Here is a 57,671-nt window from a genome sequence, read left to right as displayed (position 1 = left end):
TTTATAATGATATGGCTTTGATTTTTTATTTTTAATTTTGTGTTTGTGACTTTTTTTAATTAAGTTATTTTCTATCATTTCATCTCTTATGTCATTTAGATCTTCAATACTTTGAGATCTATTTATAAAATCACATAGTTGATTTAAGTATTCTAAATAATCATTTTGTCTAGGAATATCTTTTTTTGCATAATCTACAGAATTTTTAATCTTTTTGGCTTTGGTATAATAGTTTTCAGTATTTTCCCATGGAGTTTTAGTAGGATCTAATTTTATTTCTATTTTTTTATTATTGTCATAAAAATCATCTAATACTATTTTATTATCTCCCTTACTAATTTTATGAACATTCGCAGATAATAAGTCACCATTTTTTCGTAGACCTTCTATTTTTGATTCTTGGAGAATATTATTACTTAAAATATTTAGTTTCTTATTTGTATTCTTTATATGAGAGTTTATTTTTTTTATAAGACTTGTTTTTATTTGATTAAGTCTGTCATGAGATTTATTTATATTATAAAATTCTTCGATAGATTCACTCATAGTTGAGTAAGACTTTTCCTTAAAATCTAAATGTGATAGCTTTATTGTATGGAATTCTTTTATCTTTTTATCATCACTATAAGTAAAGCTCTTAAGATTACCATTAATTATCTCATCTCTTAATTCATATAATAGATTATTTAATCTATCTTTTTCTGATTCACTAACTAACCCCCAATTTATTCTAGAATCAATTCCAGCTCTATAAATCAGTTCTTTTCCAACGATAGGTGAGAAACCAGTGTATGTTTTATGAAATATTTTATCAGGTCTAGTACTGTCAGATAATTTCTGATCTAACTTTTTTATGTCATAATCAAATGATTCATCTGTAATATCATATTTATCATTATCAACAAATTCATATTTTACACCTGGTAAAATTTGTCTGATTGATGACATATTTTCATTTACTCTTTTTATAGAGTCAATAACTTTATAATTATCATCAACTAGTATTATATTAGAATACTTACCCATGATTTCCACTATGAGTTTTTTGCTTGTATCAAAACCCATTTCATCAATAGAACTTATAGAAAAAATTACAACCCTATCCAAATCTTTCTGAATTATGTCAATTATTTTGGCTTGGTTAATATGTTTTCTTAAAACCATAGTAAAATTTGGTGGAATATCTGGATTTTCATATTTTTTTTGAGTCAAATTTATTCTCGCTTCATTATTATTGGCACTTAAAAGTAATTTATAACTTTTGCCCATAGAATAAACATTTAACACTATATCATTTTTAGAAGGTTGAGTAATTTTTTGAATTTTACCTCCTAAAAGTTTTTCTCTAATTTCATTTACTACTTTTCTTGTTACTATTCCATCATAACTCATATTTTCACCTCTTAAATACTATACTATAAAAGCTACTTGTAATAAGGGTCCTTAAAAGTAAAATAAATATAATAAGGAGGCGTGATGAAGAAAGGTTTTTTATTAGTTATATCTGGACCATCTGGAGTAGGTAAGGGTACAGTTCTTCACGACTTGATGAATACTCAAAAAAATTTAGTTTATTCTGTATCTGCAACAACTCGTGATAAGAGAGATGGAGAAATAGAAGGTGTAAGCTATTTTTATAAGTCTCATGAAGAATTTAAACAAATGATTGATGATGATCAGTTTTTGGAATATGCTCATGTACATAATAATTATTATGGAACTCCAAAGGAATTTGTAGAAAATAAGATTAATGATGGTAAAATTGTCGTTCTTGAAATAGATGTTCAAGGTGCTGTTAATGTAAAAAAGAATACTGACAATGCCGTCTTCATATTTTTAGCGCCCCCTAGCTTATCAGAACTTAAAAATCGAATTGTCGGTCGTGGGACAGAAACAGAAAATGACATTAACCTTAGAATGAAAAATGCAAGAAGAGAGTTAGAGTATATTAAATATTATGATTATTTAGTTGTAAATGATCATATTAATACCGCTATTAACTCTGTAAATGAAATAATTAATGCTGAAAAACATAAAGTTTTTAGAGAAGAAGATTTTGATATAAAGGAGATCTTAGATGAATAATCCATCTTTTAAAGAATTATCAGAGATTAGTCCAAGTAGATATGATATATGTATGATGGTATCAAAAAGGGCTAGAAGAATTGTAAGTGGCTCAGCTCCTCTTACAAAAAAAGTAGAAGCAAAACCTGTAACACAAGCTTTAAATGAAGTTGTAGAAGGTCAAGTAAGAAAAAAATGATTGATAATAAAAATATTTTATTAGGTGTTTCTGGTGGCATTGCTTGTTACAAAACACTGGAACTTTGTTCTAGATTAGTTAAAAAGAATGTAAATATTAAAGTCATAATGACAGAATCTGCTAAAGAGTTTGTAAGACCTGTAACTTTTGAAACAATGGCTAAGGGTTTAGTTTATTCAGATATGTGGGAAGGCCATCATGAAGAAGTTCACCACATAGAATTACCAAAGTGGGCAGACCTTATGCTTATTGCACCTACATCAGCTAGTACTATTGGTAAAATGGCAAATGGTATAGCAGATAACTTTTTAATTGCTTCATATTTAGCCTGTCAAAAAGATGTTATTATAGCTCCTTCTATGAACACACAGATGCTTTTAAATCCAGCAACTCAAAGAAATCTTCAGACTTTAAGAGAATATGGGGTAAAAGTTATAGCTCCAGAATCTGGTGTCCTAGCTTGTAATACTGTTGGTGATGGTCGTATGGAAGAGCCGAAAAATATAGTTAAATATTTGGAAGATTATTTTACTGATAAAGATCTTGTTGGTAAAAAAATAATAGTATCAGCTGGTCCTACTATTGAACCAATTGATTATGTAAGATACATAACAAATCACTCTAGTGGTAAAATGGGGTATAATATTGCTAATGAGGCAAAAAAAAGAGGAGCAGATGTTACTTTAGTATCAGGTCCTGTTAATCCTTTTGAAATTAATGGTATTAATAAAATAGAAGTTAAAACAAATGAAGAGATGAAAAATGCTATTGAAGAAAACTTCGATGATGCAAGTGCTCTTATTATGGCTGCGGCTCCTGTTGATTATAGACCTAGCACGGTAAGTGATAGAAAGATAAAAAAATCTGGAGAATCTATAAATTTTGAATTTATAGAAAATTTAGACATACTAAAATATTTTGGTAGTAAGAAAAAAGATCAGACTATTATTGGATTTGCTGCTGAAACAGATGATTTGATAGAAAATGCAAATAAAAAATTAAATGTTAAAAATGCTGATTATATTGTAGCTAATGATCTAAAAAAAGAAGGTGCAGGATTTAATACAGATACTAATGTAGCAAGTTTTATATCAAAAGATGGTGTAAAAGATCTAGAGATAATGAGTAAAAAAGAATTAGCTAACGAAATACTAAACTTAATTAGGTGATATTATTTACGCAAAAGTAATAATTGATAGTAAAAGTAGATTTTTAAATCGTAGTTTTACTTATCATATACCAGAAAAATTCAATAAGAAAATAGATATAGCAATGAGAGTCTTAGTTCCTTTTGGCAAAGGAAATAAGACTAGCGTTGCTTTTGTTTATGAAATAATAGAAAATATCGATGCAAGTTATGAGATAAAAGATATTTTAGATATTATTGATGATAATAGACTAATTTCAGATGAACTTATGAAATTAGCTTTTTTTATGAGCAAAAATTATATGTCTCCAATACAAGCTTCGATAAAACAAGTTATGCCTCCAACAGATATTAAAAATGTTAAAATATATTACTATAATAAAAAAATGATAGATGGAGATCTCTCTAATTATCTAAATAAAAAGCGTCAGATGTCTGACATAATAAATAAATTTGGGGACATAAAAGATAAAGTTTTAAATCTTGTTAAAAAAAATGAAATAGGTGTGTATTACGATACTAAAGATACTCAAACTGTAAAATATGACGAATATGTGGAATTAGTAGACGATATAAGTATTAACTTAACTAAAAATGCAAAAAAACAGGCTGAAATAATAGATTATTTAAAAGCTAATGGAAAAATAAAAGTAAGTGAATTACTTAGTAAAACAAATGCACCTAGATCAAGTTTTAAGTCACTTATAAATAAGGGATTTATAAAAGTATCTAAGCAAGAAAGAAACAAAGAATTAGATATCTCATACAATCCTTACCAAAAATTTTCCTTAAATAATGATCAAGACAATGCTTTTAATATTATAAAAGCTAATCCTAAAGGACAATTCTTATTATTTGGAGTAACCGGATCAGGTAAAACGGAAATATTTCTACAAATGGTGGAAGAAGTTATAAAAAGAGGACAAGAGGCAATTATTTTAGTTCCAGAAATTTCACTTACACCGCAAACCATTGAAAGATTTAAGGGTAGATTTAATGAAAGAATTGCTATAATTCATTCTGGATTGACAGCTTCAGAAAGGTTTGATCAATGGAGGATGATAAATAATGGGGAAGTTAAAATAGTTATAGGTGCGAGATCTGCTATATTTGCCCCTTTTAAAAATCTTGGAATAATAATAATTGATGAGGAGCATGATGTTTCTTATATTTCTTCAAAAGATCCCAAATATCATACAGATGAAATTGCAAGATTTAGAGCTGACTATAATAAATGCAATCTTATATTAGCTTCTGCTACCCCTTCTATAAATACTATGAAAAAAGCAGAAGAAGGTGAGTATCAACTAATCCATCTAAAAAATAGAATAAATAATTCTATGCCAGATATAGAAATAGTAGATCTAAAAGAGGAGCTCAAAAACTCTAACTATTCAATTATTAGTCGTAGATTATATGAAGAAATAGATAATAATTTGAAAAAAAAAGAACAAATCATTTTATTTTTAAACAAAATAGGTCATGATTCCTACACCTTCTGTAGGACCTGTGGTTATGTCATAAAATGTGAAGCTTGTGATGTAGCCATGACTTATCATAAGAATGTAGATAGATTAGTTTGTCATTATTGTGGTAGAACAATAAAACAACCTAGAGTTTGTCCTAATTGTCATTCTAAAAAAATAAAAGAATTTGGAGCAGGTACGGAGAAGCTTGAAGAAGAAGTGAGAAATTTATTTCCTAAGGCAAATATTCTTAGAATGGATAGCATGACATCAAATAATAAAGCTGCTTATGAATATATGTATAAAGGTATGAAAGAAAAAAAGATCGATATCTTATTAGGAACTCAAATGATAGCTAAAGGACTTGATTTTAAAAATGTTACTTTGGTTGGAATAATCTCAGCAGATTTAAGTTTAAATGTTGGAGATTTTAGATCTCAAGAGAATACATTTGAATTATTGACTCAGGTTGCAGGTAGAAGTGGAAGAGATAAGAAAAAAGGAAAAGTAATAATTCAAAGTTATAGGCCAGATAATTTTGTTATACAGGCAGTTAAGAATAATGATTACGATAGTTTTTATAAAAATGAGCTCATGGAAAGACAGGCCTTTTCCTATCCTCCATTTAAAAACTTATTAACGATTAAAATTATAAATGAATCTAGAACTCAAACAATAGATATTTCAAGAAGATTTGCTATTGATTTAAAAAATCATCTAGGAGAATATTTAGAAGTTGAGATTATCGGCCCAAATCCTTGCAAAATATCAAGAATTAATAATAAACATAGGTATAATATTATTGTTAAAGCTAAAGATAAAGACTTAAGCCAGGTTGTATATATAATTAATAAACTTAAAAATTTGTATATAAGTAAATATAAGGACACGAGCTTTATACCAGCTATAAATCCAATAAGTATTAATTAAGGAGTTTTAAATGTTTGATTTTTTTAAGAAAAAGAAGAAAGAGGATGAAAATAAGAAAGAATATTTAGAAGAAACATATCAAGATGATGAAGCTGAGGAAGAGTGGCAGGTTGAAGATGAGTATGAAGAAGATTTTAAACCATTAGAAGGTGGAGAAACTTTAGTTTTTGAATCATCTAATGCTGATCTTGAAGAAGAATTTAGTTATGATGAATCTGAACATAATGAGAACTTAGATTCAAATCATATCTCCACTGAAGACCTCACTAATTCTAGTGATTTTAATTATGAAGAAAGTAATAATTATAAAAAAGAAGAAATTTATAATCAATCTTATGAAGAATCAGAGAATAAAGGTTTCTTTGGAAAACTTAGAGATGGTTTATTAAAGACAAGAGATCAATTTTCTTCTCAAATTAAGAATCTTTTTACTTCTAATGTAAAAATTGATGACGAAATGTATGAAGAGTTAGAAGACATTCTAATCTCAGCTGACATAGGCATGGAGACAACTTTAGCTATTGTTGATTCATTAAGATATGAAATAAATGAAAGAAATATTAAAGATTCTGATGAAATATATCCATTACTAGAAGAAATAATGGTAAGGCACCTAGATCGTGATAATTTAGATAACGATTTAAACTTTAGAAATAATGAATTAGCTATTATTTTAGTTATAGGTGTAAATGGCGTTGGTAAAACTACAACAATAGGTAAATTAGCTTATAATCTCGAAAAAGAAGGAAAATCTGTAATGCTTGCTGCAGCTGATACATTTAGAGCAGCAGCTATTGAGCAATTAGGAGAATGGGCTGATAAAGCAAATGTAGAAATGATAGCCCATAGCGAAGGAGCTGATCCTTCAGCAGTGATATTTGATGCAATTAAATCTGCTAAAAATAAAGATATTGATGTATTAATTTGTGATACAGCAGGTAGACTTCACAATAAAAAGAATCTAATGAAAGAGTTGGAAAAGATTAATAAAACCATAGATAGTCATGCTGGATCAGCAACACGTGAAAATTTACTAGTTCTTGATGCTACTACTGGTCAAAATGCAGTTAATCAATTGCGTGAATTTAAAAATGTAACTGATATTACTGGTCTTATACTGACAAAATTGGATGGAACAGCAAAGGGAGGAATTATATTTCCACTTCAATATGAACTAAATGTTCCAGTAAAATATATAGGCCTAGGAGAAGGAATTGATAACTTAGAAAAATTCGATTCTAAATCTTTTGTAGACGCTATGTTTTAACTATTGATATTTTAATAAGTCTATAGTAAAATAGTACAGTACTACAAAAATATACACATTATCCGATGGATATTTCGTTGCCAACAATGGTTAAATACCCAAAAGAAGATAGTGGAAGAAGAAAACGGAGGAATTTATATGGCAGTAGTCTCAATGAAAAAATTACTAGAAGCTGGTGTACACTTTGGTCACCAAACAAGAAGATGGAATCCTAAGATGGCTAAATACATCTTCACAGAAAGAAATGGAATCTATATAATAGATTTACAAAAGACAGCGGTTCAAATAGAAGATGCCTATGCAATGATTAGGGATATAGCTGCAGATGGCGGTGATGTTTTATTTGTTGGAACAAAAAAACAAGCACAAGATTCTATTGAACATGAAGCTAAAAGATGTGGCCAATACTATGTGTCAAATAGATGGTTAGGCGGAATGCTTACAAACTTTGATACAATAAGAAAAAGTATAGACAAACTAAAAAGATATGAACAAATGGAAGAAGATGGAACATTTGATCTTCTACCTAAAAAAGAAGTACTACAGTACCAAAAAGAAATGGATAAATTAGAAAAGAATCTTGGCGGTATTAAAGAAATGGATAAACTACCAGACGTAATATTTGTAGTAGATCCAGGAGAAGAATCTATAGCGGTTCATGAAGCAAGAATATTAGGTATTCCAGTTGTAGCGATAGTAGATACAAACTGTGACCCAGATGAAGTTGATTTAGCTATACCAGGAAATGACGATGCTATTCGTGCAGTAAAATTAATAACATCTGTAATGGCTGATGCTGTAGTGGAAGCAAATCAAGGTAACGAATTTGATCCATCCAATGACAACTTAGCAAATGAATTTTTAGAAGAATCAGACGATCAAGAAGTAAAAGAAGAAAAAAACGAAGAAACTAAAGAACTTTCATCTGAAGAAATAGCTGATGCAGCAGAAGAAATTGAAACAGCTGCATATGAAGATAAAAACGAAGAAAATCAAGGAGAATAAGATGGCAGTAAGTGCAAGTTTAGTTAAAGAATTAAGAGAAATGACAGGCGCTGGAATGATGGACTGTAAAAAAGCATTAGAAGAAACTAATGCTGATATTGACGCAGCTGTTAAACTTTTAAAAGAAAAAGGACAAGCTACTTTAGACAAAAAAGCTGGTAGAATAGCAGCTGAGGGTGTAATTGGTTCATATATTCACAATAATAAAATTGGTGTGATCGTAGAAATTAATACTGAAACTGACTTTTCAGCAAACACGGATACTGTAAAAGACTTTGCACGTGATATTGCCATGCATATTGCAGCTGCAAATCCTCTTTATATCTCTGAAGAAGATGCAGATGAAAATGATATAGCACAACAAAGAGAAATTCTTGTAAATCAAGCAATTAACGAAGCTTCTGATAATATGCCAGAAGATAAGAAAAAAATGATTGCTGAAAAAAAAGTTGAGGGTAGACTTAAAAAATACTTATCAGAAGTATGCTTATTAGATCAACCATACATTAAAAATCCTGATCAAACAGTAGAATCATATCTAAGAGATACAGCTAATAATGTTGGAGAAAATATAAAAATTAGAAGATTCGCTAGATTTGAAGTTGGTGAAGGAATCGAGAAAAAAGAAGAGGATTTCGCTGCAGAAGTAGCTTCACAAATGAATGCTTAATTAAATAAATTTTATTTATAACCACCTATATTTTTAATAATGTAGGTGGTATTTTCAATCAAAACTACCAGCCAAACTGGTAGTTTGTACAGCGCCTATAAGGATCTGCATAGCAATTGTTTTTTTCTTAAGTATCTTTCGTATAAAACTCAATTTATGGTATAATTATAAAGGAATGTAAATTCCAAGTAAAATTTCATAGGAGGTGATAATAAATGGATAATCCAGTTTTTATAATCGTTACTGTCGCCTTCGTATTGTTAGCTTTTATTTTAGGCTTCATTTATCAAAAAAAATCTAGTGAAAAAAAGATAGGCTCAGCAGATGAACTAAGTCGTCAAATCATTGAAGATGCTAATAGGCAAGCAGAAACACTAAGACGTGAAAGTCTTGTTGAAGCAAAGGATGAAATCTCCCAATTAAGATTAGAAAATGATAAGAAGTTAAACAAAAGAGGCGAAGAACTTGATAAAAAAGAATCTCGCCTATTTAAAAAAGAAGAAAGTCTTGACAATAGAGCTTTATTGATTGACAAAAAGGCTGATCAAATCTCTAGTGATCAGAAGAGGTTAAAACAAAAAGAAGACAGCATTGATAAACTGATTGAACAAAAACAATTAGAATTACAAAGAATTGCAGGCCTTACCAATAGTGAAGCTAAAGAAATTATCTTAGAAAACGTTAAAAAAGATACCATCCATGAATCAGCCAAACTTATAAAAGAAGCTGAAGAGAAAGTAAAATCTGAAAGTAAAAAAATAGCTACTGAGATTCTTGCTACAACAATACAAAGATATGCAGCAGATCAAGTAGCAGAAAATACTGTATCAGTGGTTACTTTGCCAAATGATGAAATGAAAGGTCGAATTATCGGTCGTGAAGGTAGAAATATAAGAGCCTTTGAGCAGTTAGCTGGTGTTGATCTTATTATCGATGATACTCCAGAAGCAGTTGTAATATCATCATTTGAACCTGTGAGACGTGAAATTGCGAAAATAGCTCTCGAAAGATTAATTCAGGATGGACGTATCAATCCTTCTAGAATAGAAGAAACTTTGCAAAAGTCTGAAGAAGAAATTGAACAAAGAATGATTGAAGATGGTGAAATATCCACTGAAGCAGCAGGTGTTCATAACTTACATCCTCAACTAGTAAAATTAGTTGGTAAGATGAAATATAGAACAAGTTATGGACAAAATATTATGAAACATTCAGTGGAGGTGGCTAATATTGCTGGAATGCTAGCTGAAGAAATTGGCGCGGATGCACAAATAGCTAGACGTGGGGGACTTTTGCATGACATAGGTAAAGCTATAGATCATGAATTAGAAGGCACACATGTCGAATTGGGAATTGATGTAGCTACAAGATATGGTGAGAATAAATATGTTGTAAATGCTATACAATCTCATCACGGTGAGGTAGAGCCGAATTGTATAGAGTCAATTCTTGTACAGACTGCAGATGCAATATCTGCTGCTAGACCTGGAGCAAGGCGTGAAAGCTTAGAAAATTATATTAAAAGGCTTGAAAGTCTTGAAGCTATAGCTAATTCCTATGATGGAATAGAAAAATCATTTGCCCTTCAAGCAGGTCGTGAGTTAAGGATAATGGTCAAACCAGATAAGATATCTGACGATGAAATGATTGTAGTTGCTAGAGAGATTGCAAAAAGAGTCGAAGATGAATTAGAATATCCTGGTGAAATTAAAGTTAACGTACTAAGAGAATCAAATGCAATTGAATATGCAAGATAATTTATTATTCATAATGACAATCTAAAATAAAACTGCCTTTGAGGGCAGTTTTTTAATTAGATTAAAATAATTTAATGAAATTTAAGATTTATAGTTATAGGGAAGAGAAAAACAATACAAATATCCCTATAAATTATTGCACAAAATAATAATTTTGTGCAATAATTGTATAAAAAAATAATAGAGGTACAATAAGATTATATTATAAATGAATTAGATATTTTCTTATATAATAATAAATTTTAAGGAGTTTTATATTTTTTATGACTAGACCTATTGTACTTGTAGATTATCTAAATTATTTAAAGTCTATTCGCGGTCTATCTTTAATGACTATTAAGGAATACTCTTATGACTTAGAAGTTTTTTTTGAATATCAAATTATAAGAAAAATATATTACGGAGATAGATCATCTTATGAAAAAGATTTTAAAGACTCAGATATAAACAAAATAATAAATCCTGATTTTTTAGGAGATTTAAATATTACTGATTTTTACTCTTATCTTTCTTATTTAGATAATGAAAAGAATGATAATCCTACTACAAGATCTCGTAAAATTTCAGCTTTAAAGTCATTTTATAATTACTTATATCAAGAAATTGAAGTGATTGATAAAAATATTACTATTAAGCTCAAAAATCCCAAAATTAGCAAAAGACAACCTGTATATCTCACATTAGATGAAACTGAAAGACTACTTTATGTAATAAATGCAGAGAAAAATGACTTCTTGAGAGCTCGTGATTTAGCTATAGTTTTTACGTTTTTAACTACAGGTATGAGATTATCTGAGCTAGTTAGTATTAATGTAAACGATATAGAAAATGATCATTTTTCAATAGTTGGTAAGGGTAATAAGGAAAGAACTATCTATCTTACTGACAATGCTTTAAGATTAATTCATCATTATTTAAAAGTAAGAAACGATTATTTAGGAGATAAATATGTAGATGCCTTATTTGTTTCAACTAGAAAAAAACGTATTAGTAATCGCACAGTTCAGGCCACTATAGAAAAATATTTAGAAAAAGCAGGATTTGATACATCTATATATTCTACTCATAAGTTAAGACATACAGCAGCTACATTAATGTATAAATATGGTAATGTAGATATAAGGGCTTTAAAAGATATATTAGGACATACTAGCATTTCCACTACTCAAATATACACCCATCTTGAAGATGAAGACTTAAAAAAAGCAATAAATAAAAACCCATTGTCTGATATGGAGATATAAGAACAAGGGTACTTATATGTATCCTTGTTTTTTAAAACGGCTTAAAACGAGTTTTAAGGCAAGCTTTCCATGATAATAATTAAGTCCACCTTGCAAGTAAGCTATATATGGTTCTCTTAAAGGACCATCAGCCGAAAGTTCTGATGTAGAACCTTCTACAAAACCACCTGCAGCCATAATTACAGGATCTTCATATCCTGGCATTGGAAAAGGTTCTGGCACTAAGTTAGAATCTACAGTTGAAGCTTCTTGTATAGCTTTGCAAAAAGTTATAACTTTATCAGGATCTTTAAATTTTATAGCTTGAACCACATCACTTTGAGGTTCATCAATTTTAGGAACAACTTCATAACCTAAATCATTAAAAACTCTGCCAAAAAGCATTCCAACTTTTATAGCTTCTTTTACTATTTGTGGTGCAAAATATAAGCCTTGTAAAACGGATCTGCTTGTACCAAAACTTAAGCCTTCATCTTTGCCAATACCTGGAGCGGTTAGTGTATTAGAACAATATTCGATTAAATCAGATTTTCCACAAATATAACCACCTGTTATAGCGATTCCGCCACCTAGATTTTTGATTAAAGAACCAGCAAGTATATCTGCACCAATTTCAATAGGTTCTTTATATTCTGTAAATTCTCCGTAGCAATTATCTATAAATATAATTGTATCTGGATTTATAGTTTTTATTTCCTCAATTGCTTTTTTTATTTCTTCAATTGTAAAAGCACGTCTTTGCGTATATCCAGTTGATCTTTGAATCAAAGCTAGCTTTGTATTAGAATCAACTACTTTAGAGATATTTTTATAATCTATCTTATTATTATCATCAAGAGATAATTTTTTGTACTTGATACCTTTTGATAATAAATTTCCTTTTTTGTCTCCAGCTATACCGATAACTTGTTGCATTGTATCATATGGATCATCAGTTATTGCAACCATTTGATCTCCATTATTTAATAATGCGAATAAGACTAATGAAAGCGCATGAGTACCTGCAACTATACTAGGCCTTACAAGAGCATCTTCAGCTTTGAATATATCAGCAAAAATTTTTTCAACTTTTTCACGACCAATATCAGCATAACCATAACCAGTTGCAGTTATAAAATCTTGTGTATTTAAATTATTTTTGTTAAAAGATTTTAAAACTTTAAGCTGATTGTATTCAGCTATAGCTTCAAGATTCTCAAAATCTTTTGTTAGCTTTTTCTCTTTATCTATTATTAAATTATCAAATGACTCATCGATTTTATAATGAGTGTATATTTCATTAAAATTCATAAACATCCTTAATTATACTTATTATTATATCATTAGCATCATCTTTATTTAAATTATCCATCATAATTTCATGGGTAAAATTATATAATTTATATCTTTTCATCCAGGTTATTTGCCTTTTTGCATAATGTCTGGTATTCTTTTGAATCAAATCTATAAGTTCATCTATATCAATCTCTTTATCAAAATAAGGAAACAGTTCTTTATATCCTATAGCTGCCATAGATTGAGAATCTTTAGTAAGTTTATATTTTTTAATTACACTAACAAATTCATTTATAAGTCCAGCATCTAACATTTTTATTACACGATTGTTAATATTTTCATAAAGTTTGCTTCTGTCTTCATAATTTAAGAAAAATAAAATTGGATCTATAGTATTATTTAAAACTCTCTCACCTTTTCTAAGTTCTGAAGGTTTTTTGCCTGTCATCTCATATATTTCTAAAGCTCTAATTATTCTTTGGGACTCATTTTCATGATATTTATCTGCTGTTTTTGGATCTAGTTCTTTTAATTTATTATATAAAAATGAGTTACCCTTTGAATCAGATATATCTTGTAACTTTTTTCTTATTTTGGGATCTTTTGGTGTATTCCCATAATTCATTTCAAATAATAAAGAGTCTATATAAAATCCTGTTCCACCAGTAAGTATTGGTATATTTCCATTATTATTTATATCGTGTACTATTGGCTTTACTAAACTAGAAAAATCTTCCACTGTAAAATTTTCATTAGGATTAATAATATCAATCATATGATGCTTAATACCTCTGAAATCAGATTCCTTATTAGTGCCAATATCCATGTCTTTATAGATCTGTTGACTATCACAGGAAATAACTTCTCCATTAAAAGTTTTTGCAACTTTGATAGCTATATCACTTTTGCCACTAGCTGTGGGTCCTGTAATTATTATTAATTTATCTTTCAAAAAAATTCTCCAAACTATCTTTATTTAAAACTAACAAAGTTAACTTACCATCATTGGTTTTATAAGGATTATCAAGTTTAAATAATTCGTTTAATAAATTGATAGATTCATCTTTATTTATATTATGACCTTTTCTAAAAATATTACTTCTAATAAACTTTCCAATATTCTTATAAAAAATTTCATTTTTATTTTTAAAATCTATATCTAAAATATCGTAAAAAAAGCTTTCACTTTCTGGAATATCAAATATTTGAGGAATAGATCTAATGATTATTTGAGATTCTCCAATTTGATCAATATCAAAACCTAAATCCATTATGGATTCTTTTTTATTATCAAATTTATCTTTATCATTTGCTTTTAAATTTATTATAATAGGCTCTAAGAGAATTTGACTACTAACACTCTTGTTAGACATATTTTTTATGAATTCATTATATTTTATAGCCTCATCAGCACGTCTATGATCTAAAACAATTATTTCATCTTCAGATTTTTTAAATAAAGAATACTTTCCAAAAATACTTGTTAAATATAAATAAGAAAATTTGCCTTCTAATAAGCTTTTTTGTTGATCTGATTTAATTTTAGTATAATCGTTATTATTAAAACTTTGTTCATTACTAGAAATTATTTTTTTATCTTCATTAAAAAAATCATCGTTTTCATATAATTTAGCATCTTCTTTTACAATATTAAAAGATTTATATGAATCTAATAGATTTTGATAGTTACTTAAATCTGGTATTTGTTTATTTTCTATCTTTTTATTGGTAATTTCGGCTGGATTATTTTCTTTAATTAAACTTTTATATATGCTTGTAGATAGTAAACTAATCAAGTCATCTTCATAGTTAAATTTTATAGTTTTTTTATTAGGATGAACATTTACATCTAAATTTTTAGGATTAGTATTTACAAATAAAAAGAATGCAGGAAATCTACCATTAGGTATATAAGATCTATATTCTTTTTCTATATTGTTAGTTATTATATTACTATCTATTAATCTATTATTTATAAATAAGTGTTGTAAAGATCTACTTCCTCTATAATAATTAGGACTTGATATGAACCCATCAATATTATATATATCATTATTAGCAGAAATTTTAATAAGTTTATCTTTTAAATTAGGATCTAAAAGATTTGGAATTTTAGTCTCCAAATCTTCACTCCCATGACTTATAAACTCTACTCTTCCATTCTTAATGTATTTAAAAGATATATCATTGTAGCCTATTGCTAATGAATATATAAGCTTAGATATAGCATTTGTTTCAGCAATATCAGATTTGAGAAACTTTTTCCTTACTGGTAAGTTATTAAATAAATCTTTTACTATGATGCTTGTTCCAGTATTTGTTGCTATGGAAGATTCTTTATATTTATTATTTTTAAATTCTAATTTTTTGCCTATTTCCTCTTCTTTGGTTTTAGATATAGCCACTAAGTCGCTTACACTTGCTATACTTGATAAGGCTTCTCCTCTAAATCCTAAAGAACATATATCATATAAATCATTAAAGTTACCAATTTTAGATGTTGCATGTTTTTCAAATGCTAATATCATGTCAGCCTTATCTATACCAGTCCCATCATCTGTAACTCTAATAAAAGTTTTGCCCCCATTTTTTATTTCAACAACTATATTTTTGGAATTAGCATCTATAGAGTTTTCCACAAGTTCTTTTACTACTGAAACAGGTGCTTCTATAACTTCACCTGCTGCAATCTGTTCTATTGTATAGGTATCTAGCTTTACAATAGCCATTATAACTCTCCTATACTTTCTATAAGTTTATTTAACTTATTTATTGCTTCTATAGGAGTTAGCTCATTAATATTTATATTATTAGCTTCTGATTTTAAATTTTTATATTTATTTTCATTTATTTCATATATAGTAGATTTAATATCAGAATCTTTATTAAGATTAATACCAACTTCAGAGTTAAGATTATTCATAAATTTTTGAGCATTATCAGTAATTTCTTCTGGTAAACCACTTAATTTAGCTACATCTATTCCATAACTCCTGCTTGATCTACCTTCTTTAATTTTTCTTAAAAATACTAAATTATTATTCTCTTTTAATATTTCCATTTTTAAGTTTTTAACATTGTTAAGCTCATCTTCAAGAATGGTTAACTCATGAAAATGTGTAGCAAATACTGTCTTAAATTTCTTTTTCTTTGAAATATAATCTACTAAAGCCATAGCAATGCTCAAACCATCATCCGAAGACGTTCCTCTGCCAACTTCGTCAAGTATGACAAAAGAATTATTTGTAGCATTTTTTAAAATATTAGAAACTTCATTCATTTCTAACATAAAAGTAGATTCACCCTTAGAGATATTATCACTTGCACCAATCCTAGTAAAAACTTTATCACATATACCTATTTCAGCATAGCTTGCTGGTACAAAAGACCCCATTTGAGCCATAATAATTATTATGGCCATTTGTCTCATATAAGTAGACTTGCCAGCCATGTTAGGTCCTGTTATTATTTGAATGATATTATCGTCTTCACCTATATTAGTGTCATTTGCTATAAACTCATTCTCGTTAAGTTTTTTTTCAATTACTGGATGTCTACCATTTTTAATATTAATCATATTTTCATTATTTATTATTGGTCTTACATAGTTATTGGTTAGCGCTACTTGTGAAAGTGTGTTTAGAGCGTCAATATTAGCTATCATCTTTGCTAAAGACTGTAATTTTAAAGTTTGATCAAGTATTTGATTCCTAATATCATTAAAAATCTCATATTCTAAATCATTGACCTTATCTTTTCCACCTATAATAAGATTTGAAAGATTTTCTAAAGTTTCGGTTGTATATCTTTCCTGATTTTTAAGAGTTTGTTTTCTTATATAAGAATTAGGTACCTTATCTAGATTAGATTTAGTTATTTCTATTGAGTATCCATTATTTTTATTATAAACTATTTTATAGTTTTTAATTCCTGTAGTCTCTCGCTCTTGAATCTCATAATTAGTCAACTTTTCTAGGGCATTTTTAGAATCAGATTTTAACTTATCTAAATTATCATTAAAGTTCTCTTTAATGATCCCGCCATCTGTTATAGATATAGGCGGATCATCAACAATTGCTTTATCTAAAAGCTCATATAATTCATCCATTTCTGGTAAGTTTAATCCTAGGTTTTTAATATTACTATCATTAATATCAGATAGATATTTTTTGAGATCTGGCATATTCTTAAGAGAGTTTTTTAAAGAAATAAAATCTCTTGCATTTGCTCTTTTATATGAAATCTTTCCTAATAGTCTTTCTAAATCATAAACATCTGAGAGATAATTTGATACATTTTGAGAATCAATTGTATTATCTTTAAAATAATCCACTATATCTAATCTGCGATTGATTTTTTCTATATCAATTAATGGTCTTTCCAACCATTCATTAATTATCCTAGAACCCATAACAGTATCGGCTTGGTCAAGAATTTTAAGTACTGTATCCTCTTTACTATTATTGTTTAAGTTCCTATGAAGTTCTAGATTTTTTCTAGTGTTTGCTTCCAATTCTAGATAATTGGATATTTCAAGAACTTCTATATTATTTATATGATTAAGTTTAGCGTCGTAAAATTTATAAATATAATCTAATAAATTTGCTAAGGATACAAGAGACAACCTTTTGTCTGAAACTTTTTCTAAATTCTCATCTCCTAAGTACTCTATAATAGTTTTTATTCTTTTATAATATTCCCTATCATCTTCTATATAATTAATAAATATATCATTATTTATGTTTAAATATTTTTTTATTTCCGTTAATTTAAGATCATTGTTAATTATAATTTCGGAAGGATTTATCTTCTCTATTTGATCTATAGCTTGTTTAGCTATTAAGTCGTTAGAACCCTTGATTTCAATCGTATATAAAGCCCCTGTAGATATATCACAATAAGAAATACCTAATCCATAATTATTTTGAAAAATGGATAATAGATAATTATTCTCTCTTGTATCTAGCGATTCCATATCAGTTATAGTACCAGGTGTAACAACTCGAGTTATTGCACGTTTTACTAATCCCTTTGCTTTCCTAGGATCTTCTACTTGATCACATAAAGCAACCTTGTATCCTTTTTTTACAAGCTTGTTAACATAATTATCTATAACATGATGAGGAACACCACACATAGGAGCTTTTTTATCATGTCCGCATTCTTTTCCAGTAAGGGTAAGACCTATAACTTTACTAGTTATTATAGCATCGTCAAAAAAGCTTTCATAAAAATCCCCAACTCTATATAATAAAAGAGAATCTTTAAAATTATCTTTTACATCAACATAGTGTTTTAGCATTGGAGTTAATTTCTCATAAGTAAAGTTTTCTTTCATTTGTCTATCCTCATTTCTATATAATATTATACCATAAAAAAATACTCACATATTTGTGAGTATTTATGGAATTACTGTATATCAATTACTTTTACATTCTTTATCCAATTATTAGAATCATCTAAACTTGTATCAATAATAGCCATCTTACCATAATTTTCCCCTAATTCATATATTGGTGTACCGTCTATTTTATATACTAAGTAAACTCTATCAGGCTCTAAAGCTGCAGACATAGATAACTTTTCTAAATTTCCTTCACTATCTTCTAAAACTAAATAAGCTCTATCTTTTAAATTTATATCTTGATTTCCTATAATTTTTTCTATAGGAACACCATCAATATTTACTTTCTCTAATCCATTATTATAATAAACTACTTTATTTTCAGATCCTTTTTTTCTAATCTCTTTTAATGTCATAGAATCTATCTGATCACCATTTGACTTTAAAATAAGTATTTCATGATCGTACTTAGAAAGATCTCTTTCTTTAGAATAGTTTCTTATACTAAAGGATAATATAAAAATAGCGGCAATAGCTACTAATGATATTATCAATCTATATTTATTTCTTTTTAGTCTCTTCTTTACTTTCTTTTTTGCCATTATTTGCCAGTGGAACCAAATCCGCCTTCACCCCTATCCGTATCATCTAAACTATCAACAACTTCTATTTCAAATTGTTTATAGGGTTGGACTATTAATTGAGCTATTCTATCACCATTTTCTATTGTTTGTTCTTCTTCTCCATAATTATAAAGATAAATCATTATCTCTCCCCTATAGTCAGAATCAATTATTCCAACAGTATTAGCTAACATTATTTTTTTCTTAACTCCTGTTGAAGATCTTGGATAGATCGCTCCAAAATAACCTTCTGGAATCTGGACTTTAATCCCTGTATCTATTTTAACTGTTTTTTTAGGTTCAATTACTATATCCTTATCAGTTTTACAATGTAAATCTAGTCCAGCTGCTCCCTTAGTTTGATATGCTGGTAAATTATCCTTATATACAATTTTTAATTTCTCATTCATTTAATCACCTTTTCTAAAGATTAATATACCAATTTTTGTGTAAAATTACAAAGAAAGTATAGTAAATTTAAGAAAAGAGGTAACAATGGAAAAGGTAATAGAAAGATTCTTAAAATATATAAGTTATGATACAAAAAGTGATCCCCAAAATGGCGAAAAAGAAAAACCCTCTAGTAAAGGCCAATGGGATTTAGCTAAAGCACTAAAAAGCGAATTAGAAAAATTAGGACTTGATGCGAGTATAAATGATGAATGTTTTGTATTTTCTGAAATAAAATCTAATACAGATAAAAAACTCCCTACAGTTGGATTTATTGCACATATGGATACTTCGCCTGAAATGGATGGAAAAATTGAAAATCCACAAATTATCGATTATAAAGGTGGAGATATTAAACTAAATGATAAAAGATCGATTACAGTTAATGATTTCCCAGTATTAAAAGACTTAGTAGGACTAACTTTAATCACTACTCGTGGCGAAACTTTACTTGGAGCTGATGATAAGGCAGGTATTGCTGCTATTATGAATATGGCAGAATACTTTATAAATAATCCTAAAATTGAACATGGAGATATTAAAATAGCTTTCACACCAGATGAAGAAATTGGTACAGGTGCTGATACTTTTGATATAGAATATTTCGATGCAGATTTCGCTTATACAATTGACGGAGGTTATTTAGGCGAACTAGAATATGAAACTTTTAATGCTGCATCAGCCAAAGTTAATATAAATGGAAAATCAGTACATCCAGGTTCAGCAAAAGACACTATGGTAAATTCTACATCAGTGGCATTTGAATTTGATAGATTATTAGGTGAATTTAAACGTCCAGAACATACAGAATGCTATGATGGTTTTTATCATTTAGTTTCCATTGAAGGTGATGTAGAAAATACAAAAATGGAATATATAATTAGAGATCATGACAGAGATAAATTTGAATCAATGAAAAAACAAGTTATATTAAACAAAGAATATCTTAATAATAAATATGGGGATATAGTATCAGTAAATATAAAAGATAGCTATTATAATATGGGTGAAATATTAAAAGATAAACCAGAAATTATAGATTATGCAAAAGAAGCTATGAAAAATCTTGGTATTAAAGTTATAACTAGTCCAGTACGTGGAGGTACTGATGGATCTAAGCTTTCATTTATGGGACTGCCTTGTCCTAATATATTTGCTGGAGGTTTAAACTTCCACGGAGTTTATGAGATTCTTCCAGTTGAGTTTTTGATTAAATCTTCAGAAACAATTATAGAAATTGTTAAAGTTATTGCAAAAAATAGTTAGTAGTATTATAATTGATATAGAAGTTAAAGCAATACATACTAAGAAAGGGAGTAAATAATGTCAGATAAAAATAAACATCAAGTAATTGATCCTAGCACAGGAGAAGTAAAAGATTCATCACAATATCACGGTAATGAAGAACTAGATAAAAGTAGTCGTGAAAGCAATGATACGAAAGGTGGAGATGATCTAGATAAAAAATACTCTTCAGATCAAGAGCATCTAAAAACTGAAGTGGATGAAGCAGATCAAATTTCAAATGTTGGTGTTGAGGCAAGAAGAACTCGCGAAGATGATTTGTCAGAAAATCCATCAAGAGATAAATAATTAATACTAATAAAATTATAAAAATTTTATTCTAATTTCAATATAAATAAGCTTTAACAAAAAAATCAGAGGTAATTATAACAACCTCTGATTTTTTATTTAATTATTATCAGAATCTTCAGATGGATTTTCTGATATTTCATCAACTCTAGTTCTTCTTCCTTCAGCACTTGGTGCTGATACTTGTCCAGCTTCATCAATAGTTGTATTCCTATATTCAGTGTCAGTAGTGAATTTTACATCTGGATCATCCCCACCATTAGTTTCTTTGTTATTTTTTACATTTTTCTCTAAATTCTTATCCCCTTCAAATTGGCTAGCCTCTGATTCTTTTCCTGTTTGTGGATCAATTATTGTATCTTTTTCTTTTTTATTTTCTGTCATATTATTAACTCCTTTTTATTTTATCAACTTAACTACTTAAATTTATACCCAGATTATAGACTTACTACACATGAACAAGATTTTATAATTGATTATAAATAAATTATTTAAAATTTATCCTTCAATGACTTTTCTAAGCATATCTCCAGCTTCAAGTGGAAGATTTATGGTCATTGATATTTTTTCTTTAGGTCTATTTGCTACTTCTAGTTCTTCACCCTTATTATTTCTCATATTATCAATTTTATAATTATAATAATCTTTATAATTTCCAAAAATTTCTATTTCATCGCCTAAAAAGAATCTATTTCTTTGTTCGATAATAGCTTCTTTAGTTTTTGAATTATATTCTAATACGACTCCTATAAAATCATATTTCCTAATATATGAAGAATTTTCATAGATTTGAGTATTGCTATCTGGTTTATTATAAAAGAAAGCTTTAGTATAATGTCTATGACTAGCTTTTTCTAATTCATTAAAGTATTTTTGAACAATTTCTTTATTGTAGTTCCCATCATAATAAGCATCTATAACTTGTCTATAAGATCTTACAACTGTTGCTACATAAAAAGCAGTTTTCATTCTTCCTTCTATTTTGAAACTATCTATTCCTGCTTCTATTAACTTATCTAATTCATCTATTAGACATAAATCTTTAGAGTTCATTATATAAGTGCCAGACCCGTCTTCTTCAATTGGATAATATTCACCTGGTCTATTTTCTTCTTGTATTGAGTATTTCCACCTACAAGCTTGGGCACAGTCCCCTCTATTTGCATCACGTCCTGTCATATAGTTACTTAATAAGCATCTTCCAGAATAAGAAATGCACATAGCTCCATGCACAAAAACTTCTATTTCTAAATCTTTAGGAGTATTTTTCCTTACCTCAATAATTTCTTCTAATGACAATTCACGAGCTAAGATTACTCTTTTTGCCCCCATCTTATACCAAAAGTTGACTGTATCTGTATTAGTTACAGACGCTTGAGTAGAAATATGTAAATCTATATTAGTCAGTTCTTTAGCTTTCATAAATATACCAGGATCAGATATAATTAATGCATCTACCCCTATCTCATTTAAAAACTTTAAATAATCTTCTATTCCATCCAAGTCATTATCATGAGGTACAATATTCATAGTTATATGAATTCTTACACCATTTTTATGTGCATATTCTACAGCATCAATCATAGCTTGATGATCGAAGTTTTTGGCATTTGCACGAAGACCAAAACTATCTCCAGCCATAAATACAGCATTAGCTCCAAATTTTACTGCTGCTTTTAATCTTTCCATATCTCCAGCGGGGGCTAGTAATTCTACTTTTTTATCTGTCATTATTTCTCCTTATAACTTAATGTTAATCCATCACCTATTGGAATTATAGTTGTAAAAAAATCTTCTCTATCCATGACATAGGCAAGATAATTTCTTAATCTTTTTACTATAGTTATCATTCTACGATCTATTAGATCATCATTTGTAACCATGCCTTTAAATAATACATTGTCAGCTACTATTATCCCATTTTCATTTAAAAGTTCAGCTGAGCGTTTAAAGTAATATTCGTAATGCGCTTTGTTTGCATCAATAAAAACAAAATCAAAGCCTTGATTTATATCATTCAAGGCTTTTTGTGCATCATCATTTATTAAATTTATATTTGTATTATATTTTTTGAAATTATTACGAGCAATATCAGCTATTTCACTGTCTAATTCTATGGTTGTAATATTTGCATTTGTATATTTCTCAAATACTAGAGATGAATATCCTATAGCAGCTCCTATTTCAAGTATAGATTTGGGCTGTTTAATTTTAAGTATTGTTTTGATAAACTCCTTAGTTTCAACATTCATAATAGGAACATTATTATTTAAAGCATACTCTCTTAGATCTAAAAAGTCACTATCTTCAATAATATCTGATAAATATTGACTAGTATGAGGATAATTTATATATTTCATTATTTTCCACTTCAGATATTACTGGAAGAATCATCGGATCACGACCAAGTTCATTGTATAAATATGATTTTAAATCTTCTCTAATTTGATATTTTATTTGGCTAATAGCTCTAATTTCTTCTTTTTGACATTTTTCGAATGATCTAATTACAACTTCTTTAGCATTTTCTATAATATCTTGGTTTTCTTTTACATAAACAAAGCCACGGGATACTATCTCAGGACCTGCAAGTAATGTTTGAGTATTTCTATCAAAAGTTATAGAAACTACCATTAAACCATCTTCTGATAAGTGTTTCCTATCTTTAAGCACAATATTACCCACATCGCCAATTCCAGATCCATCTACTAAAACATTTCCAGCTTGTACTTTCCCATTCTTAGTAGCAGATTTTTTAGTAAATTCAACTACATCTCCATTCTCTAATATAAATATATTTTCTTTCTTCATTCCCATATCTATAGCAAGATTTTCATGTGTTTGTAACTGTCTAGCTTCACCATGAGCAGGTAAAAGATATTTTGGTGTAGTTAATTGATACATTAGTTTTATTTCTTCTTGACAGGCGTGACCTGATGCATGGACTTTAGCTAATGAAGAATATATTATATTACAACCAATTTTAGTAAGTTTATTTATCGTATTATTTATAGCTATTTCGTTACCTGGTATTGCAGATGATGAAAGGATAACTGTATCAGATTCATTTAAGCTAATTTGCTTATGTTCTCTATTGGCCATACGAGTAAGAGCTGATAGAGGTTCTCCCTGAGTTCCTGTAGATAGAACTACTACTTCATCATCTGCATAATTTTTGACATTTTTCATATCTATAAGTGTATTTGTCTTAACATGAAGATAACCAAGTTCACTAGCTATTCTTACGTTATTTATCATTGATCTACCAGATAAAGCTACTTTTCTATTATATTTTTCTGCAGCATAGATAACTTGTTGAACTCTATGAAGATTTGATGCAAATGTAGCTACAATAATTCTGCCTGAAACTTGTCCAAATATTTTTATAAAAGTATCACCAACATCTTTTTCGCTTACAGAATGTCCAGGTCTTTCCACATTTGTACTATCTGCAAATAATGCTAATAAACCTCTCTTACCAAGTTCTGCTATTCTTTGAACATCAGTTGGATCACCATCGATTGGTGTAAAATCCATTTTAAAGTCTCCAGTGAATAATATGGTACCTACTGGACTTTTTACAGCAATAGAACATGAATCAGGAATAGAGTGGCTTACTCTTATAAATTCCATGCTAAGTTCGCCAACTTTTACCTTATTATTCACATTAACCATTTTAATCTTATTCGGATTAAGGCCGTGTTCTTTAAATTTATTTTCTAAAAGTCCTTTAGTTAGTTTTGAACAGTAAACATTAGTATCCACATTCTTTAAAAAATAAGGAATAGCACCGATATGGTCTTCATGGCCATGAGTCACAAATATTCCGCCTAGTTTATTTTTATTTTCTTCTACATAAGTAAAATCAGGTATTACTATATCTACGCCTAACATTTCTTCATCTGGAAATGTTAGACCACAATCTATCATAACCATATCGTTACCATATTCAACTACAGTACAATTTTTACCTATTTCTTGTAAACCACCTAAAGGTATTACTCTTAGTTTCTTTTCTTTTGACATTTTTACTCCTTTTTATCTTGACAATCGGAGCAAATTCCATAAATTCTTAATGAATAATATTTTAAATCAAAACCGTAATCTTTTTTTAATGAATTAGCTAATTCATTATTTGATAGGCATTTATCTTCCATGATTTTCCCGCAATTAGTACATATAATATGATCGTGATGATCATTTACAGGATCTATTAACTCGTAAGTATAAGCTTGATCTGTAAATTCTTGTTTATTTACAATACCAAGTTCTTCAAAAATATTTAAAGTTCTATAAATTGTAGCTATACCAACTTGCTTATGATCTTCATGTACTTTTGAAAAAAGCTCTTCTGGTGTTACATGTTTTGGCGAGCTATCCTTTAATACATTAAAAATTATTTCTCTTTGCTTAGTAAATTTTTGATTATTTTTCTCAAAAATTTTTCTAATTTCATTAGTTTCCATTGCTTTCTTCTCTCATTTCTTCATATAATTTAATGATCTCATCAAGTTCATCTTGATTTTCAATAGATTTAAATTCTATTTCATCATCTTTATTAATGATTTCCATAATGAGGATTAATTCATCGTCATCTTCTTGTAAAGCACAGAAATTCCTGTCATCTACTCCGAAAGTATCTATTATATTAAATTCAACTTCATTGTTATTTTCATTATATAAAATAATACTATCCATTTTTTCTCCTATCTAGATAGGTTTGTAGAATAAAGCTAGCAGCTATCTTATCTATATGTTCTTTTCTATTTTCTCGTCTAACTTTCATATCTATAAGAACTTTTTCTGATTGGATAGTTGTCATTCTCTCGTCTTCATAGATAATTTCTTTATCAGTTTGCTTTTTTAATAGGTCAACAAAACTCATCACTTTCATAGATTGAGGACCTATAGAATTATTCATATTTTTAGGTAGCCCTACTACAATTGTTTCTACATCTTCCCTATCTATTATTTCTACTAACTTAGCTATATCTAAGCTAGCCTTTTTTCTTTTTATAGTTTCTAATGGATGTGCCATCAAAAACATAGGGTCGCTTAATGCAACCCCAATTGTTTTATCTCCAACATCCAAACCCATTATTCTAGTCATTGATGTAACTATTCAATAATTCTTCTAAAATTTCATCACGGTCAACAGCTCTTATTAATTTACGAGCTCCATTATGAGCTGTAATGTAGGTTGGATCTCCTGAAAGAAGATATCCAACAATTTGGCCGGATGGTTTATAGCCTTTTTCATCAAGCGCATTATAAACTGTAGTCAAAATTTCTCTTATATCCTTTTCTTCTTCTCTTTCAGGTTTAAAGAGCATAGTCTCATTAAATTTGTTATCCTTATCAGTCATTATAATCCCCTTTAAATGATTTCAAATGCTTTTTCTAAAGCACTATCTAATTTAGAAATATCCTTTCCTCCAGCTTGAGCAAAGTTTCTTCTTCCTCCACCATTACCGCCAGTAATTTGACTTATTTCTCTTACTATATTTCCTGCATTATATTTATCGGTCAAATTATCATCTACTGATACAGTAAATACAATTTTTTCGTCTGATACACTAGCAAATACAATAATAAGATTATCATATGAGTTCTTTAATCTATTTTCATAATCACGCAATTCACCTATACTAGTATTTTTAAATTTATAAACCACTGAGTTGTGATCATCTTTTTTTACTATATTGGATTCCAAATCCTTATAAATATCTTTGATTGATGAAGACCTTAGTCTTTTTATTTCTTCTTTTTGATTTTGAATTTCTTCTTCTAAAGATTCAATTCTTTGCTTAATTTGATTAGGTCTAGTATTTAGAAATTGGGCAGTATCATCAATTATATTTTTTTGATTTACTAATAAATCGTAAACTTTTTTTCCTGTTACAGCTTCTATTCTACGTACACCTGCCGAAACTGAAGATTCTGAAATAATCTTAAACATAAGTATATTAGAAGAATTATTAACGTGACAACCTCCACATAATTCTTTAGAATATTCCCCTATAGAAACTACTCTAACATTATCTTTATACTTATCTTCAAATAATCCTATTGCTCCTATTTCTTGAGATTCTTTAAATGAAACAATATTTTTTCTAACTGGAAGTTCTTCTCTTATTTTTTCGTTTATTATATCTTCAATTTCCCTTTTTTGTTCTTTTGTTAAAGCTTCATTATAAGTAAAATCAAATCTTAATTTATCTTCATCTACCAAAGATCCAGCTTGTTTTACTGTATCTTTTAAAACATCTCTTAGAGCTTGATCTAATAAATGAGTTGCTGAGTGATTTCTTGTTATATCAAGTCTTCTATTTCGATCTACTTTAAATAAATACTCATTATTTAATTGTAAGCTGCCTTCTATAACTTCTACATAATGAAAATATATATCATTTTTCTTTTGGACATCTGTAACACAGGCTTTTGTATTTTCTGATAAAATATAACCTGTATCGGAAACTTGTCCGCCCCCTTGGGCATAAAATGAAGTCTTATCACTAACTATTATACCCTTATCAGAAGCATCTATCGATTTTTTATTTTCACTATCATCAAATATACTGATGATTTTTGCTTTAACTTCTAAATCATCATATCCAACAAATTCTGTAGGACTTATACCATCAGTAACTATATTATCTAATGACCAACCAGAATCTTTCTTACGAGCATTACGAGCTAATTCTCTTTGATTTTCCATTTCTTCATTAAACTTATTTATGTCTACATCAAAGTTTTCTTCATTGAGTATTTCTTTAGTTAAATCTAAAGGAAAACCATAGGTATCATATAACTTAAATGCCTCACTACCACTTAATTCTTTTTCACCATTTTCTTTCATTTCATCAATTAATGAATTAAGTCTATCTAGACCTTGATCTATAGTATTTTGGAATCTTTCTTCTTCATCAACTATAGCATTTATTATATTTTCCTTATTAAAAACTAATTCTTCATATTCTGACTTATAAGTATCAATTACTTTTTCAACTATTTGTGATAAAAATTCACCTTTTATTCCTAGTAGTTTTCCATGTCTATATGCTCTTCTTATAAGTCTTCTTAGTACGTAACCACGTTTTTCGTTTGAAGGTATGATGCCATCAGATATAAGGAAAGTCATGGCTTTAGCATGATCAGCAATAACTCTAATTGAAATATCAGTCTTCGGATTATTTTTATATTTAACTCCAGAAACTTTCTCTATTTCTGAAATTATATCTTGCATTACATCAATTTCAAAGATATTGTCTTTATTTTGTACAACCATAGCTATTCTTTCAAGTCCCATACCTGTATCTATATTAGGATGAGCTAGTGGAGTATAATTATTTTCCTTATCCTTGTTAAACTGAGTAAATACTAGATTCCATACTTCAAGGAATCTATCTGAATCATCATTTCCAGGTTGATTATCATTTTCATCTATAGCTCGAGATTGACCACGATCTACAAATATTTCGGAACAAGGACCACAAGGACCAACTTCAAGCTCCCAAAAATTATCTTCTTTACCCTGCTTTAAAATTCTATCTGTACTAAGTCCAACTTGTTCATGCCAAATATTATAAGCTTCATCATCTTCATGAAATACTGTTACCCATATATCTTCTTTATCTATCTGAAGTCTATCAGTTAGGAATTCGTAAGCCCAAGTAATAGCTTCTTTTTTAAAATAATCACCAAACGAAAAGTTACCTAACATTTCAAAGTAGGTTCCATGTCTTTCTGTCTTGCCTACTCTTTCAATATCACCAGTTCTTACGCATCTTTGTGAAGATGTAGCCCTATTATTTTTAATCTTTTTCTCACCTATAAAATATTTTTTTAAAGGTGCCATTCCAGCATTAATTAATAATAAAGATTCATCATCTTGTGGAATAAGAGGAAAAGATTTTAAAATAGTGTGATTCTTTTCGTTACCAAAAAAATCAATATATGATTTTCTAAGCTCATTCATTCCTAAATTTTTCATTTATTCTCCTATACTATCTTGATTTATTATTTCATCTATTGTTATAGAATCTATAGTGTCATTTATCGCTTCATCTAATTTACTAAATGCAAAGTATGCATTACATTTATCATCACAGTGACTGCCATCTTCAAGACACCCACTTTTACCTATATCTCCTTCAAGTACTCTTAGTACCTCACCTACTGTTATTTGACCTATATTTTTTACCAACTTATACCCACCTTTTGGGCCTCTAGCAGACTTTACAATATTTTCTTTTTTTAGGAGTCTAATAAGTTGTTCTAAATAATTTTCAGATAAGTTTAGATTAGTTGAAATTTCAGATACAGATATATATCCTTTATCTTCATTCTCAGCTAAATAACAAATGGCTCTTAAACCATATTTACTCCTTGTTGATAATTTCATTAAATACCACCTATACAGTTATTAAATCTTTCATGGCTTCAAAAAATTTATCGCCAATTCCAGTTACGTTCTTTATATCTTCTATATTTTCAAATTTATTTACATTTCTGTATTCAATTATAGCTTCAGCTCTTTTTTCGCCTATATTTGGCAAAGTCATAAGTTCTTCTTTGCTTGCTTGATTTATATTAATTTTATCCGAATTGTTAGATAGTTCTGGAGAAGTTACTATTTGTGTAGTTAATTCTTCAGCAGGAATTTCATTTTTATTTGGTATATAAATTTTCATTTGATCTTCTAACTTCATAGCCAGATTAAGACTATTAACATTAGCTTCACTTGTTAATCCACCTGCTTGTTTAATCAAATCATCTAGTCTCTCACCATCATCTATTATGTAGACCCCTTCTTGATTAATTTCTCCACTTATATGTACTTTCTTTTCTGAATCTTCCTTAATATCTTCGGCAAAGTTTTCGGATGATGCTTGATTACTATCTAAAATCATATCATCTTCTGCTTCAAAAAGACTTTGCTTATTGCCTATAGTTTTATCAGAATGACTTTTTACTATGTTATTTCCTAATAATAAAGCTATAGCTATTATTAAACCAACTATAATTTTGTCTTTATTTTTATCATTCATTTTATAAACACTAATAAAAGGCTAATGATTTATGGAAAGACTATTCTTCCCATAAATCATCAATGCCATAAAATTCTCTTTGTTTTCTTGTAAATATATGAACTATGATATCTTCAGCATCCATAAGTATCCATTCTCCTTCACGAAAACCTTCTTTAGATAATAACGAATAACCATTTTTTTCTAATTCTTCTTCAATATAATCTGCCAAAGCTTTAGTTTGAATAACTGAAGTACCTGTAGCTACAACAAAGGTATCTGCTATAGAGGAATCATCTAGTGCTATGATATTTACATCTTCTGCTTTTCTATCATCTAATACTTTAAGTATTGTTTCTAATTTATTCATTTTTCTCCTTAATTAAGAAATTTCTTGCATCTATAGTAAGTGGATGAATAAGAGCTTTTCTTGAAATTATAAATTCTATATTATGGTCCAAGCTATAAAGCATTGCCTGATCTAAATCCTTTTTAGCAAGACTTCTAATTTTATCCACACACGGATAATCTCTTTTAGGTTCTATGGCATCTGCAAGGTATATAATTTTTTCAAAATCACTCATATTTTCCTTAGCAGTTGTATGAAATCTTATTGCATCCAAAACTTCTTCATCTTTTATATTATACACTAATCTAGCAACTTCCGCCCCTAAAAAAGAATGTAAGACTTGCTTAAATTCTTTTTGATAACTTTCTAAATTTTTTCCATATAAATTATAATATTTATCTTCATTATATTTAGCACAGTCATGTAAAATAGCTGCTGTTTTTAGTTTATCTTCATCAATATTGTATTTTTTATTAAGTTCAATAGAAGTTTCCATAACTCTCATGCTATGTTTAAACCTTTTATCTCCTATATCAGATAGTAACTGTTCTTTCCAATTTTCCAAATCATACATAAAGCTTATACTCCTCAATTATTTTAATAACTGGATCAGGAACTAAATACTTTATACTCTTTTTTTCTTTAACTAAAGATCTTATTAGCGTTGATGAAATATTTACATTTAGATTATCAATAAGATAAATTTTTTCGTTATCTTTTTTTACTTCGTTTATTTTTTTTATTAAAGGGCTATCTTCATTTATACTGGTCCTTGCAAATACTATAATTCTATCATTTAAGATCTTTTGGTAGTTTGACCATGTATCTATACTCATTAATGAATCCTCGCCCATAATATAGTAAAATTCATCATTAGGATATTTTTCTTTAAAATAGTTTAAAGTTTGGTGAGTATAAACTACTTTTTCATCATCAGACTCAAAAGTAGATAGTTCTAGCCTATCATTGTCTTTTATAGCTTCTTTAACCATATTTACACGGATTGAAGTTTCTGTTTTCTTCTTGTTTTGTTTATGAGGCGGGTTAGCACTTGGTAATACTATTATTTTATCTAGTTTCATATAATTAAGAGTGTTTTCCATAACTATCAAATGCCCTATATGAATTGGATCAAAAGTACCGCCATACAATCCTATTTTCATCAATATGCCTATAAGTTAAATTTATTTTCTTTGTTTTTTCTATATATTGTAAAAATACTACCAATATGATTTACAAATTCCGAATTAGTTTTTTCTAAGATAGTCTGTAAAATTTCATCGGGATCATCTAAATTATTATTTAATATCTTTATTTTAATTAATTCTCTTGCTTCAAGTGCTTCTTCTATTGCCCTGATTACATCATCTGATACAGAAAATTTTCCTATATTTATTATAGGTTTATAATCATGGCTTTCTGCTTTAAGCATTGCACGGTTTTTACCAGTTAACATAAGTCCTCCTAGTCAAAATATTCAAATACAATATCTCCTACTGCTACATTGTCTCCTTCTTCTATCCCCATTTCTTTAAGTTTATCAAAAACTTCCATTTCTCTTAATTTTTGTTCAAAATACATTCTTGAATCATAGTCTTCTAGATTAACTCTTTCCAAAAGATTATCTATTCTCTTACCATAAACTATATAGATATTATCTTCTTTGGTAAATTCTAAGTCATAATCTATTTCTTTGTTGTAGTATTCTTCTAAAAATGTATTGTCAGCATCCTCTATTAAATCATATTGCTTATCTCCTGATTCTAATAAAAGATCATAGGTAGAATCTAGCAAGTCTCTTATACCTTCAGTTGTAGCTGCTGAAATTTTAAATATTTTGTAAGATTCTTTAAATTCTTCTATAAATTTAGATGCATTATCATTAAAGTCTAAATCTATTTTATTAAGTGCTACAATCATCGGTTTATCTGATAGTTTACTATTGTAAAGAGAGAGTTCTTTGTTAATAAGCTTAAAATCTTCTATTGGATCTCTACCCTCAATACCGGATATATCTACTAAATGGACTAATAACCTGCATCTTTCTATATGTTTTAAAAAATCATGACCTAACCCTTGACCTTCGTTTGCTCCTTCGATAAGTCCCGGTATGTCTGCAACAATAAAAGATCTCTCTTTATCTATATTTACTACTCCTAGATTTGGATCTAAAGTGGTAAAGTGATAATTTGCTATTTTAGGTTTAGCAGAAGTAATTACAGATATTAAAGTAGATTTGCCTACATTAGGAAGTCCTACTAATCCCACATCTGCTAATACTTTTAGCTCTAAAACCAAATCAATTTCTTGACCTTTTTTTCCATTTTCTGCAAATCTAGGTGCTTGTCTTATAGAGTTTTTAAAGTGAACATTACCTCTACCACCACGACCACCTCTCGCGATAATTAATTCTTCACCATCAAATTTAAAGTCTTTTATAATAGTATTAGATTCTGCTTCTCTTAAAATTGTACCTACAGGAACTTTTAATATAAGATCTTCACCTTTTTTACCAAATTTTTTAGACTTTCCACCCGGCTCACCATTTTGCGCCTTGTATTTTGTCTTATATTTAAAGTCATCTAGAGTAGAGAGATTTCTAGTAGATTTTATTATTATGCTACCCCCATCTCCACCATCTCCTCCGGCAGGACCTCCAGTAGGTTCGTATTTTTCACGTCTCCAAGCAACAGCTCCATTACCGCCGTCTCCTGCTTTAAGATTTATTCTTGCATAATCAATCATATAAATATCCTCTCATATGAAAAAAAGCTTGCCGAAAAGGCAAGCTTCTATTTTTTAAGCAATATCTTGTTTTGGATAAACAGAAACTTGTTTTCTGTCACGTCCTTTTCTTTCAAATTTTACGATTCCTTCACATTTAGCATAAAGTGTATCATCTCCACCCTTTTTTACATTGTTGCCTGGGTGAATTTTTGTTCCTCTTTGTCTAACGATAATTGTTCCAGCGTTTACAAATTGACCATCTGCTCTTTTGGTTCCAAGTCTTTTAGCTTCAGAATCTCTACCGTTCTTTGAAGAAGATACCCCTTTTTTACTTGAAAATCTTTGTAAGTTAATATTTAAAATCATTTCATATCTCCTTATAATATTGTTGTATAAGCCTCTACAAAGTCACCATAACTTTGTGTTAGTGTCCGAATACCTGTACTAAAAGTATTTAAAATTACTTCAGAATCATGTGATGGATTTTTTACTAATAATTCCATAATTTCTTCATCATCAGAAAAATCAACTTCATAATTATAACTATCAAGTGAATTTACTGTTGTATATGCAAGCATAGAAACAGCTGCACAAACTATATCTTTTCCATGCTCACCATAATCAGCATGTCCTATAATTTTAAAGCCTTTTAAAGTATCTTTGTCATAAAGTGTAGTTACTTTAATCATTTACCTAGCATGAGATGCTATCTATTTTAACTAAAGTATAAGGTTGTCTGTGACCTTGTTTTTTTCTATACATTTTTTTAGGTTTGTATTTAAATACTACGATTTTTTTATCTTTTGCTTGGTCCTCAACTGTAGCTGTAACCTTAGCATTTTCAACTATTGGTGCTCCAACTTTAACATCTTCATCACCAGCAACTAGTAGTACTTCTTCAAAATCAACAGTTTCACCAACTTGGTAAGGTAATTTTTCTACTCTTACTAAGTCACCTTCTGATACTTTATATTGTTTGCCACCTGTTTTAATTATTGCGTACATAGGTGTCCTCCTTTATTCTTAGATTCTCGCCAGCGTAGGTGATCAGAACCTAAACTGTGCGGTTTACCGTTAAATGATACTATATATCCAAACTTTTGTCAAACTAGTAATTTAAATTTCTATTATTTCCATATTAAAAAGAGCTTCTTTTACTAATTTTTCAATATCTAAGTTTTCTTCGCTCTTTTTTATATAATGTAATTTTGGCTTTGTCACTGGTTTATTAGGCGCAAAGATTGAACAACAATCATCATATGGCTCTATAGACTTTTCATAAGTATTTATTTTAATAGCTTTATCTACTATATCTTGTTTATCAATTGCAATTAATGGTCTTAGTATTGGTAGATCTGAAGATTCTTCAATAACTGCGATCGACTCTAAAGTTTGTGAAGCTACTTGACCTAGAGATTCTCCAGTAATTAAAGATTGGTATGAATTTTTTTTGGCTATTTCATTTGCTATTCTCATCATTATTCTACGAGATAATATTGTGGTTTCTCTTCTATCACAATTAGTGGCAATGGCCTTATAAATTTCCGCTAAATTTATAGAATAAAACTTCATTGGTCCTGTGTATTTAGCCATAAGCTTCGCCAAGTCGATAGCTTTTTGATGAGCTTGTTTTGATGTGAAAGGATATGAGTGAAAATGAACAGCATTAATTTTCATACCTCTTTTAGCCATCATAAATCCTGCCACAGGTGAATCTATCCCTCCAGATAATAGTAATAACCCGCTTCCGCTAGTGCCTAATGGTAGGCCTCCTAATCCCTGATGTCTTTCAGTATATACGTATACCCTGTTTTTTATATCTACATAAATCTTAAAATCTGGATTATGTATATCTACTGATAGATTATTAAAATCATCAAGTACTAATCTGCCTATCTCTGCACTAAGCTCTGGAGACTTATAGGGAAATGATTTATCAACTCTAGTAGTTTCAACCTTAAAGGTTTCTTTGCTTTTAGAATGATTGTTAGCTATTATATATTTAGCTGTTTCATAAATGTCATCAATGTTTTTTTCGCATCTATATACCTTATCTATATATGCAATTCCAAAAACTTTACTGATTTCTTCTATTAATTTTTCATATTTATCTTCATCAGATTCTATATATAGCTTTGCACTTTCTAAGTACATGTCCTTATAGCCAATGTTTTCAATATTAGATTTAATATGTTTTACTAACCTATCGTAAAAAATTCTTCTATTGGCTCCTTTTAAAAATAATTCACCAAAGCTTATTGCTAATAGTGCTTGCATTACATCACCTTTCTTATTGTATCTATACTCTCTTTTAATACATCTAATGTATAATCTAAATCTTTCTTACTAATATCATTTGAAAAAGAAAATCTAATTACTCCATCACTATATTTTTTATCAATTCCAAGTCCTAGTAAAATCCTATTATTATCACCTTTTGAACAGGCAGATCCACTTGAAACATAGATTTGTTTATCTTCAAACATGTGTAACAGTACTTCTGATTTTATATTAGAAAACCCAACACTTAAAATATATGGGGAATAGTTATCTTGTGGTGTATTAATTCTACACTCTTTTATATTATTTAAAATAATGTCTCTCATATATAAGTTAAGTTCATTAACATGTTCATACTCATTAGATGCTATTTGTTCTTCTAGTGCTATGGACATAGCATATATTTCAGGATGATTATCTGTACCACTTGATATTACTTGCTGGTGGCCTCCATATAAAACAGGTTTTATCTTATTTAATATTCCTTTTCTAACATAAAGTCCACCTACTCCCTTTGGGCCGTGAAATTTATGAGAGGAAAAGCTCATCAAATCAACTCCCAGTTTGTTAACATCGCAACTAATCTTACCTAAAGCTTGTGTAGCATCTATATGTAAAATGATATTTTTATCATAAGATTTTATTATATTACTTATAGCTTTTATATCTTGTATTGTTCCTATTTCATTGTTTACATATATAAGTGACACCAATTTTACATCAGAATTAAGTTTATTTTTTAAATCATCTAAATCGATAAAACCATAGTTATCATTTTTTAAATATACTATTTCTTTATATTCATTATTAGAAAAACTATCATAGACAGAAGAATGCTCAATTGATGATGTTAATGCTATAGAATTCTCTCCACTTAAGGATGATATAACAATATTGTTAGCTTCTGTTGCTCCTTTTGTAAAATATAATTCATTTGGGTTAGAATCTATTACTGAGCTAATAATTTCCTTTGCTTTTATAATTAAGGCATTGGATTTCATTCCAAAACTATGTAAAGAAGAAGAATTAGCAAAAGCACTTTCTTCAGCAAAAGCTCTAGCTTCTTGTGCTTTTTTACAAATTTTAGTTGTCGCTGCATTATCTAAATAAATCATCATACTCCCCTTACTAAAATATTATTGTAATAACAAAATATCTTTTTTTAACTATAATATTATATTAGTAATTCTTATAATTACAAATAAAGTATAATAATTACATGATTAAATATAAAAAGTTATATAATGCAGAAAATTTAAATAAAGATGAAATAATATTAGATATTGAAACTACAGGACTAGATCCTACTATCGATAACCTAGTTCTTTTAGGCCTTATAAGATATGAAAAAAATAAATGTTATATAATTCAATATTTTGCTCAGGATAACAGTGAAGAAAAAAGGCTTCTTAAAATATATTTAAGAGAAGTAAAAAACAAAACAATTATCACCTATAACGGAGATAAATTTGATATACCATTTTTAAATTATAGACTTAGTAAGTATATGCTCTTACCAATTTTCCCAGAAAGTATTGATATATATAAAATAATATCGTCTAAGCGTAAATACTTTGACTTTAAATCCATGAAACTGACAGATATAGAAAAATATATTGGTATCTACAGAAACGACCCTAGTAGATACAACGTTATTAGTAAGCTAAGTGAAGATATAAAAAAGCGTAATAGGCCGAAACCAATAATGATTCATAACGAAAACGACCTTATATCTACTGAAAAATTAGCAAATGTAGAAAATCATTTTGACAAAAAACTTTCTATTAATTTAGAAGACAATATATTAACTTTAAAATCTATATTGATTAATAATGATATAGGACATATAGAGTTAATAAGCTCAAATAATATACAAAAATCATACTTTACATCTAATTTTTATGAATTAACGGTAAATGATAAAGATATAGAGATTAACTTACAGTTAATATATGGAAAATTTGATAAAGAAAATACTGGCTATGTGTGCCTAAATACATTTGAATTAACTAATGAAAGTAATATGAAAGTTGATCCAAATTTGCTTATAATTCGTGAAAATTATATATATAATTATAAAAATATATTAAATTTAAGCAAAAAAATAATAGAGAACCACTTATAAGTTCTCTATTTGCCAATCAATGGGTTCTTCCCCAATTGATTTTAAAAAGCCATTTGTTTTAGAAAATGGTTTGGATCCAAAGAATCCTCTTCTAGCAGATAATGGAGATGGATGAACTGATTTTATTATCAGATGATTGGGATTTGTTATTAATTTCTCCTTAGATTGAGCATTTCTACCCCAAAGTATAAACACCATTGGTTTATCCCTATCATTTAATAACTTTATTATCCTATCAGTAAGTATCTCCCATCCTAACCTTTCATGGGAATTAGCCTCTCCACTTCTCACAGTTAAAGATGTATTCAATAGTAAAACTCCCTGATCTGCCCATTTTATTAAATTTCCATTGTTAGGTATAAAAGTACCTATGTCATCATGCATTTCTTTAAAAATATTTAATAGTGAAGGAGGTGTTTTTACTCCTTTTTTTACAGAAAAAGCATATCCATGGGCTTGATTAGGACCATGATAAGGATCTTGACCTAAGATAACTACCTTACAATCTTTATAAGGTACTGACTTTAATGAATTAAAAATATCATACATATTTGGATAAACCGTATAATTTTTATATTCCTTTATAAGATTTTTTCTTAAATTTTTATAATAGGGCAAATCCCATTGATCAGCTAGTAATAGATCCCAGTCATTACCAATATTAACGCTCATTTTTCTTTTCACCTTCTTCAAAAAATAATAGATAAATAATTATTAATATACTTCCCACAGTAACAAATATATCAGCAACATTAAATACAGGAAAATTAACAAAGGCAAATTCAATAAAATCTACTACATAAGTCTTTACTAGCCTATCGTAAAAGTTACCCAAGGCTCCTGTAATTATAAAAGTTATAGCAATATTTAATAAAGTAGTGTTGGTTTTGTAATGTTTAATAAAATAATATATTAAATATCCTATTATGACTATAGTTAAAATAATGAAAAATGCTCTATTATCTTGCAAAATTCCAAAAGCTGCACCTCTATTTTCTAAATAAGTAAAATTTAATATAGTTCCATTATATGGATTATCTATAAAATTATTAATTGCATGTATCTTTGTTATTCTATCAAGAATAACACCTAAAATAATAATTATTATGTATGTCATACTAGTTTCCTATAGGCAATATGATAATTACCTTTTTTACTTTCTCCTAAGACCTGGTCAAATATAAATCTTCCCTCTTTTCTTATAGAAATCATAGAGCCTTCTTTTATATTCTTTCCTGGATTTTCAATAATTTCAAAATTTACTTTTACATTTTTTGATTTAATTATATCTTTTGCTTTTGATCTAGATATATTTGCAAGCTCTGAAATTATATTATCTAATCTCAAAGAAGACACGAAACCTGTCATAAGATCAAAGGAATCTTTAGTCATATCAAGCTTATCATCCTCTTTAAAATTTATATCAACATGTTGTCTTTTTATCTTATTCAGATTAAACTTTATAAAAGAAGCTTCTTCCTTTAGCACAGCAAATTCACATTTATTATCGCTAATAACTATATCACCTATAGATTCTCTACTTAAATTAAGACTCATTAAGCCACCTAAAACATCTGGATGACTAAGTCCATCATGACTAAATTCTAAAACTTTTATATAGTTAGATTCATCTATAGGTTCATAATAGTAATTAGCAACAAATATTTTTCGTTCCGCTAATTTATTAGCTCCAATAAATTTGATATCAATATTATTTTTTCTTGATATTGATTCTAAGATATATTGCTCGTAGGGATCTAAAAAGAAGCTATACTCTTCTATATTTTTATAGTAAGCCCTTTCAAGAATTGATAGTGCTTTTTTTATGGAAGATTTCTTACTTTTATCTGTTATAAAATCTAAATTATAGACTAAACTCATAAAAAATAAAAGATCGAATTAATCGATCTTATAATTGGTTATAGTTGCCATCAGAAATTTGATCGGTAACACTACTATCAACTTCAACACCTTTTGGACTTATAACAAATATACCTTTAGTAACTCTTTCTACAGTTCCTTCAAGGGCATAGACTGCTCCTGATACGAAATCAAATATTCTTTGTCTCATATCTGCATCAACCATTTCTAAGTTTAATACTACTACTTTTTTATCTAGAATATCATCAATTACATTTGGTGCGTCTTTCTCATAATCAAGTGGTTCTTGAATAGAAATTCTCATTGATGATCTGCTACTGAAATTACTTTCTGTCATGCTTACTATATTATCTCCTCTTCTTGATGATCTTTGATAGTTACTTGAGCTAGAATTAGATGTGCTAGTGTATGGCTTTGCTTGATATTCTGTAGATGTTGAACTATATGTTGAATTTGAACTAGATGGTGATGAATAACCACTTTCGTAGGTTACTGATTGATCGTCATTTTCTTCTTTTTCATCTAGTAAATTTGTATAAGCTTCTCTAGAAGAACTCTTTGTTGTACCTTCTTCATCATCATAGTATAATTGCTCATCATCATAATCGTCGTAATTATCGTCAATGCCAATAAAATCTTTAAATTTGTCAAACATAATATTCCCTTTACTTTATTAATTATATATTACTATTATAACGTAAAATGTATGATAATAAAAATCCAATTTAAAATTTCAATAGATTATCATTAAACTTTAAAATATTTTAGCTTCTTCCTTATTTACTAGTCTTTTTATATTTGATCTGTGACTATAAAATATTAATACTGTTATAATAAGTAATACCCAAAACACATAGGCATTTCCAAATTTTATGTATCCACCAATAGCAGCAGCTAGTGTTGCTACTAAAGATCCTAAAGATACTATATGGCTTATTAAAACTACTAGAGCAAAAATACCAATCAAAATTAATGCAAATTTATAGTCTATGTATAAGAGTGCTCCAAAACTTGTTGCTACTCCTTTGCCACCTTTAAAGTGTAAAAACAAACTATACATGTGGCCCAAAACAACAAATAAAAAGGCTATAGACATGCCATTATATCCATCTAACTTATTTCCAATTAATACAGCTAAAAATCCCTTTAATATGTCTAGAATAAAAGTAGCCATTCCAGCTCTTTTGCCAAAATTTCTTAAAGCATTAGTAGAGCCTATATTTCCTGAGCCTAAGTCTCTAATATCAGTTTCAAAAAAAGTTTTTCCTATAATATATCCTGATGGAATCGAACCTAAAATATAAGCTATAATAGCAACTAAAATAATCATCGATCAGATCCTCCTCGTTCCTTTAGAATAAAACTAAACGGTACCCCTATTAAATTATAATTTTTTCTTATTTGATTTTCTAAATATCTCATATACGAAAAATGCATTAATTCTCTGTCATTAACTGATAACATGAACTTTGGAGGTGCAGTGCCAACTTGAGACATATAGTATATCTTAAGTCTTTTTCCTTTATCCTGTGGAGGCTGATTAAGCATAATTGCATCTTGTAAAATATTATTTAATACACCAGTAGAAATTCTTGTATGATAATTACTATCTACAACTTCAATCATATCTAAAAGATTATCAATTCTTTGATTTTTAAGAACTGAAATAAAAATAACTGGTGCATATAAAGCAAATCCCAATTTGTTTCTTATATCTCTTTCCATGTCTTTCATGGTGTTAGTTTCTTTTTCTACTACATCCCATTTATTTATAGCAATAATTATTGCTTTGCGTTGATTATGAGCATAACCAGCTATTTTTGTATCTTGCTCAGTAATTCCAACTGTTGCATCAATTAAAAATAATACTATTTCTGCACTATCAACTGCATCGAAAGTTCTTTGATTGGCATAGAATTCTATACTTTCTTTAACCTTTTTTTTACGTCTAAGACCTGCCGTATCTATTAATACATAATTTTTATCATTATAGGTCCAATAAGAATCAACCGCATCACGGGTAGTTCCTGCTACATTAGTAACTATCATCCTATCATCATCTAAAAGTAAATTAACTAAAGAAGACTTACCAGCATTGGGTTTACCAATTATAGCAATTCTTGTTTCATCTTCAATATTTTCGTAAGCTTGAAAATCGATATTTTCGCAAATCTTATCTAATAAATCTCCCAAACCTTTACTTTGTTCAGCTGAAATAATGGCTAAATCGTCAAATCCTAATGAATAAAAGTCATAGATATGATCGGGTATTTTATGGCTATCTATTTTATTAGCTACTATTATTACTTTTTTCTTATAATGACGAATAGCACCTGCAATTTCATCATCATATGGATTAATACCTTCTTTACCATCTACTACAAATAGTATTAAGTCAGTTTCTAGCAAAGCTTTTTCTACTTGTGATTTTATTTCTTGATTCATCATCTCCTTATTGGAAATATCAAGACCACCAGTATCCACAAGAAGAAATTCATCTCCTTGCCATTCTACTTTATCAACGATTCTATCTCGAGTTACTCCACTTACATCTTCAGTTATTGATTTTTTCTTTCCTACAAGTCTATTAAATAGTGTAGATTTCCCAACATTGGTTCTACCAACTAGGGTTACTATAGGCATAGCCATATCAAACTCCATATACTGGAAATTTAGAGGTTAAATCTAGTACTTCTTTTCTAATAATCTCTAAATTTTCTTTTTTATCTAATGTTCTTGAAATAAGCTCAATTATTTTTTGAGCTTCCCCTTCTTTCATACCCCTAGTTGTAATTGCAGCTGTCCCTATTCTTAGACCACTAGTTATATTAGGAGAAAGCTTTTCATTAGGAATAGTATTTTTGTTTGTAGTTATATAAACTTTATCAAGTAAATCTTGAGCTTCTCTTCCTGTTATATTTTTATTTGTTAAATCAATTAATAAGAGATGATTATCTGTTCCATCAGAAATCATTTTAAAGTCATGTTCTCTTAGAGCTTTTTCCATAGACTTTGCATTTAATTTAATTTGTTTAGCATAATCTTTCCAAGATGGTTCTAAATTTTGTTTAAATCCTAAAGCTTTTGCTAGGATAATATGTTCTAACGGTCCACCTTGTAGTCCTGGAAAAACAGCCTTATCTATAGCTTTAGCATATTCTTCTTTACAAAGTATGAATCCAGATCTAGGACCTCTTAATGTTTTATGAGTTGTAGATGTTACAACATCACAATATAAAACTGGATTTTGATGTTCGCCTGCTGCCACTAAACCTGCTATATGAGCCATATCGGCCATTAGTAAAGCACCTACTTCATCTGCTATTTCTCTAAACTTTTTAAAATTAATTTCACGAGGATAAGCACTAGCCCCGCATACTATAAGTTTAGGTTTCACTTCTTTTGCTTTTTTTAATACATAATCGTAATCGATCCTTCCAGTTTTATAATTTACACCATAATGATGAAAATCATATAGTTTTCCAGAAAAATTAACTTTTGATCCGTGAGTTAAGTGTCCACCTTCTGTAAGATCCATTGCTAAAACTTTATCTTTAGGTTTAAGTAGGGCAAAATAAGCTGCTATATTAGCATTGGAGCCTGAATGTGGCTGAACATTAGCATGATCTGCTCCAAAAAGTTTCTTAGCACGATCTATAGCTAATTGTTCTATTGTATCTATATTTTCGCAGCCACCATAATATCTTTTTTCAGGTAAACCCTCAGCATATTTATTTGTTAATAAACTACCACAAGATTCTAAAATTTCCTTATTTACATAGTTTTCTGATGCAATGAGTTCAATATTATTTTCTTGCCTATGAACTTCTTTGTTTAAAAATTCATAGGCTTTTGGATCAAACTCTTTAATAAGGGAATAATCCATTATATTTTTCTCACTTTCATAACATTATTATCTTTTAGCTTATTATCAATTTTTTTTACTATAACAAATGATATAGCAAAAAACATTAATATTGATATAAGAGTCAATAAATTTATATCTAAACCTGAATTTTTAAATAATAAATTAGGTAAAACTGCTCCAATTACAATAAGTGCAACTGGAAGTACATATACATATATAGAGTATTTTGTTATATCTTGGGATCTACTTTCTAATATAACCTTATCTCCAGTATTAATGTCATCAGTAGAATAAGCTTCTATAATGGTTTCATCTTTTTGTCCACATGATTCTTTTGCAGCACAAGCTCCACAAGCTTCTGATCTACCAACACTTATTGTCAATTTTCCATTATCATTATCAAGGACAATTCCTTGCTTAATCATCATTGCCATTACTATCACTCCTTATATTTATAGATAGTTCTTCAAGGGTATTTTCATCAACTTTTGTAGGTGCTTCAGACAATGGACAGGTTGCAGATTGAGTTTTTGGAAATGCAATTACATCTTTTATATTATTTGTTTTTGCAAATAACATTAACAACCTATCTAGTCCATAAGCAAGACCTGCATGAGGTGGTGTGCCGTATTTTAAAGCTTCAATAAAGAAACCAAATTTCTTTTCGATATCTTCATCTGTTAAGTTTAATGCTTCAAATATTTCTTTTTGAAGTTCTGAGTTGTTAATTCTTACAGATCCACCGCCCATTTCATCACCATTTATAACTATATCGTAAGCTTGAGTTCTAACTTTCTCTGGATGAGTCTTTAAAAGATCAATATCTTCTTCATTAGGCATTGTAAATGGATGATGTTGAGAAACGTATCTATCTTCTTCTTCGCTATATTCAAACATTGGGAAATTTACTACCCATGTTAGGGCATATTCTTTTTCATAAAGATTATTCTCACGAGCAACTTTATTTCTTAAAGCTCCTAGACCCTCTAAAACTTTTTTATCCTTATCTGCAGCTATTAAAACTAAATCATTATCTTCTATATTAAGTTTTTCTACCATTGCATTTAAGATATCATCTGTTAAGAACTTACTAATAGATGAATTTACTTTATCACCGTACTTAATGTAAGATAGACCACCTAAACCATAATCTTTTACAAAATCAGTTAACTTATCTAATTGTTTTCTAGAATATTTATCTGCTAAGTTTTTAAAATTTATAGCTCTTACAGATTTTCCATCACTAGTATTACTTGCAAATACTTTAAACTCGCTGTCTTTCCATATTTCTGAAATATCATTAATTTTATAACCAAATCTTAAATCTGGTTTGTCTGAGCCATAAGAATTAATAGCTTCACTATAATCCATACGAGGAATTGGAAGAGTTAGATCATAATCTGTATATTTATCAAATAATTCCTTTATAAGACCCTCATTTACTGCTATTACATCATCCTGATTTGCAAATGATAATTCCATATCTAATTGGGTAAACTCTGGTTGTCTATTAGCTCTTAGATCTTCATCTCTAAAACATTTTACAACTTGGAAATATCTATCCAATGATCCAATCATTAGAATTTGTTTAAATAGCTGTGGTGATTGAGGAAGAGCGTAAAATTCACCTGGTTCTAAACGAGATGGTACTACATAATCACGTGCACCTTCTGGTGTAGGCTTTGTTAAAAATGGTGTTTCTACTTCTGTAAAATCGTTGTTATACATGTACTCTCTTACTGTACGAATGATATCTGATCTTAGTTTAAGATTTTTTTGTACAGAAGGCTTTCTCATATCTAGATATCTATATTTTAATTTCAAATTTTCAGCTACATCATCATTATCTTTAATATATATTGGCGGTGTATTTGCCTTATCTAAGATATTTATTTTTTCTACAACAATTTCTATGTCACCTGTTGGAATATCTGGATTTTTAGATTCCCTTTCGCGCACATCACCTTTAACCTCAACGACGTATTCACTTCCTAAATGACTTGCTAGTTCATGATTTACTTCATCTTCTTCTCTTACAACTACTTGGGTAATACCAGTCTTATCTCTTAGATCAAAGAATACTAATGATCCAAGATTTCTTTTTTTGGCAACCCATCCCATAAGTACTACAGATTGTCCAATATTTTCACTTCTTAATTCTCCACACATGTGGCTTCTTTTAAATTCCATTATATCTCCTTAGTTTAAAAACGGATTATTCTCTAATTCATAATAAAGATTTGTGTTCTCTCCATGTCCTGAATATACATCAGTATTTGGATTAAGTTGCCTATATTTATTTAATGATTCCATAATAGTAGCATAATTCCCACCTGGTAAATCAGTTCTACCAATGGATAAATTAAATAAAGTGTCTCCACTAAATAAACTATTTCCTATAAGATAACTTATAGAATCCAAGCTATGTCCTGGTGTTTTTATAGCTTTTATATTAAAATCGCTAAAAACTTCACCATCTTCTAAATACTTATCTATAGGTACGAATAAACTAGGGTAATTAAACCCAAGGTTATAATTTAAATCATTAGCAATTTGCTTTGACTCACTAGAAGCATATACATCTACATTATATAAGTTTTTATAGTATTCTAAACCCAGTACATGATCATAGTGAGTATGTGTTTGCAAAATAAAATCTATTTCAATTTTATTTTCTTTTATATAGTCCGTTACATAATCACTTTTATCCGCTGCATCTACTATAAATCCATGACCATTTTCGCTCATTACATATAAATTTGTTAGAACTGGTCCTAGAGTAAACTTCTTTATTTGCATTTATAATATCCTCTCACTATCTAATATTATAGTACAAGGTCCATCATTTGTAAGACTAACTTCCATATGAGTTTGAAACTTACCTGTTTTTACAGATAAACCATCAGCAACAAGTTCTTCTTTTAATATTTCATAAAATTCATTTGCTTTATCTGGTTTTGCAGAGTCTATAAAACTTGGTCTATTTCCTTTTCTTACGTCTCCATAAAGAGTAAATTGAGATACTAAGAGTATCTCTCCTCCCACTTCTTCTATAGATAAGTTCATCTTACCTTCATTATCTTCAAATATTCTAAGCTTTTCTATTTTCTTTTTAATATAGGCTAGATCATCTTTATCATCGTTTTCTTTTACAGCTAGTAAAACTAACAAACCTTGATCTATATTTGATATTTCTTCATTATCTACTACTACATTTGATTTTGTAACTTTTTGTATTACTGCTCTCATTAATTATTCACCCTATATACACTATAAACTGTATTTATAGATTTTAATTTTGCTATAACATCATCTAACTGGCTTGTGCTATTAACTTCAACTGTAAGATCTATAATTCCTTCTTGACTATCAGTAAGTCTAGCATTCATTCCAGAAATATTTACATTTACAGTAGTTATCATTTTGGTAATATCATATATTACTGTTGGAGAATTTGCACAAACAATTTGTATGTTAACTGGAAACTTATCAGTTGATTCATTTTGCCAATAAACATCAATAAGTCTTTCTGGCGCATGTGTCTTAATTATATTTGGGCAAGATTTGGTATGTACTGATATACCGTTGCCCTTAGTAATAAAACCAATAATTGAATCTCCTGGAACTGGTGTACAGCATTTTGCAAACTTAACTTCTATATCATCTCCAAAGTCACTAACTCTTACCTCTCCCTTAGAATTATTTGATTGATTTTCTTTGTTAGTAAACTCGATTGGTTTTGATAAATCCTTATCCTTATCTTCTAATTCTTTTTCTTTTTTCAGGAGTTTTTGAACAACTTGTTCACTTGTGATTTTACCATAACCAACTGAAGCATACATTTCTTCTTCAGATGGAAAACCTAGCTCATTTGATATATCATTTATCCAATCATCTTTTAGTAAAGATTTATAGGCTGATCTATGTTTTTTTATATCTTTAATAACTTGATTTTTACCAAGCTCAATATTTTCTTCTTTTTCATTTCTTTTAAAAAATTGCTTGATCTTATTCTTAGCTTGGTTACTTTTTACTATATTTAACCAATCTCTGCTAGGGCCTTTCGAATTTTTGCTCGTTAAGATTTCTACTACATCACCTGTTTTAAGCTTTTGAGTTATAGGAACAATTGCTCCATTTACTTTTGCTCCTATACATTTGTTGCCCACTTCAGTATGAATCTTATAAGCAAAGTCTATAGCACATGAGCCAATTGGTAAGGAATAGATTTCTCCAGCAGGAGAATATATATATATTTCTCTAGAAAAGAAATCGGTTTTTAGAGTTTCCATAAAAGCTTTACTATCTTCATCAGCTCCACCTTCTCTTTGCCATTCCATAATACGTCTTAAAAATTCCATGGCATCATCAAAATCCGATTCTTTTGTCTTACCTTCTTTATACCTCCAATGAGCTGCAACACCGTACTCACATTCTTTGTGCATTTGGCGAGTTCTTATTTGAACTTCAAATGGTCTAGAATCCTCACCAAAAACCGTCGTATGAAGTGATCTGTATCCATTAGGTTTAGGCTGACCTATATAATCTTTTATCCTATTTGGTATGGGTCTCCAAAGTGAATGAACCTTACCTAAAACCTCATAACATTCTGCTATAGTATCCACTAATACTCTCACTGCTGTTAAATCATATATTTCTTCAAATACGATATTATTTCGCATCATCTTTTTATAAATTGAATAAAGTGATTTAGGTCTACCACTTATCTCGAAATCTATATTGGTACCTTGCAAGGACTCTGTCAAAGTCTCTATTATTTCATTGATATATGCTTCTCTTTCACGTCTTTTTTGAGAAACCATCTCTGCAAGTTCATAATATTTTTCAGGTTCTTGGTACCTAAAACATAAGTCTTCTAGTTCCCACTTTATAGAATATATTCCAAGTCTATGAGCAAGAGGAACATAGATTTCTAAGGTTTCCGTAGCTGTTTGAACTTGTTTTTCACGAGTCTTATATTCTAAAGTTCTCATATTATGGAGTCTATCAGCAAGCTTTATTAAAACAACCCTTACGTCATTGCTCATTGCCATGACCATTTTTCTAATATTTTCAGCTTGTTTTTCTTCTCTAGAACTATAATTTAAGTTTTTAAGCTTGGTTACTCCATCTACTAAGAAAGTTATTTCATGACCAAATTTTTCTTCCATTTCATCATAAGTAACTTCTGTATCTTCCAAAACATCATGCATTAGTCCTGCACAGATTGTCTGATCATCAAGCTTCATGTTTGATAATGTCGTAGCTACAGCTATAGGATGGATGAAATAATCTTCTCCTGAATTTCTTTTCTGGCCTCTATGATTTATTTCACCAAAAAAATATGCTTTTTTTATTAAACCAATATCTGCATTAGGATTATTATATAATATATTTTTTTTAAATTCTTCATATTCTTCTTTAAAGTCTGTTGTCATATTTACCTCATCTTATATCAATTAGTTTTAACTGAAGATTTATATTGCCCCTGAACTCATTGACATCTGGGTAATACACAATATCGATTTTATTACCTACAATATTATCTCCATATTTTTCTTTTAAATATTCATATTCATCTACTGCATGAAATTTTATAGCATTGATATAAGTTCCATTTTTTTGAAGTGATAATCTCATGGTTTTCTTATCTTTGCCAATCATATCGCATCTTGCTATTACTACTTTTTTATCAGCAAATATAGGCTTTTCAAAGTCTTTACCAAATGGTTCTAGACTTTTAAGACTTTGAGCAAATTCTAAAGATAATTTTGATATATCTATGGCTTTATCTATATTAATTACCTTTTCCTTTTGCTTTTGATTTAGCTTTGAGTTTTCATTTAAAAACTTTCTAAAATCATCTATAAGATTAGTTTTAATGGATAAACCACAAGCCATTGGATGACCACCAAACGAGTCTAGCTTATCTTTATATTTTGATACTTCTTCATATATATTATAAGAATCAATGGATCTACCAGACCCTTTTGCAAGACCTTCAGTATTAGAACTAGAGAGAATAATAGTTGGTCTATAATATTTTTCTTTTATTCTTCCAGCTACTATTCCACATATTGACTCGTTTATAGAGTTTTCATATACAACAATTACATCATCTTTATAGTAGTTATTTTCTTCTATAATTTTTATGCATTTATCTAAACCTTCTTCGGTTAAAGTTTTACGCTCGTTATTTAATTCTACTAAGTCTTTTGCTAAGCTATAAATTTCGTCAATATCTTCTTCCATTAATAGCTTGATAGCATCTTTCGCCGTTGATAATCTACCTGTTGCATTCATAGTTGGTCCTAATATAAATCCTAATGTATAAACGTCTATTTCCTTATCCCATGAACTTTCTTCAAGTATTGCTTTAATGGCTAATTTATCTGTATAATTTAATCTTTTTAAACCTTCTATAACAAAAATCCTATTTTCATCAGTAAGAGACACCATATCACAAACTGTTCCCATAGCTACATATTCCAGTAATCCAAAAAGATAGTCTAAATCACCATCTAATTTATTAAATAAAGCAGTCATTAACTTAAAGCAAACTCCTGCTCCACATAAATCATCAAATGGATATGATGAATCTAATCTTTTAGGATTTATTACAGCATCAGCTTCTGGTAAAATTTGACTTTGCCATTCTCCATTAGTATTAGTTTCTATTTCATGGTGGTCTGTAACAATTACATTAATTCCAGCATCTTTTAGCATCTTTACTTGTTCAAATCCAGTTATACCATTATCGCAAGTTATTATTAAACTAACATTATCATCAATAGCTTTTTTAGCCATACTAACAGATATACCATAACCTTCTTTGACTCTTTGTGGGATATCATAGCTAATAAAATCATAATAATATAATAACCCATCTAAAAGAGTCATTACAGAAGCTATGCCGTCTTGATCATAGTCACCAAAGATTCTAATTTCTCCACCATTTTTCATAGTTTCCATAATAAGATCAACAGCTTTATCCATATCTTCAAGTAAAAAAGGATCATGCAACTTTGATAAGCTTGGTCTTAAGAACATATCCACAGTGCTGGGTTTAACTATATCACGATTTCCTAAAACAAGTGCTTGAAGCTTTGTTATATTCTCATTTTTCAGATTATTAATATAGTTTTCTTTCTTATTATATATAAACCAATTACTCATTGCATCACCCTTTCATATAGAAAAATTATACCATTTTTTAACAATTTATAAAGAAAAAGAGGCTACTATGCCTCTAAGAAATTAGATTTTTTATTTCTGATTTTTGTATTTTTAATTTATTTATAGATTCATTATCTCCACTCAAAATAGTAATAATTTCGCCCTCAATATTAGTAACTTCTCCAATAATACCAGATTGTGTTACTATATGGCATCCTATTTCTAAATTATCATTTATAAATTCTTTATTTTTTCGGAATTTGATATCATCTTTTATAGACTTTTGATAGAATCCAAAGCAAAGGATAATTAGTATTAAATATTCAATTTTCATTAATAACCATACTTAGAATAAAATTCTTCTTTGTATTCTAAGAACCTATCTTCCATAATAGCTTGCCTAATATTTTCACACATCTTCAGTAAGAAATATAAGTTATGATAAGATAAAAGCCTAGCTCCTAATATTTCATTTACATTAACTAAATGTCTAATATAGGCTCTAGAATAATTTCTACATGTATAGCAATCACACTCTGAATCAAGAGGAGTAAAATCATCCATATAAGCTGCATTTCTTACCACTAGTCTACCATGTGAAGTAATAGCAGTACCATTTCTTGCTATTCTAGTTGGTAACACACAATCAGCCATATCTATCCCTGCTTGGTATGACTCAAATAGATAATCAGGAGTTCCCACACCCATGTTATATCTCGGTTTATCTTCTGGCAATAGTGGAGTAGTAAAGTTTAGAATATCTATCATTTCTTCTTTAGTTTCCCCTACAGAAAGTCCACCAATAGAAAATCCATCAAAGTCCATAGCTGTTGTCTCAATTGCAGATTTTTCTCTTAAATCTTTATACATTCCCCCTTGGACTATTCCAAATAGTGATTGATCTTTATAAGAATGTTCTTTATGATAATCAAGTCCTCGTTTTGCCCAACGAATAGTTCTTTCCATTGATTGCTTTACATAATCGTAGTCTGCTGGGACCTCTACACATTCATCGAAGCTCATCATTATATCTGAATGTATGTCGTTTTGAATTTCTATGGATTTTTCAGGAGTAAAAAAATGCTTTGATCCATCTATATGAGATCTAAATTCTACCCCATTCTCATTTATTTTTCGACGTTCAGAAAGAGAGAACACTTGAAATCCACCACTATCTGTAAGTATTGGCTTATTCCAGTTCATAAACTTATGGAGTCCCCCAGCTTGTCTCATAATATTCATGCCAGGTTTAAGATATAAATGATAGGTATTTCCTAAAATAATCTTTGCTCCCATCTGATCTAGCTCTTCTACAGACATTGTCTTTACAGTTCCAAGTGTGCCGACTGGCATAAATATAGGAGTTGGAATATCTCCATGAGCTGTGTGTATAACACCAACTCTTGCGTTGGAATTTTTATCTTTTTTTATTACTTCAAATTTAAGTCCCATATTTCTCCTTAATGTATATACATGGCATCGCCAAAACTAAAAAATCTATATTTATCATTAACTGCATGTTCATATGCGTTTAATATAATGTCTTTAGATGAAAAAGCAGATACTAACATAACAAGAGTGGATTTTGGTAAATGAAAGTTGGTTATCATTGCATCAACTACTTCAAATTTAAATCCTGGATAAATAAATATATCTGTCCATCCTGAATCTCCTTGTATTTTTCCATTCTTTTTATATACTGACTCTAAAGTTCTAATGCTGGTAGTTCCTGTTGCTATAACTTTATTACCTTTTTTATGAGCTTTATTTATGATATCAGCAGTTTCTTTTGATATAGTGTAAAATTCACTATGCATTTTATGATCTGTTACATCTTCTACGCTCACTGGCCTAAAAGTTCCAAGTCCTACATTTAAGGTTAAATAGGCAAGCTTTATACCCTTAGATTCTATTTCTTCTAAAAGTTCCTGAGTAAAGTGAAGTCCTGCTGTTGGAGCAGCGACTGATCCAGGATTTTTTGAATATACAGTTTGATATTCTTCAGGCTCTTGAAGTTCTTCTTTTATATAAGGTGGTAGAGGCACATTACCTAATCTATCTAGCAATTCATTGAAGATTCCTTCATAGCAAAACTCTATAATCCTATTTCCATCTTCTTTTATATCCTTAACTTCTCCTGATAATTCTTCAGAAAATATTACGTTTGTTCCTATTTTCATTTTTTTACCAGGTCGGACTAAACATTCCCAAGTTTTGCCTTCTATATTTGTAAGCAAGAATACTTCTATAGATTCTTCTTTACTTTCTCTATGGCCAAAAAGTCTTGCCGGTATTACTCTAGTATCATTCATTACTAAGACATCACCTGGATCAAGATAATCTATGATATCATAAAAATATTTATCTTCTGTTTTTCCAGTCTCTTTATCAAGTACAAGTAATCTAGCATGATCTCTTTTTTCTGCTGGGTGTTGGGCTATTAATTCTTCTGGTAAATAATAATCAAAATCATCTGTCTTCATTTATTCCTCAAATCTTAATCCATAATGCTCATACGCAAATCTTGTTAGAACACGACCTCTAGGTGTTCTCGACAAGAATCCTATCTGGAGCAAATATGGTTCATATACATCTTCTATAGTTACATTTTCAATACCAGTAGAGGCAGCTATAGTATCTATGCCTACTGGACCACCATTAAAGTTTTGATACATAGTCATAATTATTTTTTTATCCATAGTATCAAGTCCCATTTCATCTATCTCAAGTAAATTAAGGCCTTCCTTGCTGGTTTCATGATCTATTTTTTTATCTTTTTTTACTATAGCGTAATCTCGAACTCTTTTTAATAATCTATTAGCAATTCTAGGTGTTCCTCTAGATCTTTTTGCTATTTCATAGGCACCGTGATCATCTATTTCGATCTTAAGAATATCTGCAGATCTCTTTATAATAGTTGTTAAATCCTCTGCCGAATAAAGATTTAATGAAAGCATTACACCAAATCTATCCCTTAATGGTGCTGATAACATACCACTTCTTGTGGTTGCACCTATAAGAGTAAATTTTTCTAAATCTATTCTAATAGATTGAGCATTGGGACCTTTTCCTACTATTATGTCAAGTACAAAGTCTTCCATAGCAGAATACAATATCTCCTCTACAGATCTATTTATCCTATGTATTTCATCTATAAATAAAACATCTCCATATTGAAGATTGGTTAAGATACTTGCAAGATCTGATGGTCTTTCTATAGCAGGCCCACTTGTTACTCTAAGATTAACCCCCAATTCATTTGCTATTATTGATGATAAAGTAGTTTTGCCAAGCCCTGGAGGTCCTTGTAAAAGAACATGGTCTAGTGGTTCTTTTCTTTCTAAAGAAGATTTAATAAATATATCTAGTTTTTCTTTGACCTTATCCTGACCTATATATTCATTTAACCACTTAGGTCTTATAGAATTTTCATTAGTAAGATCCTCCTTTAATTCATTGGAACCTACAATTCTTTCATTTTCATCATACATAAAAACCACCTATATAAGTCTTTTTAAACTTTCCTTAACAATATTTTCTAAAGATAAGTCCGAATCTTTTAACTCAAGTAATACTCTTTCAATATCATTTTTGGCATATCCAAGGTTTTCTAAAGCTTCCTTTGCAACATCCATATCCTCATTTATAGGAGTACTAGATTTAATAGTTTCCTTATCGACAGATGGCATAAGTTTCACCTTATCCATTAGCTCTAAAATAATTCTGCTAGCAGTTTTTTTACCTATTCCTTTTGCCTTGGTAAGAGTATCTATATCATTATTTACTATAGCTAATTTAATATCTTCAACTCCTAAAGAAGAAAGTATGCCAATAGCATTCTTAGGACCTATAGATGATACAGATGTTAATAATAAAAACATATCTAATTCATCCTTAGAATAAAACCCATAAAGTGACATATCATCTTCTCTAACTTGAAGAGATGTATAAATTTTATATTCGTTATTTAATTCTACAAGAGTTAGTGTGGAAAGAGAACTTTTTATAAGATAACCCATATTGTTATTTTCTATAACAAAAGATTCTTCATTTATTTCTCTAACATCTCCAATAATATATGAAATCATTAATTCATCCTAAAATTTTCTTTAAATCTTTGACTTAAGGCATGACAAAGTGCAACAGAAAGCGCATCTGCTGCATCATCAGGCTTAGGTATTTCTTTTAAGTTCAAAAGTGTAGTTACAGTTTTTTGCATTTGGCTTTTGTTAGCCCTACCATAACCCGTAATTGCTTGCTTTATCTGAAGGGGTGTATACTCATAAATTGGCAAACTATTTTCTTGAGCACTTAAAATTTGAATACCCCTAGCATGTCCTACAGTTATGGCTGTTTTAACATTTTGATTAAAAAATAATTCTTCTATAGCAAATTCATCTGGTTTAAATTCTTTTATAATTTCATTTAAATTCTTATAAAGAATGCTAAGCCTCTCTGGAGTTGTAGTCTTGCTAGATGTTGTAACTACACCATTTTCTATTACTTTAACCTTATTTGCCTCAAATTCAACAACTCCATAACCCATTATTGCTATCCCTGGATCTATTCCTAATATTTTCATAATTTCTCTCAAATAAAAAGAGCTTATAAAAGCTCTATTGATATCTTTCTAATACTTCTCTCATCAATCCCCTAAAATAATACTCAGCATATATATCAACAATTGTTTTATATAAGTAGGAAACTGATTTTTGATATATTTTTCTTGTTTGGTTTATTGTTATATCTTCTGTGTATATGTTATTAGTATCAAATCTCAACTGTTTATGCGTTGATTGATCCAAGATATAAATTTCATCTTTTATCTTTAGATCACAAAATTTTCCCATATTATCTTTAAGTTTTGACACCAAGTCTTTGTCATCATAAATCTTATCTTTGTAGGATAAACTTAATTCTACGAGTTTAGGATCAAGTCTATTATAAGCTCCGTATATATTATTCATTAGATATGTTACACCAAATTCATTTATTAAATCACACTCTAATTCATCAATCATTTTTTTATCTTTGAAAGCTCTATATTGAGCTTTAATAGATATTAAATATTCATATCTATTAAGATCTGAAGTTATAGATGATTCTAGAGTATTTATGATTTGATCTATATCACTTAGATTCCAAAAATATTTCTTAAGATTTTTCATTACATAATCTTTTGCGTAGTAATCATTTTTAGAAAACTTAACAAAGTTTTTATCATATAATAAAGACATAAGTGTGTTAAATGAGTATATATCTTCATTTATTAAAAAATTATATTCAAGTTTTTCAATTATAGGATATTGTTCACTAACATTTGCCTTCATTAATTATTACCTCGTGTAACTATTCTAACATAAAATATCATATTATTATTTAGAAATATTTTTCTAAAAAAACAAAAAAACTAAATTATTAGTAAAAATATACGTATATAATTTATTATTGTATATATTACTAAGAATTTAGCTCAAAAGAATTTTAAAATAAAAATTTATACATTAAATTTTTAAAACTTTTTAAAGCTTGCCTTCATATCATTTAGTCTAAAACTATAATTGACATCTTTTCTTTCTATGTCAATTACTGTTTTAGCTCTTAATTCATTATCTGTATAAAGCTTATTAATTAGTTCATATGAAGGATTAATTGCATGTGGATTCCCTACAAGTTGAAACATAGTTATATCTCCATTAGTATCTCCATAAGCATATGAACTGTCTAAATTAAGATTATACTTCTTTTCTAACATCATTACAGCATTTAATTTACTACGACTATCCCACATTGGAGTTACTTTTCCTGTAAAAATATTGGTATCATCAAATTCATATATGGTTGAAATACTTTCGTCAGCACCATAAATTTTTCCAAAATGTTCTACCAAAAATTGTGGAGATCCAGAAATAAAGAAAATTTTATATCCAGTTTTTTTATGATTCTCTACTGCTTTTTTGGTAACCATATAAACTTTATTTTTATTTTGATTTATAACTATATTTGAGTACTTATCAATAGTATCCTTATCTAATCCTGCAAGCTTTTGTTGGTATACCAAAGAAGCTTTATCTAAATAATCTTCATAAGCACCAAGTCTATTTTGATATTTATCATATAAAGGACCTATTTCATTTTCCCAAGCTTCTTTTGCTATTACTCCATCAGCTGTTAGAAGCAAAAAATGTTCAATTAATAAACTATTTCTAAATAGAGTGCCATCAATATCAAAAAAAGCTGCCTTTTGCATACAAATACCTCTTTAGTTAATTATTTATCTTCTGATTCGAAAACTATCTTAGCTTTGCTAATCTTATCATTTTTTCTACTAGCCTTAACTGTATCAGTTTTACTAATCTTTCTTGTATGAAATTTAGTATTATTCTTTTCTTTATTTTTCTTGTTTTTACTTGCTTTGTAAGAGTTACTTTTTTTACTAGCTTTTCTTAATGGTTGATTATTATTTAACTCTTCGTTGTTTATTTTTATAGAAATAATCAGGTCTATAATGAAGCATGTAAATACCCCAACCAAAGCTGCTGAGCCTAAAAATATGGCAATCCATGCTAGGTATAATCCTCTTGGACTAGTAAATATTGATATGGAATATATCAATAATATTATTGATACAATACCTATAACTATTGATGGTATAAATTTAGTAAATTTCTTTTTTGACAAAAAATGTATTAGTAAGCTAATTATTATATTCATCACTACTATTATTGGTAGTATATTAAGTTCCGATGAATACTGGTTTATTATATTTATTAAGCCTGTCATTAATTAACCTCACTAATTTTTATTCTTTGTATACTGATTAAGTCTTCTTCTAATTCCATAATTAAAAATCCCGGATTATTATCTCGAGGTAATGACGGCGAGCCTGGATTTAGTAATAAAACTTCATCTTCCCTCTTTTGATAATACTTATGAGTATGCCCATGAATTGCTATATCACATCCATTATTCTTTGCTACTTTTAGTATTTTATTATAACCCATATCTACCTCATATTTATGTCCATGAGTTAAAAATATTTTATATCCATTTATATCCAAAATTTTATCATAGGCAATATTTGTAAAAAAATCATTATTACCCTTTACTACATGATAATTTATATTTGTTTCATAGACTATATTTTTTACATCATCCACTCCATCACCTGCATGAATTAATAAATCTATATCGGGATTAGA

63 protein-coding genes (2 of these 63 cut by a window edge) are annotated in these 57,671 nt (G+C 28.8%); 12 read left to right on the top strand and 51 right to left on the bottom strand.

Translation table 11 applies throughout. The features are described from left to right. Positions 1 to 1,392, bottom strand: the 5' portion of a protein-coding gene (locus J2Z39_RS04555) for an Rqc2 family fibronectin-binding protein (protein ID WP_209814002.1). It extends 351 nt beyond the left edge of the window; 1,392 of the gene's 1,743 nt are visible here — the first part of the coding sequence; the start codon lies at positions 1,390 to 1,392; the stop codon falls past the left edge of the window. A gap of 84 nt (positions 1,393 to 1,476) precedes the next feature. Here J2Z39_RS04555 and gmk point away from each other — a divergent pair, with 84 nt between their 5' ends. The 9 genes from gmk (at position 1,477) to J2Z39_RS04510 (ending at position 11,749) form a co-directional block, all read left to right on the top strand. Next, positions 1,477 to 2,085 (top strand): guanylate kinase, encoded by a 609-nt coding sequence (gene gmk / locus J2Z39_RS04550; protein WP_209813999.1) that lies wholly within the window; start codon positions 1,477 to 1,479, stop codon positions 2,083 to 2,085. After that, a complete protein-coding gene (gene rpoZ / locus J2Z39_RS04545; protein ID WP_117521669.1) occupies positions 2,078 to 2,263 on the top strand; it encodes a DNA-directed RNA polymerase subunit omega in 186 nt (61 codons plus the stop codon). The genes gmk and rpoZ overlap by 8 nt, the downstream gene beginning before the upstream one ends. Continuing rightward, complete coding sequence (coaBC, locus tag J2Z39_RS04540; RefSeq protein WP_209813997.1) at positions 2,260 to 3,432, top strand: bifunctional phosphopantothenoylcysteine decarboxylase/phosphopantothenate--cysteine ligase CoaBC; 1,173 nt, start codon at positions 2,260 to 2,262, stop codon at positions 3,430 to 3,432. Before rpoZ ends, coaBC begins: the two co-directional genes overlap by 4 nt. 1 nt (position 3,433) lies before the next feature. Next, positions 3,434 to 5,806, top strand: coding sequence for a primosomal protein N' (gene priA, locus J2Z39_RS04535; RefSeq protein ID WP_342589591.1), 2,373 nt, complete (start codon positions 3,434 to 3,436; stop codon positions 5,804 to 5,806). 10 nt (positions 5,807 to 5,816) lie between these two features. After that, positions 5,817 to 7,073 carry a signal recognition particle-docking protein FtsY gene (gene ftsY, locus J2Z39_RS04530; protein ID WP_209813995.1) on the top strand — a complete coding sequence of 419 codons (1,257 nt, stop codon included), beginning with the start codon at positions 5,817 to 5,819 and terminating at the stop codon, positions 7,071 to 7,073. A gap of 138 nt (positions 7,074 to 7,211) precedes the next feature. Beyond that, positions 7,212 to 8,078: a 30S ribosomal protein S2 gene (gene rpsB, locus J2Z39_RS04525; protein ID WP_117521665.1), complete on the top strand. Its 867-nt coding sequence runs from the start codon at positions 7,212 to 7,214 to the stop codon at positions 8,076 to 8,078. A 1-nt stretch (position 8,079) separates the two neighbouring features. Continuing rightward, on the top strand, positions 8,080 to 8,748 hold the full coding sequence (tsf, locus tag J2Z39_RS04520; RefSeq protein WP_117521664.1) for a translation elongation factor Ts: 669 nt from the start codon (positions 8,080 to 8,082) through the stop codon (positions 8,746 to 8,748). 215 nt (positions 8,749 to 8,963) lie between these two features. Beyond that, positions 8,964 to 10,505: a ribonuclease Y gene (gene rny, locus J2Z39_RS04515; RefSeq protein ID WP_117521663.1), complete on the top strand. Its 1,542-nt coding sequence runs from the start codon at positions 8,964 to 8,966 to the stop codon at positions 10,503 to 10,505. Between the two features lie 263 nt (positions 10,506 to 10,768). Beyond that, a complete protein-coding gene (locus J2Z39_RS04510; RefSeq protein ID WP_117521662.1) occupies positions 10,769 to 11,749 on the top strand; it encodes a tyrosine recombinase XerC in 981 nt (326 codons plus the stop codon). Between the two features lie 12 nt (positions 11,750 to 11,761). Here the strand turns inward: J2Z39_RS04510 and J2Z39_RS04505 are convergent, their stop codons facing one another. The 6 genes from J2Z39_RS04505 to dut form a co-directional block, all read right to left on the bottom strand. Continuing rightward, on the bottom strand, positions 11,762 to 13,039 hold the full coding sequence (locus J2Z39_RS04505) for a methionine gamma-lyase family protein (protein ID WP_209813993.1): 1,278 nt from the start codon (positions 13,037 to 13,039) through the stop codon (positions 11,762 to 11,764). Next, entirely contained in the window at positions 13,029 to 13,976 is a 948-nt protein-coding gene (gene miaA / locus J2Z39_RS04500; protein WP_209813991.1) for a tRNA (adenosine(37)-N6)-dimethylallyltransferase MiaA, read from the bottom strand. The genes J2Z39_RS04505 and miaA overlap by 11 nt, the downstream gene beginning before the upstream one ends. After that, on the bottom strand, positions 13,966 to 15,753 hold the full coding sequence (mutL, locus tag J2Z39_RS04495; RefSeq protein WP_181965125.1) for a DNA mismatch repair endonuclease MutL: 1,788 nt from the start codon (positions 15,751 to 15,753) through the stop codon (positions 13,966 to 13,968). The genes miaA and mutL overlap by 11 nt, the downstream gene beginning before the upstream one ends. Beyond that, positions 15,753 to 18,362 (bottom strand): DNA mismatch repair protein MutS, encoded by a 2,610-nt coding sequence (mutS, locus tag J2Z39_RS04490; RefSeq protein WP_209813989.1) that lies wholly within the window; start codon positions 18,360 to 18,362, stop codon positions 15,753 to 15,755. Before mutS ends, mutL begins: the two co-directional genes overlap by 1 nt. A 71-nt stretch (positions 18,363 to 18,433) precedes the next feature. Then, positions 18,434 to 18,970, bottom strand: a complete 537-nt coding sequence (locus tag J2Z39_RS04485) for an oxidoreductase (RefSeq protein ID WP_209813988.1) — start codon at positions 18,968 to 18,970, stop codon at positions 18,434 to 18,436. Next, positions 18,970 to 19,401 (bottom strand): dUTP diphosphatase, encoded by a 432-nt coding sequence (dut, locus tag J2Z39_RS04480; protein ID WP_117521656.1) that lies wholly within the window; start codon positions 19,399 to 19,401, stop codon positions 18,970 to 18,972. The genes J2Z39_RS04485 and dut overlap by 1 nt, the downstream gene beginning before the upstream one ends. 85 nt (positions 19,402 to 19,486) lie before the next feature. On the opposite strand from dut, the gene pepT reads away from it, so the two are divergent. Together pepT and J2Z39_RS04470 are read left to right on the top strand one after the other, a co-directional pair. Beyond that, positions 19,487 to 20,707 carry a peptidase T gene (gene pepT, locus J2Z39_RS04475; RefSeq protein ID WP_209813987.1) on the top strand — a complete coding sequence of 407 codons (1,221 nt, stop codon included), beginning with the start codon at positions 19,487 to 19,489 and terminating at the stop codon, positions 20,705 to 20,707. Positions 20,708 to 20,764: 57 nt separating this feature from the next. Next, complete coding sequence (locus J2Z39_RS04470; RefSeq protein ID WP_117521654.1) at positions 20,765 to 21,034, top strand: elastin-binding protein EbpS; 270 nt, start codon at positions 20,765 to 20,767, stop codon at positions 21,032 to 21,034. Positions 21,035 to 21,133: 99 nt separating this feature from the next. Here J2Z39_RS04470 and J2Z39_RS04465 read toward each other — a convergent pair whose 3' ends face one another. The 21 genes from J2Z39_RS04465 to J2Z39_RS04365 form a co-directional block, all read right to left on the bottom strand. Further along, positions 21,134 to 21,418, bottom strand: coding sequence for a hypothetical protein (locus J2Z39_RS04465; RefSeq protein WP_117521653.1), 285 nt, complete (start codon positions 21,416 to 21,418; stop codon positions 21,134 to 21,136). Positions 21,419 to 21,532: 114 nt separating this feature from the next. After that, on the bottom strand, positions 21,533 to 22,765 hold the full coding sequence (locus tag J2Z39_RS04460; protein WP_117521652.1) for a peptidase U32 family protein: 1,233 nt from the start codon (positions 22,763 to 22,765) through the stop codon (positions 21,533 to 21,535). Further along, complete coding sequence (locus tag J2Z39_RS04455; protein ID WP_209813986.1) at positions 22,765 to 23,394, bottom strand: O-methyltransferase; 630 nt, start codon at positions 23,392 to 23,394, stop codon at positions 22,765 to 22,767. Before J2Z39_RS04455 ends, J2Z39_RS04460 begins: the two co-directional genes overlap by 1 nt. Then, on the bottom strand, positions 23,366 to 25,060 hold the full coding sequence (locus J2Z39_RS04450) for a ribonuclease J (RefSeq protein WP_117521650.1): 1,695 nt from the start codon (positions 25,058 to 25,060) through the stop codon (positions 23,366 to 23,368). The genes J2Z39_RS04455 and J2Z39_RS04450 overlap by 29 nt, the downstream gene beginning before the upstream one ends. Positions 25,061 to 25,062: 2 nt before the next feature. Beyond that, positions 25,063 to 25,500, bottom strand: a complete 438-nt coding sequence (locus tag J2Z39_RS04445) for a Fur family transcriptional regulator (protein WP_117521649.1) — start codon at positions 25,498 to 25,500, stop codon at positions 25,063 to 25,065. Continuing rightward, on the bottom strand, positions 25,490 to 25,732 hold the full coding sequence (locus J2Z39_RS04440) for a DUF1292 domain-containing protein (RefSeq protein WP_209813985.1): 243 nt from the start codon (positions 25,730 to 25,732) through the stop codon (positions 25,490 to 25,492). The genes J2Z39_RS04445 and J2Z39_RS04440 overlap by 11 nt, the downstream gene beginning before the upstream one ends. After that, the gene (gene ruvX, locus J2Z39_RS04435; RefSeq protein ID WP_117521647.1) at positions 25,725 to 26,144 is read right to left on the bottom strand and encodes a Holliday junction resolvase RuvX; all 420 of its coding nucleotides are present in this window, start codon (positions 26,142 to 26,144) and stop codon (positions 25,725 to 25,727) included. The genes J2Z39_RS04440 and ruvX overlap by 8 nt, the downstream gene beginning before the upstream one ends. After that, complete coding sequence (locus J2Z39_RS04430) at positions 26,137 to 26,400, bottom strand: IreB family regulatory phosphoprotein (RefSeq protein WP_117521645.1); 264 nt, start codon at positions 26,398 to 26,400, stop codon at positions 26,137 to 26,139. Before J2Z39_RS04430 ends, ruvX begins: the two co-directional genes overlap by 8 nt. An 11-nt stretch (positions 26,401 to 26,411) precedes the next feature. Beyond that, a complete protein-coding gene (gene alaS, locus J2Z39_RS04425; RefSeq protein WP_117521643.1) occupies positions 26,412 to 29,027 on the bottom strand; it encodes an alanine--tRNA ligase in 2,616 nt (871 codons plus the stop codon). Next, entirely contained in the window at positions 29,028 to 29,438 is a 411-nt protein-coding gene (locus tag J2Z39_RS04420) for an RrF2 family transcriptional regulator (protein ID WP_117521641.1), read from the bottom strand. A gap of 10 nt (positions 29,439 to 29,448) precedes the next feature. Continuing rightward, complete coding sequence (locus J2Z39_RS04415) at positions 29,449 to 30,084, bottom strand: helix-hairpin-helix domain-containing protein (RefSeq protein ID WP_209813984.1); 636 nt, start codon at positions 30,082 to 30,084, stop codon at positions 29,449 to 29,451. Between the two features lie 40 nt (positions 30,085 to 30,124). Then, complete coding sequence (rsfS, locus tag J2Z39_RS04410; RefSeq protein WP_209813983.1) at positions 30,125 to 30,433, bottom strand: ribosome silencing factor; 309 nt, start codon at positions 30,431 to 30,433, stop codon at positions 30,125 to 30,127. Continuing rightward, positions 30,426 to 30,986 carry a bis(5'-nucleosyl)-tetraphosphatase (symmetrical) YqeK gene (gene yqeK / locus J2Z39_RS04405; protein ID WP_209813982.1) on the bottom strand — a complete coding sequence of 187 codons (561 nt, stop codon included), beginning with the start codon at positions 30,984 to 30,986 and terminating at the stop codon, positions 30,426 to 30,428. The genes rsfS and yqeK overlap by 8 nt, the downstream gene beginning before the upstream one ends. Further along, entirely contained in the window at positions 30,979 to 31,575 is a 597-nt protein-coding gene (gene nadD, locus J2Z39_RS04400) for a nicotinate (nicotinamide) nucleotide adenylyltransferase (RefSeq protein ID WP_117521633.1), read from the bottom strand. The genes yqeK and nadD overlap by 8 nt, the downstream gene beginning before the upstream one ends. An 8-nt stretch (positions 31,576 to 31,583) precedes the next feature. Beyond that, positions 31,584 to 31,868 (bottom strand): ribosome assembly RNA-binding protein YhbY, encoded by a 285-nt coding sequence (gene yhbY, locus J2Z39_RS04395; RefSeq protein ID WP_209813980.1) that lies wholly within the window; start codon positions 31,866 to 31,868, stop codon positions 31,584 to 31,586. 8 nt (positions 31,869 to 31,876) lie between these two features. Beyond that, positions 31,877 to 33,157, bottom strand: a complete 1,281-nt coding sequence (obgE, locus tag J2Z39_RS04390; RefSeq protein WP_209813978.1) for a GTPase ObgE — start codon at positions 33,155 to 33,157, stop codon at positions 31,877 to 31,879. Positions 33,158 to 33,211: 54 nt separating this feature from the next. Further along, positions 33,212 to 33,505: a 50S ribosomal protein L27 gene (gene rpmA / locus J2Z39_RS04385; RefSeq protein WP_117521627.1), complete on the bottom strand. Its 294-nt coding sequence runs from the start codon at positions 33,503 to 33,505 to the stop codon at positions 33,212 to 33,214. Positions 33,506 to 33,516: 11 nt separating this feature from the next. Then, positions 33,517 to 33,828: a ribosomal-processing cysteine protease Prp gene (locus J2Z39_RS04380; protein ID WP_117521625.1), complete on the bottom strand. Its 312-nt coding sequence runs from the start codon at positions 33,826 to 33,828 to the stop codon at positions 33,517 to 33,519. A gap of 4 nt (positions 33,829 to 33,832) precedes the next feature. Next, entirely contained in the window at positions 33,833 to 34,144 is a 312-nt protein-coding gene (rplU, locus tag J2Z39_RS04375; RefSeq protein ID WP_117521623.1) for a 50S ribosomal protein L21, read from the bottom strand. 111 nt (positions 34,145 to 34,255) lie between these two features. Then, a complete protein-coding gene (gene thiI / locus J2Z39_RS04370) occupies positions 34,256 to 35,416 on the bottom strand; it encodes a tRNA uracil 4-sulfurtransferase ThiI (protein WP_209813976.1) in 1,161 nt (386 codons plus the stop codon). After that, the gene (locus J2Z39_RS04365) at positions 35,416 to 36,534 is read right to left on the bottom strand and encodes a cysteine desulfurase family protein (protein WP_209813974.1); all 1,119 of its coding nucleotides are present in this window, start codon (positions 36,532 to 36,534) and stop codon (positions 35,416 to 35,418) included. The genes thiI and J2Z39_RS04365 overlap by 1 nt, the downstream gene beginning before the upstream one ends. Positions 36,535 to 36,638: 104 nt before the next feature. Between J2Z39_RS04365 and J2Z39_RS04360 the strand changes: the two genes are divergently transcribed. Continuing rightward, positions 36,639 to 37,544, top strand: coding sequence for a ribonuclease H-like domain-containing protein (locus J2Z39_RS04360; protein ID WP_209813972.1), 906 nt, complete (start codon positions 36,639 to 36,641; stop codon positions 37,542 to 37,544). On the opposite strand, the gene J2Z39_RS04355 is transcribed toward J2Z39_RS04360, so the two are convergent. The 23 genes from J2Z39_RS04355 to J2Z39_RS04245 form a co-directional block, all read right to left on the bottom strand. Beyond that, positions 37,539 to 38,216, bottom strand: a complete 678-nt coding sequence (locus J2Z39_RS04355; RefSeq protein WP_209813970.1) for a uracil-DNA glycosylase — start codon at positions 38,214 to 38,216, stop codon at positions 37,539 to 37,541. The two genes, J2Z39_RS04360 and J2Z39_RS04355, sit on opposite strands and share 6 nt — an antisense overlap. Continuing rightward, positions 38,206 to 38,661 (bottom strand): signal peptidase II, encoded by a 456-nt coding sequence (gene lspA / locus J2Z39_RS04350; protein ID WP_117521613.1) that lies wholly within the window; start codon positions 38,659 to 38,661, stop codon positions 38,206 to 38,208. Before lspA ends, J2Z39_RS04355 begins: the two co-directional genes overlap by 11 nt. After that, a complete protein-coding gene (locus J2Z39_RS04345) occupies positions 38,658 to 39,425 on the bottom strand; it encodes a YlmH family RNA-binding protein (RefSeq protein WP_209813968.1) in 768 nt (255 codons plus the stop codon). The genes lspA and J2Z39_RS04345 overlap by 4 nt, the downstream gene beginning before the upstream one ends. Before the next feature lie 28 nt (positions 39,426 to 39,453). Next, entirely contained in the window at positions 39,454 to 40,080 is a 627-nt protein-coding gene (locus J2Z39_RS04340; RefSeq protein WP_117521609.1) for a cell division protein SepF, read from the bottom strand. 99 nt (positions 40,081 to 40,179) lie between these two features. Continuing rightward, entirely contained in the window at positions 40,180 to 40,755 is a 576-nt protein-coding gene (gene plsY / locus J2Z39_RS04335; protein WP_117521607.1) for a glycerol-3-phosphate 1-O-acyltransferase PlsY, read from the bottom strand. Continuing rightward, positions 40,752 to 42,074 carry a ribosome biogenesis GTPase Der gene (gene der, locus J2Z39_RS04330; RefSeq protein ID WP_117521605.1) on the bottom strand — a complete coding sequence of 441 codons (1,323 nt, stop codon included), beginning with the start codon at positions 42,072 to 42,074 and terminating at the stop codon, positions 40,752 to 40,754. The genes plsY and der overlap by 4 nt, the downstream gene beginning before the upstream one ends. Position 42,075: 1 nt before the next feature. Continuing rightward, positions 42,076 to 43,311, bottom strand: coding sequence for a serine hydroxymethyltransferase (locus J2Z39_RS04325; RefSeq protein ID WP_117521603.1), 1,236 nt, complete (start codon positions 43,309 to 43,311; stop codon positions 42,076 to 42,078). Then, complete coding sequence (locus J2Z39_RS04320; RefSeq protein ID WP_209813966.1) at positions 43,311 to 43,727, bottom strand: SoxR reducing system RseC family protein; 417 nt, start codon at positions 43,725 to 43,727, stop codon at positions 43,311 to 43,313. The genes J2Z39_RS04325 and J2Z39_RS04320 overlap by 1 nt, the downstream gene beginning before the upstream one ends. Then, positions 43,711 to 45,483, bottom strand: a complete 1,773-nt coding sequence (gene aspS / locus J2Z39_RS04315) for an aspartate--tRNA ligase (RefSeq protein ID WP_209813963.1) — start codon at positions 45,481 to 45,483, stop codon at positions 43,711 to 43,713. Before aspS ends, J2Z39_RS04320 begins: the two co-directional genes overlap by 17 nt. A 9-nt stretch (positions 45,484 to 45,492) precedes the next feature. Beyond that, positions 45,493 to 46,092, bottom strand: a complete 600-nt coding sequence (locus J2Z39_RS04310) for an MBL fold metallo-hydrolase (protein WP_117521597.1) — start codon at positions 46,090 to 46,092, stop codon at positions 45,493 to 45,495. After that, positions 46,093 to 46,542 (bottom strand): D-aminoacyl-tRNA deacylase, encoded by a 450-nt coding sequence (gene dtd / locus J2Z39_RS04305; RefSeq protein ID WP_209813961.1) that lies wholly within the window; start codon positions 46,540 to 46,542, stop codon positions 46,093 to 46,095. It lies immediately after the preceding gene. Next, the gene (locus tag J2Z39_RS04300; RefSeq protein ID WP_209813959.1) at positions 46,542 to 48,731 is read right to left on the bottom strand and encodes a RelA/SpoT family protein; all 2,190 of its coding nucleotides are present in this window, start codon (positions 48,729 to 48,731) and stop codon (positions 46,542 to 46,544) included. Before J2Z39_RS04300 ends, dtd begins: the two co-directional genes overlap by 1 nt. A 7-nt stretch (positions 48,732 to 48,738) precedes the next feature. Next, positions 48,739 to 50,469 carry a single-stranded-DNA-specific exonuclease RecJ gene (gene recJ, locus J2Z39_RS04295; protein WP_117521591.1) on the bottom strand — a complete coding sequence of 577 codons (1,731 nt, stop codon included), beginning with the start codon at positions 50,467 to 50,469 and terminating at the stop codon, positions 48,739 to 48,741. Between the two features lie 73 nt (positions 50,470 to 50,542). Continuing rightward, entirely contained in the window at positions 50,543 to 50,803 is a 261-nt protein-coding gene (locus tag J2Z39_RS04290; RefSeq protein WP_209813957.1) for a preprotein translocase subunit YajC, read from the bottom strand. Further along, complete coding sequence (gene tgt, locus J2Z39_RS04285) at positions 50,803 to 51,921, bottom strand: tRNA guanosine(34) transglycosylase Tgt (protein ID WP_117521587.1); 1,119 nt, start codon at positions 51,919 to 51,921, stop codon at positions 50,803 to 50,805. The genes J2Z39_RS04290 and tgt overlap by 1 nt, the downstream gene beginning before the upstream one ends. An 8-nt stretch (positions 51,922 to 51,929) precedes the next feature. Beyond that, positions 51,930 to 52,952 (bottom strand): tRNA preQ1(34) S-adenosylmethionine ribosyltransferase-isomerase QueA, encoded by a 1,023-nt coding sequence (gene queA / locus J2Z39_RS04280; RefSeq protein WP_209813955.1) that lies wholly within the window; start codon positions 52,950 to 52,952, stop codon positions 51,930 to 51,932. Further along, a complete protein-coding gene (ruvB, locus tag J2Z39_RS04275; RefSeq protein WP_209813953.1) occupies positions 52,953 to 53,960 on the bottom strand; it encodes a Holliday junction branch migration DNA helicase RuvB in 1,008 nt (335 codons plus the stop codon). A gap of 9 nt (positions 53,961 to 53,969) precedes the next feature. Continuing rightward, positions 53,970 to 54,557 carry a Holliday junction branch migration protein RuvA gene (ruvA, locus tag J2Z39_RS04270; protein ID WP_117521581.1) on the bottom strand — a complete coding sequence of 196 codons (588 nt, stop codon included), beginning with the start codon at positions 54,555 to 54,557 and terminating at the stop codon, positions 53,970 to 53,972. Further along, the gene (gene ruvC, locus J2Z39_RS04265; protein WP_209813951.1) at positions 54,557 to 55,051 is read right to left on the bottom strand and encodes a crossover junction endodeoxyribonuclease RuvC; all 495 of its coding nucleotides are present in this window, start codon (positions 55,049 to 55,051) and stop codon (positions 54,557 to 54,559) included. Before ruvC ends, ruvA begins: the two co-directional genes overlap by 1 nt. 34 nt (positions 55,052 to 55,085) lie before the next feature. Next, positions 55,086 to 55,799: a hypothetical protein gene (locus J2Z39_RS04260; protein ID WP_117521577.1), complete on the bottom strand. Its 714-nt coding sequence runs from the start codon at positions 55,797 to 55,799 to the stop codon at positions 55,086 to 55,088. Positions 55,800 to 55,981: 182 nt separating this feature from the next. Beyond that, on the bottom strand, positions 55,982 to 56,719 hold the full coding sequence (locus J2Z39_RS04255) for an HAD family hydrolase (RefSeq protein WP_117521575.1): 738 nt from the start codon (positions 56,717 to 56,719) through the stop codon (positions 55,982 to 55,984). Between the two features lie 20 nt (positions 56,720 to 56,739). Then, complete coding sequence (locus J2Z39_RS04250; protein WP_181965124.1) at positions 56,740 to 57,252, bottom strand: hypothetical protein; 513 nt, start codon at positions 57,250 to 57,252, stop codon at positions 56,740 to 56,742. Continuing rightward, positions 57,252 to 57,671: the 3' portion of a YfcE family phosphodiesterase gene (locus tag J2Z39_RS04245; protein ID WP_209813949.1), read on the bottom strand. 63 nt of this gene lie beyond the right edge of the window; only the last 420 of its 483 coding nucleotides appear in the window; the start codon falls outside the window, past its right edge — the gene reads right to left on this strand; it ends in the stop codon at positions 57,252 to 57,254. The genes J2Z39_RS04250 and J2Z39_RS04245 overlap by 1 nt, the downstream gene beginning before the upstream one ends.

It is taken from the genome of Anaerococcus nagyae (assembly GCF_017874535.1).
Lineage (GTDB): Bacteria > Bacillota > Clostridia > Tissierellales > Peptoniphilaceae > Anaerococcus > Anaerococcus nagyae.
Note: the sequence above shows the minus strand (reverse complement) of the source record. Positions and strands in the feature narration are given on the sequence as shown.

Excerpts from the sequence above, each read along its gene's own strand:
- gmk (WP_209813999.1), top strand. The coding sequence starts at position 1,477 with ATGAAGAAAGGTTTTTTATTAGTTATATCTGGACCATCTGGAGTAGGT.
- rpoZ (WP_117521669.1), top strand. The coding sequence starts at position 2,078 with ATGAATAATCCATCTTTTAAAGAATTATCAGAGATTAGTCCAAGTAGA.
- coaBC (WP_209813997.1), top strand. The coding sequence starts at position 2,260 with ATGATTGATAATAAAAATATTTTATTAGGTGTTTCTGGTGGCATTGCT.
- ftsY (WP_209813995.1), top strand. The coding sequence starts at position 5,817 with ATGTTTGATTTTTTTAAGAAAAAGAAGAAAGAGGATGAAAATAAGAAA.
- rpsB (WP_117521665.1), top strand. The coding sequence starts at position 7,212 with ATGGCAGTAGTCTCAATGAAAAAATTACTAGAAGCTGGTGTACACTTT.
- tsf (WP_117521664.1), top strand. The coding sequence starts at position 8,080 with ATGGCAGTAAGTGCAAGTTTAGTTAAAGAATTAAGAGAAATGACAGGC.
- rny (WP_117521663.1), top strand. The coding sequence starts at position 8,964 with ATGGATAATCCAGTTTTTATAATCGTTACTGTCGCCTTCGTATTGTTA.
- J2Z39_RS04510 (WP_117521662.1), top strand. The coding sequence starts at position 10,769 with ATGACTAGACCTATTGTACTTGTAGATTATCTAAATTATTTAAAGTCT.
- J2Z39_RS04505 (WP_209813993.1), bottom strand. The coding sequence starts at position 13,039 with ATGAATTTTAATGAAATATACACTCATTATAAAATCGATGAGTCATTT.
- mutL (WP_181965125.1), bottom strand. The coding sequence starts at position 15,753 with ATGGCTATTGTAAAGCTAGATACCTATACAATAGAACAGATTGCAGCA.
- mutS (WP_209813989.1), bottom strand. The coding sequence starts at position 18,362 with ATGAAAGAAAACTTTACTTATGAGAAATTAACTCCAATGCTAAAACAC.
- J2Z39_RS04485 (WP_209813988.1), bottom strand. The coding sequence starts at position 18,970 with ATGGCAAAAAAGAAAGTAAAGAAGAGACTAAAAAGAAATAAATATAGA.
- dut (WP_117521656.1), bottom strand. The coding sequence starts at position 19,401 with ATGAATGAGAAATTAAAAATTGTATATAAGGATAATTTACCAGCATAT.
- pepT (WP_209813987.1), top strand. The coding sequence starts at position 19,487 with ATGGAAAAGGTAATAGAAAGATTCTTAAAATATATAAGTTATGATACA.
- J2Z39_RS04470 (WP_117521654.1), top strand. The coding sequence starts at position 20,765 with ATGTCAGATAAAAATAAACATCAAGTAATTGATCCTAGCACAGGAGAA.
- J2Z39_RS04465 (WP_117521653.1), bottom strand. The coding sequence starts at position 21,418 with ATGACAGAAAATAAAAAAGAAAAAGATACAATAATTGATCCACAAACA.
- J2Z39_RS04460 (WP_117521652.1), bottom strand. The coding sequence starts at position 22,765 with ATGACAGATAAAAAAGTAGAATTACTAGCCCCCGCTGGAGATATGGAA.
- J2Z39_RS04455 (WP_209813986.1), bottom strand. The coding sequence starts at position 23,394 with ATGAAATATATAAATTATCCTCATACTAGTCAATATTTATCAGATATT.
- J2Z39_RS04450 (WP_117521650.1), bottom strand. The coding sequence starts at position 25,060 with ATGTCAAAAGAAAAGAAACTAAGAGTAATACCTTTAGGTGGTTTACAA.
- J2Z39_RS04445 (WP_117521649.1), bottom strand. The coding sequence starts at position 25,500 with ATGGAAACTAATGAAATTAGAAAAATTTTTGAGAAAAATAATCAAAAA.
- J2Z39_RS04440 (WP_209813985.1), bottom strand. The coding sequence starts at position 25,732 with ATGGATAGTATTATTTTATATAATGAAAATAACAATGAAGTTGAATTT.
- ruvX (WP_117521647.1), bottom strand. The coding sequence starts at position 26,144 with ATGACTAGAATAATGGGTTTGGATGTTGGAGATAAAACAATTGGGGTT.
- J2Z39_RS04430 (WP_117521645.1), bottom strand. The coding sequence starts at position 26,400 with ATGACTGATAAGGATAACAAATTTAATGAGACTATGCTCTTTAAACCT.
- alaS (WP_117521643.1), bottom strand. The coding sequence starts at position 29,027 with ATGAAAAATTTAGGAATGAATGAGCTTAGAAAATCATATATTGATTTT.
- J2Z39_RS04420 (WP_117521641.1), bottom strand. The coding sequence starts at position 29,438 with ATGAAATTATCAACAAGGAGTAAATATGGTTTAAGAGCCATTTGTTAT.
- J2Z39_RS04415 (WP_209813984.1), bottom strand. The coding sequence starts at position 30,084 with ATGAATGATAAAAATAAAGACAAAATTATAGTTGGTTTAATAATAGCT.
- rsfS (WP_209813983.1), bottom strand. The coding sequence starts at position 30,433 with ATGAATAAATTAGAAACAATACTTAAAGTATTAGATGATAGAAAAGCA.
- yqeK (WP_209813982.1), bottom strand. The coding sequence starts at position 30,986 with ATGTATGATTTGGAAAATTGGAAAGAACAGTTACTATCTGATATAGGA.
- nadD (WP_117521633.1), bottom strand. The coding sequence starts at position 31,575 with ATGAAAATAGGATTGTATGGCGGTACTTTTGATCCAATTCATATAGGG.
- yhbY (WP_209813980.1), bottom strand. The coding sequence starts at position 31,868 with ATGTTAACTGGTAAAAACCGTGCAATGCTTAAAGCAGAAAGCCATGAT.
- obgE (WP_209813978.1), bottom strand. The coding sequence starts at position 33,157 with ATGATTGATTATGCAAGAATAAATCTTAAAGCAGGAGACGGCGGTAAT.
- rpmA (WP_117521627.1), bottom strand. The coding sequence starts at position 33,505 with ATGATTTTAAATATTAACTTACAAAGATTTTCAAGTAAAAAAGGGGTA.
- J2Z39_RS04380 (WP_117521625.1), bottom strand. The coding sequence starts at position 33,828 with ATGATTAAAGTAACTACACTTTATGACAAAGATACTTTAAAAGGCTTT.
- rplU (WP_117521623.1), bottom strand. The coding sequence starts at position 34,144 with ATGTACGCAATAATTAAAACAGGTGGCAAACAATATAAAGTATCAGAA.
- thiI (WP_209813976.1), bottom strand. The coding sequence starts at position 35,416 with ATGCAAGCACTATTAGCAATAAGCTTTGGTGAATTATTTTTAAAAGGA.
- J2Z39_RS04365 (WP_209813974.1), bottom strand. The coding sequence starts at position 36,534 with ATGATTTATTTAGATAATGCAGCGACAACTAAAATTTGTAAAAAAGCA.
- J2Z39_RS04360 (WP_209813972.1), top strand. The coding sequence starts at position 36,639 with ATGATTAAATATAAAAAGTTATATAATGCAGAAAATTTAAATAAAGAT.
- J2Z39_RS04355 (WP_209813970.1), bottom strand. The coding sequence starts at position 38,216 with ATGAGCGTTAATATTGGTAATGACTGGGATCTATTACTAGCTGATCAA.
- lspA (WP_117521613.1), bottom strand. The coding sequence starts at position 38,661 with ATGACATACATAATAATTATTATTTTAGGTGTTATTCTTGATAGAATA.
- J2Z39_RS04345 (WP_209813968.1), bottom strand. The coding sequence starts at position 39,425 with ATGAGTTTAGTCTATAATTTAGATTTTATAACAGATAAAAGTAAGAAA.
- J2Z39_RS04340 (WP_117521609.1), bottom strand. The coding sequence starts at position 40,080 with ATGTTTGACAAATTTAAAGATTTTATTGGCATTGACGATAATTACGAC.
- plsY (WP_117521607.1), bottom strand. The coding sequence starts at position 40,755 with ATGATTATTTTAGTTGCTATTATAGCTTATATTTTAGGTTCGATTCCA.
- der (WP_117521605.1), bottom strand. The coding sequence starts at position 42,074 with ATGGCTATGCCTATAGTAACCCTAGTTGGTAGAACCAATGTTGGGAAA.
- J2Z39_RS04325 (WP_117521603.1), bottom strand. The coding sequence starts at position 43,311 with ATGGATTATTCCCTTATTAAAGAGTTTGATCCAAAAGCCTATGAATTT.
- J2Z39_RS04320 (WP_209813966.1), bottom strand. The coding sequence starts at position 43,727 with ATGGCAATGATGATTAAGCAAGGAATTGTCCTTGATAATGATAATGGA.
- aspS (WP_209813963.1), bottom strand. The coding sequence starts at position 45,483 with ATGGAATTTAAAAGAAGCCACATGTGTGGAGAATTAAGAAGTGAAAAT.
- J2Z39_RS04310 (WP_117521597.1), bottom strand. The coding sequence starts at position 46,092 with ATGCAAATAAAGAAGTTTACTCTAGGACCAGTTCTAACAAATTTATAT.
- dtd (WP_209813961.1), bottom strand. The coding sequence starts at position 46,542 with ATGAGAGCAGTAATACAAAAAGTTACAAAATCAAATGTAGTAGTAGAT.
- J2Z39_RS04300 (WP_209813959.1), bottom strand. The coding sequence starts at position 48,731 with ATGACAACAGACTTTAAAGAAGAATATGAAGAATTTAAAAAAAATATA.
- recJ (WP_117521591.1), bottom strand. The coding sequence starts at position 50,469 with ATGAGTAATTGGTTTATATATAATAAGAAAGAAAACTATATTAATAAT.
- J2Z39_RS04290 (WP_209813957.1), bottom strand. The coding sequence starts at position 50,803 with ATGAAAATTGAATATTTAATACTAATTATCCTTTGCTTTGGATTCTAT.
- tgt (WP_117521587.1), bottom strand. The coding sequence starts at position 51,921 with ATGGGACTTAAATTTGAAGTAATAAAAAAAGATAAAAATTCCAACGCA.
- queA (WP_209813955.1), bottom strand. The coding sequence starts at position 52,952 with ATGAAGACAGATGATTTTGATTATTATTTACCAGAAGAATTAATAGCC.
- ruvB (WP_209813953.1), bottom strand. The coding sequence starts at position 53,960 with ATGTATGATGAAAATGAAAGAATTGTAGGTTCCAATGAATTAAAGGAG.
- ruvA (WP_117521581.1), bottom strand. The coding sequence starts at position 54,557 with ATGATTTCATATATTATTGGAGATGTTAGAGAAATAAATGAAGAATCT.
- ruvC (WP_209813951.1), bottom strand. The coding sequence starts at position 55,051 with ATGAAAATATTAGGAATAGATCCAGGGATAGCAATAATGGGTTATGGA.
- J2Z39_RS04260 (WP_117521577.1), bottom strand. The coding sequence starts at position 55,799 with ATGAAGGCAAATGTTAGTGAACAATATCCTATAATTGAAAAACTTGAA.
- J2Z39_RS04255 (WP_117521575.1), bottom strand. The coding sequence starts at position 56,719 with ATGCAAAAGGCAGCTTTTTTTGATATTGATGGCACTCTATTTAGAAAT.
- J2Z39_RS04250 (WP_181965124.1), bottom strand. The coding sequence starts at position 57,252 with ATGACAGGCTTAATAAATATAATAAACCAGTATTCATCGGAACTTAAT.